Source organism: Streptomyces sulphureus DSM 40104 (genome assembly GCF_000381025.1).
Classification (GTDB): Bacteria; Actinomycetota; Actinomycetes; order Streptomycetales; family Streptomycetaceae; genus Streptomyces; species Streptomyces sulphureus.
This window is the reverse complement of the sequence record NZ_KB905816.1, coordinates 569926-627182: the sequence shown is the minus strand read 5'-3', so window position 1 is coordinate 627182 and position 57257 is coordinate 569926. Positions and strand designations below refer to the sequence as shown.

At 72.7% G+C, this 57257-nt stretch carries 50 protein-coding genes (1 of these 50 running past the window's edge); 31 read left to right on the top strand and 19 right to left on the bottom strand.

Annotated features, from left to right (window positions below; all coding sequences use genetic code 11):
* The 4 genes in view from F603_RS0114735 to F603_RS32210 are tightly spaced (each overlapping or abutting the next) and all read right to left on the bottom strand, a layout consistent with a single transcriptional unit that may run on beyond the window.
* Positions 1-591, bottom strand: the 5' portion of a protein-coding gene (locus F603_RS0114735; RefSeq protein WP_019546778.1) for a GTP-binding protein. It extends 42 nt beyond the left edge of the window; the window shows 591 of its 633 coding nt (coding positions 1-591); the start codon lies at positions 589-591; its stop codon lies off the left edge, out of view.
* Entirely contained in the window at positions 560-928 is a 369-nt protein-coding gene (locus F603_RS0114730; protein WP_019546777.1) for a DUF742 domain-containing protein, read from the bottom strand. Before F603_RS0114730 ends, F603_RS0114735 begins: the two co-directional genes overlap by 32 nt.
* Complete coding sequence (locus F603_RS0114725) at positions 925-1347, bottom strand: roadblock/LC7 domain-containing protein (protein WP_019546776.1); 423 nt, start codon at positions 1345-1347, stop codon at positions 925-927. Before F603_RS0114725 ends, F603_RS0114730 begins: the two co-directional genes overlap by 4 nt.
* The gene (locus tag F603_RS32210) at positions 1344-2990 is read right to left on the bottom strand and encodes an ATP-binding protein (RefSeq protein ID WP_019546775.1); all 1647 of its coding nucleotides are present in this window, start codon (positions 2988-2990) and stop codon (positions 1344-1346) included. The genes F603_RS0114725 and F603_RS32210 overlap by 4 nt, the downstream gene beginning before the upstream one ends.
* A gap of 332 nt (positions 2991-3322) precedes the next feature.
* Between F603_RS32210 and F603_RS0114715 the strand changes: the two genes are divergently transcribed.
* Positions 3323-4189: an oxygenase MpaB family protein gene (locus F603_RS0114715; protein WP_019546774.1), complete on the top strand. Its 867-nt coding sequence runs from the start codon at positions 3323-3325 to the stop codon at positions 4187-4189.
* Positions 4190-4209: 20 nt separating this feature from the next.
* On the opposite strand, the gene F603_RS0114710 is transcribed toward F603_RS0114715, so the two are convergent.
* The gene (locus F603_RS0114710) at positions 4210-5685 is read right to left on the bottom strand and encodes a M1 family metallopeptidase (RefSeq protein WP_019546773.1); all 1476 of its coding nucleotides are present in this window, start codon (positions 5683-5685) and stop codon (positions 4210-4212) included.
* Positions 5686-5854: 169 nt separating this feature from the next.
* Positions 5855-6751: an FAD-dependent oxidoreductase gene (locus F603_RS0114705; protein WP_026328424.1), complete on the bottom strand. Its 897-nt coding sequence runs from the start codon at positions 6749-6751 to the stop codon at positions 5855-5857.
* Between the two features lie 4 nt (positions 6752-6755).
* Here F603_RS0114705 and F603_RS0114700 point away from each other — a divergent pair, with 4 nt between their 5' ends.
* A complete protein-coding gene (locus tag F603_RS0114700) occupies positions 6756-7532 on the top strand; it encodes a hypothetical protein (protein ID WP_245600776.1) in 777 nt (258 codons plus the stop codon).
* 62 nt (positions 7533-7594) lie between these two features.
* Complete coding sequence (locus tag F603_RS0114695) at positions 7595-8266, top strand: nitroreductase family protein (RefSeq protein WP_019546770.1); 672 nt, start codon at positions 7595-7597, stop codon at positions 8264-8266.
* A gap of 41 nt (positions 8267-8307) precedes the next feature.
* Here the strand turns inward: F603_RS0114695 and F603_RS0114690 are convergent, their stop codons facing one another.
* The 3 genes from F603_RS0114690 to F603_RS0114680 all read right to left on the bottom strand — a co-directional run bounded on the left by F603_RS0114690 (position 8308) and on the right by F603_RS0114680 (position 12601).
* A complete protein-coding gene (locus tag F603_RS0114690) occupies positions 8308-10701 on the bottom strand; it encodes a Tex family protein (protein ID WP_019546769.1) in 2394 nt (797 codons plus the stop codon).
* Positions 10702-10834: 133 nt separating this feature from the next.
* Positions 10835-11698, bottom strand: coding sequence for an SCO6745 family protein (locus F603_RS0114685; protein ID WP_019546768.1), 864 nt, complete (start codon positions 11696-11698; stop codon positions 10835-10837).
* Positions 11699-11794: 96 nt separating this feature from the next.
* The gene (locus F603_RS0114680) at positions 11795-12601 is read right to left on the bottom strand and encodes an enoyl-CoA hydratase/isomerase family protein (RefSeq protein WP_019546767.1); all 807 of its coding nucleotides are present in this window, start codon (positions 12599-12601) and stop codon (positions 11795-11797) included.
* A gap of 309 nt (positions 12602-12910) precedes the next feature.
* Between F603_RS0114680 and F603_RS0114675 the strand changes: the two genes are divergently transcribed.
* Complete coding sequence (locus F603_RS0114675) at positions 12911-13477, top strand: ATP-binding protein (protein ID WP_019546766.1); 567 nt, start codon at positions 12911-12913, stop codon at positions 13475-13477.
* Positions 13478-13508: 31 nt separating this feature from the next.
* Here the strand turns inward: F603_RS0114675 and idi are convergent, their stop codons facing one another.
* Both idi and galE read right to left on the bottom strand, forming a co-directional pair.
* Positions 13509-14069: an isopentenyl-diphosphate Delta-isomerase gene (idi, locus tag F603_RS0114670; RefSeq protein ID WP_019546765.1), complete on the bottom strand. Its 561-nt coding sequence runs from the start codon at positions 14067-14069 to the stop codon at positions 13509-13511.
* Between the two features lie 134 nt (positions 14070-14203).
* Positions 14204-15181, bottom strand: a complete 978-nt coding sequence (galE, locus tag F603_RS0114665; protein WP_019546764.1) for a UDP-glucose 4-epimerase GalE — start codon at positions 15179-15181, stop codon at positions 14204-14206.
* Positions 15182-15491: 310 nt separating this feature from the next.
* Here galE and F603_RS0114660 point away from each other — a divergent pair, with 310 nt between their 5' ends.
* From F603_RS0114660 to F603_RS0114630, 7 genes are all read left to right on the top strand, one after another.
* A complete protein-coding gene (locus F603_RS0114660) occupies positions 15492-17312 on the top strand; it encodes a DUF5941 domain-containing protein (protein WP_169379069.1) in 1821 nt (606 codons plus the stop codon).
* Entirely contained in the window at positions 17309-18061 is a 753-nt protein-coding gene (locus F603_RS0114655; protein WP_019546762.1) for a phosphocholine cytidylyltransferase family protein, read from the top strand. The genes F603_RS0114660 and F603_RS0114655 overlap by 4 nt, the downstream gene beginning before the upstream one ends.
* Positions 18049-19110, top strand: a complete 1062-nt coding sequence (locus tag F603_RS0114650) for an iron-containing alcohol dehydrogenase family protein (RefSeq protein ID WP_019546761.1) — start codon at positions 18049-18051, stop codon at positions 19108-19110. Before F603_RS0114655 ends, F603_RS0114650 begins: the two co-directional genes overlap by 13 nt.
* Positions 19111-19183: 73 nt before the next feature.
* Complete coding sequence (locus tag F603_RS0114645; protein ID WP_019546760.1) at positions 19184-19873, top strand: CDP-alcohol phosphatidyltransferase family protein; 690 nt, start codon at positions 19184-19186, stop codon at positions 19871-19873.
* A 17-nt stretch (positions 19874-19890) separates the two neighbouring features.
* On the top strand, positions 19891-20778 hold the full coding sequence (locus F603_RS0114640; protein WP_019546759.1) for a glycosyltransferase family 2 protein: 888 nt from the start codon (positions 19891-19893) through the stop codon (positions 20776-20778).
* Between the two features lie 81 nt (positions 20779-20859).
* Complete coding sequence (locus F603_RS0114635; protein WP_019546758.1) at positions 20860-21804, top strand: ABC transporter permease; 945 nt, start codon at positions 20860-20862, stop codon at positions 21802-21804.
* On the top strand, positions 21791-22615 hold the full coding sequence (locus F603_RS0114630) for an ABC transporter ATP-binding protein (protein ID WP_016907919.1): 825 nt from the start codon (positions 21791-21793) through the stop codon (positions 22613-22615). Before F603_RS0114635 ends, F603_RS0114630 begins: the two co-directional genes overlap by 14 nt.
* Before the next feature lie 67 nt (positions 22616-22682).
* On the opposite strand, the gene F603_RS0114625 is transcribed toward F603_RS0114630, so the two are convergent.
* Positions 22683-24914 (bottom strand): MMPL family transporter, encoded by a 2232-nt coding sequence (locus F603_RS0114625; RefSeq protein ID WP_037955921.1) that lies wholly within the window; start codon positions 24912-24914, stop codon positions 22683-22685.
* Between the two features lie 95 nt (positions 24915-25009).
* On the opposite strand from F603_RS0114625, the gene F603_RS32205 reads away from it, so the two are divergent.
* The 9 genes from F603_RS32205 (at position 25010) to F603_RS0114580 (ending at position 35801) form a co-directional block, all read left to right on the top strand.
* Positions 25010-25717, top strand: coding sequence for a TetR-like C-terminal domain-containing protein (locus F603_RS32205; protein WP_019546756.1), 708 nt, complete (start codon positions 25010-25012; stop codon positions 25715-25717).
* A 248-nt stretch (positions 25718-25965) separates the two neighbouring features.
* Positions 25966-26868 carry a squalene synthase HpnC gene (gene hpnC, locus F603_RS0114615; RefSeq protein WP_019546755.1) on the top strand — a complete coding sequence of 301 codons (903 nt, stop codon included), beginning with the start codon at positions 25966-25968 and terminating at the stop codon, positions 26866-26868.
* Positions 26869-27810, top strand: a complete 942-nt coding sequence (hpnD, locus tag F603_RS0114610) for a presqualene diphosphate synthase HpnD (RefSeq protein ID WP_019546754.1) — start codon at positions 26869-26871, stop codon at positions 27808-27810.
* Positions 27811-27880: 70 nt separating this feature from the next.
* A complete protein-coding gene (gene hpnE / locus F603_RS0114605; protein ID WP_019546753.1) occupies positions 27881-29317 on the top strand; it encodes a hydroxysqualene dehydroxylase HpnE in 1437 nt (478 codons plus the stop codon).
* 103 nt (positions 29318-29420) lie between these two features.
* Positions 29421-30491: a polyprenyl synthetase family protein gene (locus F603_RS0114600; protein ID WP_019546752.1), complete on the top strand. Its 1071-nt coding sequence runs from the start codon at positions 29421-29423 to the stop codon at positions 30489-30491.
* A gap of 63 nt (positions 30492-30554) precedes the next feature.
* Complete coding sequence (gene shc, locus F603_RS0114595; RefSeq protein ID WP_019546751.1) at positions 30555-32636, top strand: squalene--hopene cyclase; 2082 nt, start codon at positions 30555-30557, stop codon at positions 32634-32636.
* Complete coding sequence (locus tag F603_RS0114590; protein ID WP_019546750.1) at positions 32636-33286, top strand: phosphorylase family protein; 651 nt, start codon at positions 32636-32638, stop codon at positions 33284-33286. Before shc ends, F603_RS0114590 begins: the two co-directional genes overlap by 1 nt.
* Positions 33287-33293: 7 nt before the next feature.
* A complete protein-coding gene (gene hpnH, locus F603_RS0114585; RefSeq protein WP_019546749.1) occupies positions 33294-34310 on the top strand; it encodes an adenosyl-hopene transferase HpnH in 1017 nt (338 codons plus the stop codon).
* A 93-nt stretch (positions 34311-34403) separates the two neighbouring features.
* Positions 34404-35801, top strand: coding sequence for an aspartate aminotransferase family protein (locus F603_RS0114580; protein ID WP_019546748.1), 1398 nt, complete (start codon positions 34404-34406; stop codon positions 35799-35801).
* Between the two features lie 32 nt (positions 35802-35833).
* Here the strand turns inward: F603_RS0114580 and F603_RS0114575 are convergent, their stop codons facing one another.
* Positions 35834-36631, bottom strand: coding sequence for a tyrosine-protein phosphatase (locus F603_RS0114575; protein ID WP_019546747.1), 798 nt, complete (start codon positions 36629-36631; stop codon positions 35834-35836).
* 210 nt (positions 36632-36841) lie between these two features.
* Between F603_RS0114575 and F603_RS0114570 the strand changes: the two genes are divergently transcribed.
* From F603_RS0114570 to F603_RS0114545, 6 genes are all read left to right on the top strand, one after another.
* Complete coding sequence (locus tag F603_RS0114570; protein WP_019546746.1) at positions 36842-37549, top strand: alpha-ketoglutarate-dependent dioxygenase AlkB family protein; 708 nt, start codon at positions 36842-36844, stop codon at positions 37547-37549.
* A gap of 837 nt (positions 37550-38386) precedes the next feature.
* Positions 38387-40081: a sensor histidine kinase gene (locus tag F603_RS0114565; protein ID WP_019546745.1), complete on the top strand. Its 1695-nt coding sequence runs from the start codon at positions 38387-38389 to the stop codon at positions 40079-40081.
* A 34-nt stretch (positions 40082-40115) separates the two neighbouring features.
* A complete protein-coding gene (locus F603_RS0114560; RefSeq protein ID WP_019546744.1) occupies positions 40116-40532 on the top strand; it encodes a roadblock/LC7 domain-containing protein in 417 nt (138 codons plus the stop codon).
* A gap of 5 nt (positions 40533-40537) precedes the next feature.
* A complete protein-coding gene (locus tag F603_RS0114555) occupies positions 40538-40960 on the top strand; it encodes a DUF742 domain-containing protein (protein WP_019546743.1) in 423 nt (140 codons plus the stop codon).
* On the top strand, positions 40938-41576 hold the full coding sequence (locus F603_RS0114550) for a GTP-binding protein (RefSeq protein ID WP_019546742.1): 639 nt from the start codon (positions 40938-40940) through the stop codon (positions 41574-41576). Before F603_RS0114555 ends, F603_RS0114550 begins: the two co-directional genes overlap by 23 nt.
* A complete protein-coding gene (locus F603_RS0114545; RefSeq protein WP_019546741.1) occupies positions 41530-42105 on the top strand; it encodes a GAF domain-containing protein in 576 nt (191 codons plus the stop codon). The genes F603_RS0114550 and F603_RS0114545 overlap by 47 nt, the downstream gene beginning before the upstream one ends.
* Before the next feature lie 64 nt (positions 42106-42169).
* Here the strand turns inward: F603_RS0114545 and F603_RS0114540 are convergent, their stop codons facing one another.
* Positions 42170-43384 (bottom strand): acyl-CoA dehydrogenase family protein, encoded by a 1215-nt coding sequence (locus F603_RS0114540; RefSeq protein WP_019546740.1) that lies wholly within the window; start codon positions 43382-43384, stop codon positions 42170-42172.
* A 1288-nt stretch (positions 43385-44672) separates the two neighbouring features.
* On the opposite strand from F603_RS0114540, the gene F603_RS0114535 reads away from it, so the two are divergent.
* Positions 44673-45593 carry an alpha/beta hydrolase gene (locus F603_RS0114535; RefSeq protein WP_019546739.1) on the top strand — a complete coding sequence of 307 codons (921 nt, stop codon included), beginning with the start codon at positions 44673-44675 and terminating at the stop codon, positions 45591-45593.
* A gap of 13 nt (positions 45594-45606) precedes the next feature.
* On the opposite strand, the gene F603_RS0114530 is transcribed toward F603_RS0114535, so the two are convergent.
* Both F603_RS0114530 and F603_RS0114525 read right to left on the bottom strand, forming a co-directional pair.
* Complete coding sequence (locus F603_RS0114530) at positions 45607-47769, bottom strand: putative bifunctional diguanylate cyclase/phosphodiesterase (RefSeq protein WP_026328421.1); 2163 nt, start codon at positions 47767-47769, stop codon at positions 45607-45609.
* The gene (locus F603_RS0114525; protein ID WP_019546738.1) at positions 47766-48587 is read right to left on the bottom strand and encodes an SAM-dependent methyltransferase; all 822 of its coding nucleotides are present in this window, start codon (positions 48585-48587) and stop codon (positions 47766-47768) included. The genes F603_RS0114530 and F603_RS0114525 overlap by 4 nt, the downstream gene beginning before the upstream one ends.
* Positions 48588-49078: 491 nt before the next feature.
* On the opposite strand from F603_RS0114525, the gene F603_RS0114515 reads away from it, so the two are divergent.
* Entirely contained in the window at positions 49079-49405 is a 327-nt protein-coding gene (locus F603_RS0114515) for a DUF6343 family protein (protein WP_037956091.1), read from the top strand.
* A gap of 37 nt (positions 49406-49442) precedes the next feature.
* On the opposite strand, the gene F603_RS0114510 is transcribed toward F603_RS0114515, so the two are convergent.
* Together F603_RS0114510 and F603_RS0114505 are read right to left on the bottom strand one after the other, a co-directional pair.
* The gene (locus tag F603_RS0114510; protein WP_019546735.1) at positions 49443-50882 is read right to left on the bottom strand and encodes a transglycosylase family protein; all 1440 of its coding nucleotides are present in this window, start codon (positions 50880-50882) and stop codon (positions 49443-49445) included.
* Between the two features lie 185 nt (positions 50883-51067).
* Positions 51068-51832, bottom strand: coding sequence for a DUF6227 family protein (locus F603_RS0114505; protein ID WP_019546734.1), 765 nt, complete (start codon positions 51830-51832; stop codon positions 51068-51070).
* Positions 51833-52155: 323 nt separating this feature from the next.
* Between F603_RS0114505 and F603_RS0114500 the strand changes: the two genes are divergently transcribed.
* Both F603_RS0114500 and F603_RS0114495 read left to right on the top strand, forming a co-directional pair.
* Entirely contained in the window at positions 52156-53718 is a 1563-nt protein-coding gene (locus F603_RS0114500; RefSeq protein ID WP_019546733.1) for an FAD-dependent oxidoreductase, read from the top strand.
* A 128-nt stretch (positions 53719-53846) separates the two neighbouring features.
* Complete coding sequence (locus F603_RS0114495; protein WP_019546732.1) at positions 53847-55346, top strand: LCP family protein; 1500 nt, start codon at positions 53847-53849, stop codon at positions 55344-55346.
* Between the two features lie 15 nt (positions 55347-55361).
* Here the strand turns inward: F603_RS0114495 and F603_RS0114490 are convergent, their stop codons facing one another.
* Positions 55362-56240, bottom strand: a complete 879-nt coding sequence (locus F603_RS0114490; RefSeq protein ID WP_019546731.1) for a helix-turn-helix domain-containing protein — start codon at positions 56238-56240, stop codon at positions 55362-55364.
* 335 nt (positions 56241-56575) lie between these two features.
* On the opposite strand from F603_RS0114490, the gene F603_RS0114485 reads away from it, so the two are divergent.
* A complete protein-coding gene (locus F603_RS0114485) occupies positions 56576-57100 on the top strand; it encodes an ATP-binding protein (protein ID WP_019546730.1) in 525 nt (174 codons plus the stop codon).
* Positions 57101-57257 lie beyond the last annotated feature (157 nt).

The window sequence follows — 57257 nt, the reverse complement described above, 5'->3', positions numbered from 1 at the left end:
GGTGTAAAGGTGGTCGACGAGGGCGACGAGGACGTCCCGGCTGGACCCGCGGGACCGCGCGTCGCACTCGACGACGGGCACGCCTTCCGACAGGTCGAGCGCTTCCCGCACCTGCGTCTCCGAGTGCCGCGGGCCGCCGAAGTCGTTGCGCGCCACGATGAACGGGGTGCCCCGCTGCTCCAGCCGGTCGATCGCGTACCAGGAGTCGGCGAGGCGCCGGGTGTCGACGAGGACGACGGCGCCGAGGGTGCCGCGGAAGAGGCTGTCCCAGAGGAACCAGAACCGCTCCTGGCCGGGGGCGCCGAAGAGGTAGAGGACGGTGGTGGCGTCGAGGCTGATGCGTCCGAAGTCGAAGGCGATGGTGGTCGTCGTCTTCTCCTCGACCTGGCTCGGGTCGTCGATCCCCTCGCCGGCGCGGGTCATCGTCTCCTCGGTGTTGAGCGGACGGATGTCGCTCACCGACTTCACCATGGTCGTCTTGCCGACGCCGAAGCCGCCGACGACCACGATCTTCAGCCCGTTCGCCGCCTTGCTGCCGAGCGGCGGGCGGGCGTCCGTCTCACCGTTCCGGTGTGAGGTTGCGGAGTCCAACGAGCACCTGCTTCAGGATCTCGGGGTCGGGGAGTTCGTCCGCGCTCTCGCCCGTGCGCGGATGGCGGGCGGTGATGCGCCCCTGTGCGTGCAGGTCGGCGAGGAGGATGCGCACGATGCTCACCGGCAGCCCGAGGAGCGAGGCGACCTCCACAACTGCCGTGGGAGAGCGGCAGATCCGGAGGATCTCGGCGTACTCGGACTGCATCCCCGCGACCGGTTCGCTCTCGCTCACGACGAGGGTCACCAGGTCGAACGTGTCGCTCCCGGACCGGCTGCGGCCGCCCGTGACGGTGTACAGCCGATCCGGGTCGTCGTCCCTGCCGGGCCGTCTCACGACCCGCCTCCGCCTTCCTCGTCCGGTGCCTCGCGCGCCGGCGAGGTGAGGTGCTCGCTGAGCTGCTCGACGAGTTCGTTCATGTTGTGGCCCACGAGCCCGACGTCCGCGTCCTCCTCGGCGACGACGGCGAGATGGGCGCCGTCACCGGCCTCCACGACGAAGAGCACGCCGCCGTGGAACTCCGCCATCGCCTGCCGGACGCCTGGTTTCCCCTCGCCGAACTCCACCGAGGCGCCGTGCGAGAGACTCTGGATGCCCGACGCTATCGCCGCGAGCTGATCGGCCTTGTCGACGCCGAGTTCGGGGGAGCGGCACAGCTTCAGGCCGTCCCGCGAGAGCACCACGGCGTGCCTTGCGCCCGGGGTGCGCTCCAGCAGGCTCTTCATCAGCCAGGCGAGTGTGCTGTCGGTGGTCATCTGGTGTCTTCCTCCGGACGGGGAGAGGCGTGGATCGGTGCGGTGGCGGAGGGGTCTGCCTCCGGAGCGTCTGACCTCGCGGTCCCGCTCGCACGTCCCCTGACGAGCGGTTGTTCCTCGGGGAGCGGACCCGACGTCGGCGCGGGCACCTCGTCGGCCCGCCCGCCGTCGGGCCCCTCCGCCTCGGCGCGTTGGACGGCCCGACGGAACGCGCCGAGCCTCGATCCCGACTCCTCGGCCGTACGCGGGAGCGAGTCGGGCTCCTCCCGCGTCTCCGGGCGCTGCGGGGCCCGGGCGTCGGCGAGCGTCCTGCCGCGGCGGCGCTTCGGCAGCCCGCTGGAGCCGACCTCGTCCGGGGCGTGCTCGTGCGTGTGCGCGGAGGGTGCGGCCGCAAGGTCGGCGTCGCGTCCGGAGGCGGTCGCCGAGGCGAGCGTCATGCCGCGGCCGAGCGTTCCGCCGTCGGACGATGCCGCGGCCTCCGCGGGCGGTTCGGTGAGCAGTCCGCGCGGGATGCGGACGAGGACGCCGGTCCCGCCGTGCGCGGAGGGCCGGAAGGCGACCGACAGCCCGTGCTTGCGTGCGAGCCGCCCGACGACGGGCAGCCCGAGTCGCGTCCCCGAGATGCCGGCGAGGTCCTCGGCACTGCCCTGGACGGCCTGTTCGGCACGGCGCAGTGCCACCTCACCCATGACGAGCCCGCCGTCCTCGATCGTCACGACGGCCCCGGCGGCCACCTCCTCGACGTACACGTGGACTTCGGAGGTCGGCGGGGAGAAGTTCGCCGCGTTGTCCATGAGTTCGGCGAGTACGTGCATGACGCCCTCGGCCGCGTGCCCGGCGATGGCGACGCCGCTGCTGGAGTGGAGGCGCACGCGCTGATAGCCACCGATCCGCCCCATGGCGCCGCGCAGGATGCTCTCCATGACGATCGGCTTCGCCCAACGCCTGCCGGAGCGTGCGCCGGTGAGCACTGCGATGCAGTCGGCGAGCCGGCCCGCCTGCGCGGTGCGGTGGTCGAGGTGGAGGAGGTCGCCGAGGACCTCCTCTTCGGTGTGGCGGTGCTCCATCTCGCGGAGGTCGGCGGCCATCCCCGTGGCGAGCGCCTGCATCCGGCCCGCCGCGTTGGCCGCCGCGGCGATGGCCGAGGCGCGGCGTGCCTCGCCCCTGTGCACCTCGGTGGCGAGGGCTTCGAGTACCTTGCGGTGCGCCTCGTTCTCCGTCGGGGGCGCGGCGGCGAGGGCGGTCTCGGCGGAGCTGCCGCTGCGCAGCTTCTCGACGACGAGGGGCACGACGCGGTCGGCGAGGGTCCGGTCGGCGGCCTGCCGCGCGGCGATCTCCGACTGCAGCGCGAGGTTGTCCGCACGCGTGGCGGAGAGCATCCGGCGCAGGCTCTCGCCGGTGAAGCGCGCGTGCGCGAGGAGCGTCGCGGCACCGCAGAAGACGACGCCGACGAGGACACCCGTCCAGACCACGGCGGCGTGCGCGGAACTCGGCGTCAGCGCCAGAGCGAGGAGGCAGCCGCCGGCGGCGACGACGACGGCGACCAGCAGTACGAGCGCCGTGCGCGGCGCGGTGCCCGCACCCTGACGGTCGGCGGGCACGGGGGCGGCCGCCGTAGGGGTCGGCGGTATCTCTGTGGTCATCTGTGGGGGGTCCTTGGGGACGGAGGCGGTCAGGGGTCAGCCGAGCCGCGCGAGTTCCCGGTCATGATCCGATCAACGTGGCCCCAATATAGGCGAGTTGACGATCAGTCGGCCATGCCAGGGGGCGCGCGCCCGACCGTAAGTTACTCGACGGTTCTGCTCCCTCCGACACCGCGGACAGCACCCGCGCGGATCTCCCCGCGACGGGCGGAAGGGGCCGGACGAGGCAGCGTACGCACCCGGCTCGGTGCAGAGAAGCGATATGTGCAACCGGCGTGCGGACAACGGTCTTCGAACAGGCGCGCCGACCGCACGGCAGGCACCATGGAGGGATGGAAGAGGCAGCACCCCGCCCGCCGCAGCCCGGCGGCCCGCTCTGGGAGATCGCCGGAGAGGCGAGGGCGCTGCTGATGCTGCCTTCGGCCCTCGCGCTCCAGGTCGCACACCCGGCCGTGGGCGCAGGCGTCGACGAGTGGTCGGTCTTCCGCACCGACCCGTGGGGCCGCGGCGAACGCTCCCTGCGCTCGCTGCTCACCTGGGTCTACGGCGGTGAGGAGGCCGCCGCAGAGGGCCGCCGCCTGCGCCGGATGCACGCCCGCATCAACGGCACAGACGCGCACGGCCGCCCCTACCGAGCCCTCGACCCGGCCAACTACGCCTGGGTCCACACCACCGGGTTCCCCGTCTACCGCCACGGGATGAGGTACCTCGGCCGCCGCCCCTACACGGCGCAGGAGGAGCGGCGGCTCTACGAGGAGTGGCTCGACGTGGGGCGCGTGCTGGGCCTGCGCGAACAGGACATGCCGCAGACCGTCGAGGAGTTCTGGCCCGTCTACCTCAGAACCCTCGACGAGGTGATCGAACCGACGCCCGTCGCCCGCGAACTCACCGCCCTGGACCGAACGGTTCCTCCTCCGGACCGCGGCCCCCGGCTCGTCCGCGCGGTGGCGCGCGCCTGCTGGCCGCTGCTGGTCCGGGTGTTCGCGCGCCTGCGCCGCTTCCTCACGGTCGGGCTGCTCCCGCCTGAGGCCCGCCGCGCGCTCGGGCTCGAGTGGAGCGCGCGGGACGAGCGCCGGTTGCGTCGACTGGGGAGGGCCGTCGCGTACGTCGTACCGCTCCTCCCCGAGCGGCTGCGGTACCTGCCGTACGCGCGCCGGGCCCGCGCGGCCGCCCGCACGCGGCTGCGTCCCGTGGACTGAGCCGGCGGGCCCGGCGTTCCTCAGTGGCCGTGCCGCTCGGTCGCGTGCAGCCGCCGCCAGGACTCGGGTTGCTGCGCCGCACGCCCCTGCTCGGCGAAGGGCGCGCCCTTCGGCTTCGACGGGGTGTGGAGCCAGGTGCGGAAGAGGCCGCGCAGGTCCTTTCCGGAGACACGCTCCGCGTAGCGGCGGAAGTCCTGGACCGTGGCGTCGCCGCCGCCCCGCTCCTGCGGCCATCCCTTGAGGACGGCGAAGAACGCTTTGTCGCCGATCTCCTGACGGAGCGCCTGCACCGCCATGGCGCCGCGGTCGTAGACGGCGTCGTGGAACTGGTTCTTCGGGCCCGGGTCTCCCGGCTCGACCTTCCAGAAGTCGTCGTCGGCCTCGTGCGAGTCGTAGGCGTAGGCGGCGAGTTCGCGCGCCGTCCCCTCGCCCTGGTCCTCGGACCAGAGCCACTCGGTGTACGCGGCGAACCCCTCGTTGAGCCAGATGTCCTGCCACCGGCTGACCGAGACGCTGTCGCCGTACCACTGGTGTGCCAACTCGTGCACGATCACCGAGACGTTGGCGCCCGAGGCGAACTGCGCCGGGCTGTAGAACGGCCGGGTCTGCGTCTCCAGCGCGAAGCCGGTCTCGGTGTTCGGGACGTAGCCGCCGAGCGCGTCGAAGGGGTAGCGGCCGAGGTACTTCTCCAGCCAGGCCGTCACCTCCGCGGTCCGCTCCACGCTCGCGCGCGCCGCCTTGTCCAGCTCGCCGAGGTCCTTGCTGTACGCGTTGAGGACGGGCAGGCCGCGCCGTGCCTCGTCCTCGACGATGTCGAACCTGCCCATGGCGAGCGTCGTCAGGTACGTCGCCTGCGGTGCGGTGGCGCGCCAGGACGACCTCGTCCAGCCGCCGGACGAACGCTCGCCGAGGAACCGGCCGTTGCTGATCGCCTGGGTGCCATCAGGGACGAAGACGTTGATGTCGTACGTCGCCTTGTCCGTGGGGTGGTCGTTGCTGGGATACCACCACCAGGCGGCCTCGGGCTCGTTCGCGGCGATGCCGCCGTCCTTCGTGCGATGCCAGGCAGTGACGCCGTCCACCTTCACCTTCGACGGGACGCCCGCATACCGCACGACGACGGTGAGTTGCTCGCCCTCGGCGACGGGTCGGGCCGGGGTCACCTCCAGCTCGTGGTCGCCCGTCGCGGCGAAGTGTGCGGCTCTGCCGTTGACGCGGACCTCCTCGACGTCGAGCGCGAAGTCGAGGTTGAACCGGGAGAGGTCCTGGGTGGCGGTGGCGAGCAGGGTCGCGGTGCCCTTCAGGTGATCGGTCTTCGGCTGGTACCGCAGGCGCAGGTCGTAGTGGGAGACGTCGTAGCCCCCGTTGCCGTAGTCCGGGTAGTACGCGTCGCCGGCGCCCGGGGCGCCCGGTGACGGTGCGGCGGCCGAGGCGGGCACCGCGAGCAGCAGTGCGGCCGTGAGCGCGGTCGGAACGGCGGTGAGTCCGTGACGCACGTGTCCTCCAACATCGCAGCGGGTCGGTCCGGCTTCGGATGCCTGACCGGTGTCCCGGTCGGGAGGCTATGCACTGCCCGGCCGTCGGACGGCCCGCGCCGTGGCCCTTCATCCGATTGCCATATGCATGTGATCCCCCGTCACCCCCGGCCCGATGCCGCGGGGACGGTCAGACGCCCTCCACGAGCTGCGCGACCCGGCGCGCACATCCCCAGGCGACGGTGACCCCCGCGCCCCCGTGCCCGTAGTTGTGCACGCACCGTGTCCTTCCGTCCGCCATCGTCTCGACGGCGAGGCGCACCCGGGGACGGAACGGCCGCAGCCCGACGCGGTGCCCCCGCACCCGCGCCTCGGCGACCTCGGGGCGGACGGCGGCGCAGCGGCGGATGATCCACTCGGCCGTCGTGCTCTCCGGCTCCCTCGACCATGCACCGTCCTGCGCGGTGCCGCCGAGCAGCAGACCCGAGGGGTGCGGCAGCAGGTACGTCGTCTCCTCGGCCTCGCCTCCGGCATCCGCGTACCACTCCTCGACGCCGGGGTTCTCCACGACGACCAACTGCCCGCGCACGGGGCGCACTTGCGGGTCGGGAACGATTCGGCGCGCGCCCATCCCCGTGCAGTTGACGACGGTCGGCGCCGCACCGGCCGCCTCGCCGAGCGTCGCGAGCTCCCGCCGCTCGACGCTGCCGCCGGCCGCCAGCAGCCGTCGCCGGAGATAGGGCAGGTACACGCTCATGTCGACGAGCGGAGTGCGCGGGGGAGTGCCGGTCAACTCCGCCCAGCGCGGTGGGACGCCGCCCACCATCGTCCCCCGCACCAGCCGCACCCCGGTGGCCGACGGCTCCTCGGCGAGCGCGGCGAAGAGCGGGAAGGACTCGACGGCCCACTCCAGCGCCTCCTCCTCGGGCGCGATCCGATAGGGCCAGACCAGCCCGCCGGCGACGGCGGACGTGGTCTCCCCCTCGAACTCCGCGCCCCATACCGCCACTTCACGACCCTGCTCCGCGAGGACGACGGCCGACGTCAACCCGACGACCCCGCCCCCCACCACCACGACGTCACTCATGCAGGTGACGGTAGCCGCTCGGAGCGCCACGGGCGCGGAACCCTTCCGCTGGGCGGGGATACTCCGGCACATGTACGGCGAGTACACGTACGGCGCATACGCGACGTTCCCCCTCCGGCCCCCGCGCCCCGGCCGGCAAGCCCCGCCCGCAAGGGAGTCGGGCAGACGCGCGCTGCCGCCCGGCGGAGCCGCCGTCCTGCCGGCCTGCGGCGAACCCGCGTCGAAGCGCGCACCAGCAGGGCACAATCCCTGCGTCCGCGTCCTGTTGGTGGCCGAGCGCCCCGCCGTGATGTACGGGCTCGCACGGGCGCTGCGCCGTGCCGGGGTGAGCGCGGAGCTCGCCCGTGGCCTCGGCACCGTCGCACGCCGCGAGCTGCGGAGCTACCGTGCCGTGGCGCTGCCCGAGTGCGCACGCGGCCGACTGCGCTGCGTCGAGCGGGCGTTGGAGGACGCCGGCGCGTCTGCACGGGTGGCCGTCGTCGACACCGGGCTGCCTCCCGTGGCGCTCGCGCAGGTGCAATCGGCGTTGCAGCGCGGCGGGTTGGGGCTGCGTGCCCTCCCGGGCGAGGTGCGCCTCCTGCTGACACGGGCCGCGCCCGTCGGCGTCGAGGTGCACCGCAGGGACCGGCTGCGGAGGCTGCGGACCCACCGCCTGTGCACGGCTCCCGTACACCTCCCGCCCGGCGAGAGCCGCCTCGTGCTGCCGCCGGGCGCCCGGCGCCGGGGCTACGCCGTGGCGCGCGCGGGCGCCGCCGTCCGCGTGGCCGAGCTGCCCGACTGACGCCCGGGGCGAGGCAGTTGGGCCCTCTTCTCCCGCCGACGCGCCTGTGGTGTGCTGCCTGCATGACCGCAACCCCGACGCCGGACCCCCTCCCCACTGTCCCGCTGCGCCCGCGGCCGGTTCCGTCCGGCGAGGCCGTGGCACGCGCCAGGGCGTTCCACGAGACGATGGCCCGCCGCCGCACCGTCCGGGAGTTCGACACCCGTCCGCTGCCGGAGGGCGTGGTGGAGTGGGCGGTGCGCACGGCGGCGACCGCGCCCAGCGGCGCCCACGTCCAGCCGTGGCGCTTCGTCGTCCTCACCGACCCCGAACGCAGGCGGCGGCTGCGGGAGGCCGCCGAGGCGGAGGAGCGGGAGTTCTACGGGCGGCGCGCCTCCGAGGAGTGGCTGACGGCGCTCGCCCCGCTCGGCACGGACGCGGAGAAGCCGTTCCTGGAGCAGGCGCCCGCTGTGGTCGTCGTCTTCGAGGTGCACAAGGGCCCCGGTACACCGCGCCCTTACTACGTCAAGGAGTCGGTCGGCATCGCCGTGGGGCTGCTCCTCGCCTCGCTCCACCAGGCCGGCCTCGCGACGCTCACGCACACGCCGAGCCCGATGCGCTTCCTCAACGAGATCTGCGACCGTCCGCCCGAGGAGCGGGGTGCCTACGTGATCCCGGTCGGCTACCCGGCACCGGACGTACGCGTGCCCGACCTCACCCGCAAGCCGCTCGACGAAGTCATGGTCCGGCTCTGACGGGCGGGCAGCCGACGCACGCGACCGCCCGCCCGGCCGGCTCAGGCGAGCCCGGCCCGCTTGAGCGCCTCGGCCATCTCGTTGTTCTGCGGCGTCGTACCCGAACCGCCGCCGCGGCCACCGCGGTTGGCGCCCTTCGCGGCGCCTTTGCCGCCCTTGTCGCGCTTGCGTCCCTGGCCGCTGCCCTGTCCGGCCGCGGCACCCTGGCCCGAGCCGCGCTGCCGCGGGGCCCGCCGCTCGCCGCGTGCCGGCTCCTCGTCGAGGCGCATGGTGAGGGAGATCCGCTTCCGCGGCTCGTCCACCTCGACGACGCGCACGTGCACGATGTCGCCCGGCTTCGCCACGTCCCGCGGGTCGTCGACGAAGTCCTTCGACATCGCCGAGACGTGGACGAGGCCGTCCTGGTGCACCCCGACATCGACGAACGCACCGAAGGCGGCGACGTTGGTCACCACGCCCTCCAGCACCATCCCCGCCTGAAGGTCGGAGATCTTCTCCACGCCTTCTTTGAACCGGGCGGTGCGGAAGTCCGGCCGCGGGTCGCGGCCCGGCTTCTCCAGCTCGCGCAGGATGTCGGCGACGGTGGGGAGCCCGAATCCGCTCTCCTGGGAGACGAACTCCCGCGGGTCCAGGGCGCGCAGCGCCGAGGTGTTGCCGATCAACTGCGGCACGTCCGTTCCCGCGGTGCGCACGATGGTGCGGACCAGCGGGTACGCCTCCGGGTGCACGGACGAGGAGTCGAGCGGGTCCTCGCCGTTCCGGATGCGGAGGAACCCGGCGCACTGCTCGAACGCCTTCGGCCCGAGCCGCGCGACGTCCTTGAGCTCCGTACGGCTCTTGAACGGCCCGTTGGCGTCCCGGTGCGCCACGATGTTCTCGGCGAGCGTCGCGCCGATCCCCGAGACACGCGAAAGCAGCGGCGCCGAGGCGGTGTTGGCGTCGACGCCGACGCCGTTGACGCAGTCCTCCACGACGGCGTCGAGCGAGCGGGAGAGCTTGCTCTCGGCGAGGTCGTGCTGGTACTGCCCCACGCCGATCGACTTGGGGTCGATCTTCACCAGCTCGGCGAGCGGGTCCTGGAGCCGCCGGGCGATGGAGACGGCGCCGCGGTGCGCGACGTCGAGTTCGGGCAGCTCCTGGGAGGCGTAGGCCGACGCCGAGTAGACCGAGGCACCCGCCTCCGAGACCGTCACCTTCGTCAGCTTCAACTCGGGCCGCAGCGCGACCAGTTCGCCGGCGAGGCGGTCCGTCTCACGGGAGGCGGTGCCGTTGCCGATCGCGACGAGTTCGACGCCGTGCTGCTCGGCGAGGGCGGAGAGCTTCGCCAGCGCCTCGTCCCACTTCTTCTGCGGCGCGTGCGGGTAGATCGTCTCCGTCGCCGCCACCTTGCCCGTGGCGTCGACGACGGCGACCTTCACGCCCGTACGCAGCCCGGGGTCGAGCCCGAGGGTGGCGCGCGCTCCGGCAGGGGCGGCGAGGAGCAGGTCGCGCAGGTTGGCGGCGAAGACCCGCACGGCCTCGTCCTCGGCGGCGGTACGCAGCCGCAGCCGCAAGTCGATGCCGAGGTGGACGAGGATGCGGGTGCGCCAGGACCAGCGGACGGTCTCGGCGAGCCAGGCGTCGGCGGGCCGTCCCCGGTCCTCGACGCCGAACCGGTGCGCCACGGCGCGCTCGTAGGCGTTGGGCCCCGGTCCGTCCTCGTCGTCGGGGGCCTCGGGCCGCAGCGTGAGCTCGAGGACGTCCTCCTTCTCGCCCCGCAGCATCGCCAGCACCCGGTGCGAGGGGAGTTCGGTGAAGGACTCGGCGTAGTCGAAGTAGTCGGAGAACTTCGCGCCCTGCTCCTCCTTGCCCTCGCGCACCGCAGCGACGAGCCGGCCGCGCTCCCACATCCGCTCGCGGAGCTCACCGAGCAGATCGGCGTCCTCGGCGAACCGCTCGGCGAGGATCGCGCGGGCGCCCTCCAGCGCCGCGGACGCGTCGGCGACCCCCGCGTCGGCGTCGACGTACGCGGACGCCGCCTCCTGCGGCTCGACCGAGGGGTCGGAGAGCAGTCCTTCGGCGAGCGGTTCGAGACCGGCCTCGCGGGCGATCTGCGCCTTGGTGCGGCGCTTCGGCTTGTAGGGGAGGTAGATGTCCTCCAGCCGCGCCTTGGACTCGGCGGCGCGGATCTGCGCCTCCAGCTCCTCGGTGAGCTTCCCCTGGGACCGCACGGAGGTCAGGATCGTCTCCCGGCGCTCCTCCAACTCCCGCAGGTAGCGGAGGCGTTCCTCGAGCGCGCGCAACTGCGCGTCGTCGAGGGACTCCGTCGCCTCCTTGCGGTAGCGGGCGATGAACGGCACTGTCGACCCGCCGTCCAGCAGCTCGACCGCGGCCGCAACCTGCCGCTCGCGTACGCCGAGCTCCTCGGCGATCCTGCCTTCGATGGTCGTCGTCACGATGGTCTGTTCCGCCTTCTCGGTGCTGTGGTCCCCCGGTACGCCGCATTGTGGCAGGCGGCGCCGCGCGGTGGCGGTCCGACCCGGCAGGGCACGCCGAACGGAGGGCCCCTGTGTCCGGTGCCGTGTGCCGTCAGCCCTTGCCGAAGAGGCCCTGCGGGAAGGCGCCCGCCTCGGTGGCGGCCGCACTCAGACCGCGCCCCAACTCGGTGAGCCTGGCGACGCGTTCGGCGCCGAGGTGCTCGTAGGGGCGGGCGTCGAGACGGTCCGTCTCCTCCTCCAGCTCGGTGCGGAGCGCGGCGCCGTCGGCCGTCAGCTCGCCCTGCTCGTCGAGGAGTTCCCGCTCCGTCAGGCGGCTGCGCGCCGACTCCCAGTCCTTCTCGCTGTAGCCGCGGGTGCCGAGCACCCACTTGGGCGCCATGCCCCTGCCCGTCGCCGTGTGCGTCACCAGAGCCTCCAGCGGGTCGAGCCCGAGGTGCTGGAGCATCGTGACGTGGACGTCTCCGCGGTGCTCGCGCAGCAGTGTCGCGGCGTGCCAGAGCGCGAGGTGTGCCGGTTCGGGGACGGGGAGTTCTGCGTTGCCTGCGTAGAGCGGACGGCCGGGCCGGCTGCACCCTTCGGCGGCGCACAGCGCCAGCTCCGCGGCCTCGGCGACCTCGGGGGAGGCGAGCGTCTCGGCGCCCAGCAGGTCCCGGAGCGTCGCGTCGACGGCGCGTAGCCGCGCGGCGAGGACGGTGTCGGGCGAGGCGTGCTCCCAGACCTCGGGCACGAAGCGGGCTATGAGGGTGTGGTTGAAGTTGTAGAAGGTGGCGGTGACCGCTCCGGCACCCACGGCGCCCAACGGGGCTGCTCGCGCGGCGAGATAGCAGGCGGTGGCGTCGTCGATGCCGTAGGGCGCGAGGTGGCTGCCGAGGTGCGGGCCGAAGTACAGCGTGCTGTGCAGCGGGTTGAGCGCGTTGTGGCACCGGCGTCCGGCGCGCTCGGGGAGTGGTGTCATGGGTTCACGCTACCCATAGGTAATCGGTAGCTGAAGGGCCGACCGGAAGTGGACGCGGACGGCCCGCGACCGTCGGCACGTGCGAGGGAGGCGGCGTCAGCGGGCCCAGCGGAACCGCGGCTCGCGCCGTTCGAGGAACGCCGCGACGCCCTCTGCCGCCTCGCCGCACGTGCGCTGCTGCTCCTGCCAGTACGCCTCCCGGTACGGGGCGGTGTCGGACGCGGCCTCCTTCGCGGCCTCCTGGGTCAGTTGCGAGCGCTGCGCGAGCACCGCGGCGAACTCGGCGACGCGCGCGTCGAGCGCCCCGGGCGCGTGGACCTCGTCGACGAGTCCGTAGGCGAGGGCCTGCCGGGCGCCGATCAACTCGCCGGAGAAGAGCAGGTACTTGGCGCGAGCGGGACCGAGCAGCCGTACGAGGCGCCCGGTCGAGCCCGCCGGGTAGACGAGGCCGAGCTTGGCAGGGGTGACGCCGAAGAGTGCGTCCTCGTCGGCGAAGCGCAGGTCGCACGCGGCCGCGAGCTGGCAGCCGCCGCCGACGCAGTGCCCCCGTACGGCGGCGACGGTCGGCGCGGGGAACCCGGCGAGCGCCTCTTCGGCCGCGGTCGCCGACTCCTGCTGCTCCTCGGGCGCCCGGCGCAGTGCGCCGATATCCGCGCCGGCGCAGAAGGTGCCCCCTGCGCCGGTGAGGACCAGCGTGCGTACCGCGGTGTCACGCGCCAACTCGGCGAGCAGCGGCGGCAATGCGCGCCACATCGCCGGTGTCATGGCGTTGCGCTTGGCCGGGTGGTGGAGGGTGACGGTGGCGACGCCGTCGCGGACCGCCGCGCGGACCGCCGCGTCCGCGTGGCCGTCGGCGGGCGGTCCGTCGGCCCCGTGCGGTCCCGCTGTGCTCGCCGTCTCCATGCGGGAAGGGTAGCGGGCGCGGCCTGTTGCCGAGTGCGCAGGGCTGCGCATCCCGGTACGGCGGCACGACCGGTTCGGGTCCGTCGGGAGAACGGCTGTACGTGCGAGGGAACGGTGAAAATTGCGGTCCCAGCACGTCAACGACAGTCACAGAACTGATCGCCGCGAAAGTCTGTTGTCAAATGCCATCGATAAGCGCCGACTTGCGGTCAGGAGGTCGGAGACGCCCCAGCAAGTGCCAACACTCATATGCAAGTGCATCTGCAAGAACACTCAACGATGGAACACGGACGAGAGCGGGGTGCTCAGATGGAGAGCCGCGGTGGGCATCCGCCCGGCAAGGCAGCCGTCGCGCAGGCCCTCACGGCGGTGGGCGAAGGTCGACTCACCCCCGGGGGGCCGGCGCTGGCGGAGGCACCGGCGAGAGGCGCCGTCCCGCCGCACGCGCCCGAGGGTGTCTGGCGCTTCACTGCTGCCTTGCAGGACTCCGCCGTGCCCGAGCTGCGCCACAAGGTCGAGGACCTGCTGGTGCGCCAGGCCGGTCCGGGGCGGCGCTTCGACGACGAGCTGTTGCAGAGCGTGCTGCTGATCGTCTCCGAGCTCGTCACCAACGCGGTCCGGCACGCCGCCCTGCTCTCGCCGCGGGTCGGTGTCGAGATCGCACTGCGCGGCGGATGGGTGCGCATCGGCGTCGAGGATCGCCACCCCTACCGCCCCAAGGCGCTCGCCGCCGACCCGGACATGGAACACACCAGCGGGCGCGGCCTGTTCCTCGTCAGGGCCGTGACGACGGAGGCCGGAGGCGTCTGCGACGTCGAGCCCACGACCGACGGCGGCAAGGTCGTCTGGGCGGCGCTGCCCGTCCCGCGGCGGTGAGCCGGCGCCCGCGGGGCGCGCGACGCGGAGCTCACCAGCCGGCCGCGTCCCCCGTCACTTCCTGGATGACGGGCCGGGCCGCGTCGAGCACCGTCATGAACCACATGGAGAACGGCCCGTCCGCGTGGAGCTTCTCCAGCTCCTGCGGCGTGACGAAGGCGGTCTCGCAGATCTCCTCGGGGTCCGGCGCAGGGGAAGCGGTGACCAACCCCGTGAAGAGGTGGTTGAACTCCTGCTCGACGAGACCGGAGGACGGGTCGGGGTGGTTGTAGCGGACCGTGCCCGCCTCGCAGAGCAGCGAGGGCGCGACCCCCAGCTCCTCGGTGACGCGACGCGTCGCCGCGAGGAACGGCTGCTCCTGCGGGTAGGGATGGCCGCAGCAGGTGTTCGACCACACCCCGGGCGAGTGGTACTTCGAGAGGGCACGGCGCTGGAGCAGCAGCCGCCCCTCCGTGTCGAAGAGGAAGACGGAGAAGGCCCGGTGGAGGCGTCCCGGGGGCTGGTGGGCCGAGAGCTTCTCCGCGGTGCCGACCGTCGCGCCGTCCTCGTCGACCAGTTCGAGCATGATCGGTGCCGCTGAGTCGTTCGCCATCTTCATCCTTCTGCCGAGGCCTGCTGTACAGAGCGCCCCAGTCTGCCGTACGGCCGGGCGCGAACGCGCCTCGTGAACGGGGATGTCCGCGCGGTGTCCACGCGCGACGCGCTGTCTTCGCTTTCCTGCCGACGTCAGCGCATTTCCGGATGGCGCAACTGCCATCCCCGCCACGCCGACTCCACCATCGCGTGCACCCCGTGCCGCGGTTCCCAGCCCAGCGTCGTCCGCGCCCGCTCGGCGAGCGCCACCACCCGCGCCGGGTCCCCCGGGCGCCGCTCGACGACCTGGGCGGCGGGCTCGGCGATACCGGTCACCTCGGCGACGAGGTCGGCGAGTTGGCGTACCGAGACGCCGCTGCCCGTGCCGATGTTGAGCGTGAGATCCCCGCCGTCGCCCGGCGCGAGCGTGCGCGCCGCGGCGAGGTGCGCGTCTGCGAGGTCGGCGACGTGGATGTAGTCGCGGACGCAGGTGCCGTCCTCGGTCGGGTAGTCGCCGCCGAAGATCTGCGGGGCCTCGCCGAGCGTGAGCGCCTCGAAGAACATCGGGATCACGTTGGCCCTGCCGACGTCGCCGAGGCCGGGCTCAGCGGCCCCCGCGACGTTGAAGTACCGCAGGCAGGCTGTGGAGATCCCGTGTGCGCGGCCCACGTCGCGTACCAGCCACTCGCCGGTGAGCTTCGTCTCGCCGTAGGGGTTGATCGGGAGGCACGGGGCCTCCTCGGTGACCAGGTCCACCTCGGGCATGCCGTACACGGCCGCGGAAGAGGAGAGGACGAACCGGCCGACGCCGGCGGCTACGACCGCCTCCAACAGCACCGTGAGCCCGTGGACGTTCTCGCGGTAGTAGAGGAGAGGCTGCTCCACCGACTCCCCGACCTGCTTCCGCGCTGCGAGATGGATCACTCCGCTCACGCCGTGCTCCGCGAAGACCCGGTCGAGCAGCGCGCGGTCCGAGACGCTGCCGCGCACCACGGGGACGTCGTCGGGCAGGCGCTCGGCGAAGCCGCTGGAGAAGTCGTCGAGGACGGCGGTGCGTTCGCCCGCGGCGCGCAGGGCCCTGGCCACGTGGGCGCCGATGTAGCCGGCCCCACCGGTGATCAACCACGTCATGTCCGGAACCCTAACCGGGCCGCGGAGCGCGCGCCGGACGGCTGCGGAGACCGGCGGAGGGCGCCGGTTGTGGGCCGCAGCACTGATCCCCCATGCTGTCTCCGCACAACTGTGCAGGGTGTCCGCCGGGTGGCCGGTGCACCGTGGTGCGGATGAACGTGCGGTGAAGGCACCTCCCGTCGATCGGATACTCTCTGCCGACGTGCGGCCCGCCCCCCGAACGGGCGATGGCCTGCCCTGTCCGCTGCCTCAGCCGCCCTCCGGGGGCCCCGAAGGCGCGTGGACGCCCGTTGCCAAGGAGTGAGTTCGTCTGTCGACCGCCATCCTCACCGGCCCACCGGTCGCCGGCTCGTCGCTCGAAAGCGACCTGCGCGCGCTCGGGTTCGACGTGCGTGCCGCGGGCAGCGCCGTCGACGTGCCGATGCTCCTCGACGAGGTGCCGGCCGGGCGCCGTGTCGCCCTCGTCGACCCGGCGTTCGTCGGCCACGTCCACAGCCTGCGCCTCGCCCTCACCGACCCGCGCTTCCCCGCGGCCTCGGTCCCCGGCGCGCTCACCGCCCGACCGGAGGCGCGCGCCGCACTCGACCGCGCCCTCGCCTCCGCACCCGTGCACGCTCCGGGTAGCGGGCAGCCGGCGGAGCCGCTGCCGGACGAGGCGGCTGCGGCCCTGCAGGAGGCGGGAATCGGGGTGCACCGTCCCGAACTCGGCGTCCTCGTCGCCGAGGTGGCGCACGACGACGACCAACGCGCGGCCGCACAGCGGTCGGTGGACGCCGTCGACGGCGAGGACGTCCGCCTGCGCTCCGCCGTGAAGGCCCGCGACGGGTTCTTCACCACCTTCTGCATCAGCCCGTACTCCCGCTACCTCGCCCGCTGGTGCGCTCGCCGCGACCTGACGCCGAACCAGGTCACCACCGCCTCCCTCGTCACGGCGCTGATCGCGGCCGGCTGCGCCGCCACCGGCAGCCGCCCCGGCTTCGTCGCCGCGGGACTGCTGCTCCTCGGCTCCTTCGTCCTCGATGCCACCGACGGCCAACTCGCCCGCTACGCACTGAAGTACTCCACCCTCGGAGCCTGGCTCGACGCCACCTTCGACCGGGCCAAGGAGTACGCCTTCTACGCCGGCCTCGCACTCGGCGCCGCACGCAGCGACCCCGCCGACGACGTATGGGCGCTGGCGCTCGGAGCGATGGTGCTCCAGACGGTCCGGCACGTCGTCGACTTCTCGTTCAACGAGGCCAACCACGACGCGCAGGCGAACACCAGCCCCACGGCGGCGCTCTCGGAGAGACTCGACAACGCCGGCTGGACGATCTGGCTGCGCCGCATGGTGGTCCTCCCCATCGGCGAACGCTGGGCGCTGATCGCGGTGTTGACCGCGCTCACCACCCCCCGGATCACATTCGTCGTGCTGCTCGTCGGCTGCGCCCTGGCGGCGTGCTACACCACGGCGGGCCGCGTGCTGCGCTCGCTCACCCGCAGGGCGCACCGCACCGACCGCGCGGCGCGCGCACTCGCCGACCTCGCCGACAGCGGCCCCCTCGCCGAAGCCGCCTCCCGCCTCCTCGGCGGGCGCAGGCTCCCGGGTCCCGCGGCACCGGCGCTCGCCTTCGCCGGCGGTGTCCTCGTCGCGGCCGTCGCCGCCTTCGCGCCGCTCGGCACCGTGTGGCCGCTGCTCGCCGCGCTCGGCTACGCGCTCCTCGCGGGGCTGGCTGTGGCGGCGCCGCTCAAGGGCCCGCTCGACTGGCTCGTCCCGCCGGTCCTCCGCGCCGCCGAGTACGGCACCGTGCTGCTGCTCGCCGCCCGCGCTGAGTCGCCCGGGGCGCTCCCCGCGGCCTACGGCCTCGTCGCCGCTGTCGCCTACCATCACTACGACACGGTGTACCGCATCCGCGGTGGCACCGGAGCGCCGCCGCACCTGCTGGTGCGGGCGATCGGGGGTCAGGAAGGACGCACCCTGGCGGTCACGCTCGCCGCCGCTCTGTGGCTGCACGGCGCGGGGCAGGGCTTCACCGTCGCGCTGACCGTGCTCGCCGCGGTCATCGCCGCCGTGGTGCTCATCGAGAGCATCCGTTTCTGGGTGTCCTCACACGCACCCGCCGTACACGACGAATCAGGAGAACCCGCATGATCGGCCTCGTGCTGGCCGCCGGCGCCGGCAGGCGTCTGCGTCCCTACACCGACACCCTGCCCAAGGCCCTCGTGCCCGTCGTCGGGCCCGAGGGCGACGCCGAGGCGAAGACCGTCCTCGACCTGACGCTGGCGAACTTCGCCGAGGTCGGCCTCACCGAGGCCGCCGTCGTCGTCGGGTACCGCAAGGAGGCGGTCTACGAGCGCAAGGAAGCGCTGGAGGCGAAGTACGGCGTCAAGCTCCGCCTGATCGACAACGACAAGGCCGAGGAGTGGAACAACGCCTACTCCCTGTGGTGCGCACGCGAGGTCTTCAAGGAGGGCGTGCTCCTCGCCAACGGGGACACCGTCCACCCGCCGTCGGTCGAGCGCACCCTGCTCGCGGCACGCGGTGAGGGCAAGAAGATCCTCCTCGCTCTCGACGCGGAGAAGAAGCTCGACGAGGAGGAGATGAAGGTCGTCGCGGGCGACTCCGGCGTCCGCCGCATCACCAAGCTGATGGACCCGGACGAAGCCGTCGGCGAGTACATCGGCCTCACCCTCATCGAGCCCGAGGCGGCCGAGGAGCTCGCCGACGCGCTCAAGGCGACCTTCGAGAAGGACCCGCAGCTCTACTACGAGGACGGCTACCAGGAGCTCGTCGACCGCGGATTCCGCATCGACACCGCTCCCATCGGCGACGTCGCGTGGGTCGAGATCGACAACCACGACGACCTCGCCAAGGGAAGGGAGATCGCGTGCCGGTACTGACCCGCCTCATCCCGTCCCCCGTCGTCGTCGACATCCGCTCCGGCGCGCTGGACAACCTGGCGGGCCTGCTGGCCGATCAGCGCATCTCCTCCAACGGCCAGCTCGCCTTCGCCATCAGCGGCGGCTCCGGCGCCGCACTGCGCGAGCGGTTCGGTCCTGCGCTGCCGCAGGCGAGCTGGTACGAGGTCGGCGGCGGCACGATCGACGACGCGATCAAGCTCGCGGACGCCATGAAGTCCGGGCGCTACGACGCGGTCGTCGGCCTCGGCGGCGGCAAGATCATCGACTGCGCCAAGTTCGCCGCGGCGCGGCTCGGCATGCCGCTCGTCGCCGTCGCGACCAACCTCTCCCACGACGGCCTCTGCTCGCCCGTCGCCACCCTCGACAACGACGCGGGTCGCGGCTCCTACGGAGTGCCCAACCCGATCGCGGTCGTCATCGACCTCGACGTCATCCGCGAGGCGCCCGACCGGTACGTCCGCTCCGGGATCGGCGACGTCATCTCCAACATCTCGGCCGTCGCCGACTGGGAGCTGGGCCACCGCGTGCGCGGTGAGGACTTCGACGGGCTCGCCGCCGCCATGGCGCGCCAGTCCGGCGAGGCGGTGCTGCGCCACCCGGGTCGGGTGCCGGAGGACGCGTTCCTCAAGGTGCTCGCCGAGGGGCTCGTGATGACCGGCATCTCGATGTCGGTCTCCGGCGACAGCCGCCCCGCATCCGGCGCCTGCCACGAGATCAACCACGCCTTCGACCTGCTCCACCCCAAGCGCGCCGCGAGCCACGGCGAGCAGTGCGGGATCGGGGCGGCCTTCGCCACGTACCTGCGGGGCGACAGGGAAACCTCGCGGCTCATGGCCGAGGTGCTGCGGCGCCACGACCTCCCGGTGCTGCCGACCGACATCGGCTTCGACGCCGACGAGTTCGTCAAGGTCGTCGAGTACGCACCGCAGACCCGGCCGGGGCGCTACACCATCCTCGAACACCTCGACCTCCAAGCCGACCAGATCAGGGACGCCTACGCCGACTATGCGCAAACCATCGCCTGCTGAACTCCGCCCGGTCGTGCACCCCGAGGGGGTAAAGGACCGGAGGAGCGGTGAGCACTGGGCCGGACGCCTGTACATGCGGGAGATCTCGCTGCGGGTCGATCCGTACCTGGTCAACTCCCGGATCACGCCGAACCAGCTCACGTACCTCATGGTCGTCGCGGGTGTCCTCGCCGGCGCCGCGTTGCTGGTGCCCGGGCTCACCGGGGCGATCCTCGGCGCGCTGCTGATCCAGTTGTACCTGCTGCTGGACTGCGTCGACGGGGAGGTGGCCCGCTGGCGGAAGCAGACCTCCATCACGGGCGTCTACCTCGACCGCGTCGGCCACTACCTCAGCGAGGCCGCCCTGCTGGTCGGCTTCGGCATCCGCGGTGCCGACGTCTTCCACCAGCAGGGCGCCTCCACCGAGTGGCTCTGGGCGTTCCTCGGGACGCTTGCGGCGCTCGGCGCGATCCTCATCAAGGCCGAGACCGACCTCGTCGACGTGGCCAGGACGCGCAGCGGCCTGCCCGCGGTGCAGGACGAGGCGGCCGTGCCGCGCTCCTCGGGGCTCGCACTGGCGCGCAAGGCGGCGGCGGCGCTCAAGTTCCACCGGCTCGTCGGCGGCGTCGAGGCGTCGCTGGTGATCCTCGCCGTCGCCGTCGTCGACGCCGTCGCGGGCGGGATCTTCTTCACCCGCCTCGGCATCGCGGTGCTCGCGGCGATCGCGGTGGTGCAGACGCTGCTCCACCTCGTCTCGATCCTCGCCTCCAGCAGGCTCAAGTGAACGCGGGAGGTACCGGGATGCGCCTGGGAGCCGTCGTCCTCACGATGGGCAACCGGCCCGAGGAGCTGCGCGCGCTGCTGGGTTCCGTCGCCGCGCAGGACGGTGACCCGATCGAGGTGGTGGTCGTCGGCAACGGCGTGCAGTTGCCCGAACTGCCGGAGCTTCCGGGCGGTTTGCGCACCGTCGAGCTCCCCGAGAACCTCGGCATCCCCGGGGGACGGAACGTCGGGATCGAGGCGTTCCGCCCCCGGGGCGGCGAGTTCACCGTCGACGCGGTCCTCTTCCTCGACGACGACGGATTCCTGCCCGAGACGGACACGGCGGAGCGGGTCCGCGAGGCCTTCGCCGCCGAAGCGGACCTCGGCATCATCAGCTTCCGCATCGCCGACCCGGAGACGGGTCACACTCAGCGTCGCCACGTCCCCAGGCTGCGTGCCTCGGACCCGCTGCGCTCCTCCCGCGTCACCACCTTCCTCGGGGGCGCCAACGCGGTACGCAGCGAGGTGTTCGCCCAAGTCGGCGATTTGCCCGGCGAGTTCTTCTACGCCCACGAGGAGACGGACCTCGCCTGGCGCGCCCTCGACGCCGGTTGGGGCATCGCCTACCGCCCCGACGCGGTGCTCCACCACCCCACGACACCCCCGAGCAGGCATGCGGTCTACCACCGCATGGTCGCGAGGAACCGGGTGTGGCTCGCACGGCGCAACCTTCCCGCCGTGCTGGTGCCCGTGTACGCCGGCGTCTGGCTGCTGCTCACCCTGCTGCGACGGCCGTCGGGCGCGGCGTGGAAGGCTTGGTGGGGCGGCTTCCGGGAAGGTTGGCGTACGCCGTGCGGCCCCCGCAGGCCGATGCGGTGGCGCACCGTATGGCGGCTGACCCGGCTGGGGCGCCCTCCGGTGATCTGACAAGCTCTGATCTGAGACCATCCATGTGCGAGCGGTCTTGAGCCCATGACACTGCGCAGTGTGAGGACGAGAGTTTCCAAAGTGAGCGAGACATCCCACCAGGGTGCGGCGGACGTGACACCCCCGCCGTCGCCCGACGACCGGCTCTCCAGCGCCGAACTCGCCGCCAAGTACGGCCTGTCGGTGAGCGGGGCACGGCCCTCACTGGTCGAGTACGTACGTCAGCTCTGGTCGAGGCGCCACTTCATCCTGGCCTTCTCCCGCGCCAAGCTGACGGCCCAGTACAGCCAGGCGAAGCTGGGCCAGCTCTGGCAGGTGGCCACCCCGCTGCTCAACGCGGCGGTCTACTTCTTCATCTTCGGCATCCTGCTGGGCGGCCGCAAGGGCACCCCCGGCGGCCAGGAGAACTACATCCCCTTCCTGGTCACCGGCGTCTTCGTCTTCACCTTCACCCAGACCTCCGTGCTCAACGGGGTGCGGGCGATCTCCGGCAACCTCGGACTCGTCCGGGCGCTCCACTTCCCTCGGGCCGCGCTGCCGATCTCGATCTCGCTCCAGCAGCTCCAGCAACTGCTCTACTCGATGATCGTCCTCGTCGTCATCCTGCTCGGCTTCGGGCAGTTCCCGACGTGGTCGTGGCTGATCGCGGTGCCGGCGCTCTGCTGCCAGCTCCTCTTCAACACGGGGATGGCGCTGATCATGGCGAGGATGGGCAGCAAGACGCCCGACCTCGCACAGCTCATGCCGTTCGTGATGCGTACCTGGATGTACGCGTCCGGCGTCATGTTCCCGCTCGACTACATGCTCCGGGTGCGCGCCGGGGCTCCCGAGTGGCTGATCAGCATCGCGCAAGGCAACCCTGCCGCGGTCTACATGGACCTGATGCGGTATGCGTTCATCGACGACTTCACCGGTGCCTACCTGCCACCGCACGTCTGGGTGCTGGCGCTCGGTTGGGGCCTGCTGGTGGGCATCGGCGGATTTGTTTTCTTCTGGAAGGCGGAGGAGCGTTATGGCCGTGGCTGAGGAGACCGAGCGCGGCGAGCCGGCGGCCGAGACCGCCGGACGTCCGGCGGAACCCTGGGTCCCCACCGTCATCGCGGAGGACCTCGACATCGTCTACCGGGTCTACGGCGGCTCCAAGGGCAAGGGCAGCGCGACGGCCGCGCTCAACCGGATCGTCCGGCGCAAGCCGGGCGGCGGCGTCCGCGAGATCCACGCGGTGAAGGGCGTCAGCTTCACCGCCTACCGCGGGCAGGCGATCGGCCTCATCGGTTCCAACGGCTCGGGCAAGTCGACGCTGCTGAAGGCGATCGCGGGCCTGCTGCCCGCGGAGAGCGGCAAGGTCTACTCGGACGGGCAGCCCTCGCTGCTCGGCGTCAACGCCGCGATGATGAGCGACCTCACGGGCGAGCGGAACGTGATACTCGGCGGTCTCGCGATGGGCATGTCGCGCGAGGAGATCCAGGCGCGCTACCAGGGCATCGTCGACTTCTCCGGAATCCAGGACAAGGGCGACTTCATCACGCTCCCGATGCGCACCTACTCCTCCGGCATGGCGGCGCGCCTGCGGTTCTCCATCGCCGCGGCGAAGCAGCACGACGTCCTCATGATCGACGAGGCGCTGGCGACCGGCGACAAGAAGTTCCAGAAGCGCTCCGAGGCCCGCATCCGCGAACTGCGGAAGGAGGCGGGCACCGTCTTCCTCGTCAGCCACAACAACAAGTCCATCAGGGACACCTGCGAGCGGGTGCTGTGGCTGGAGAAGGGCAAGCTCGTCCAGGACGGGCCGACGGAGGAAGTCCTCAAGGAGTACGAGAAGTTCACGGGCAAGTAGCTCGCGGACACCACACGGCGAGGCCCCCGCTGCGGGAAGCGGGGGCCTCGTCGTGCGCGGGGCCTCGTCAGACGCCGGCGTGCGTGGGCCGCTCCTCCTCGGTCCGTGCCGGCGCCGGCTGCGGCTCGGCCGCCTCCTCGGAGAGGCCGATGCGCCGGTGGAGCCGTTTCAACGGCGCCGGTGCGTACCAGGCGGCGGGCCCCAACAGCCGGATCGCGGCGGGGACGAGGACGCCGCGCACGGCGACGGCGTCGATCAGGATCGCCAACCCGCTGCCGAGCCCGAACATCTGCAGGAAGCTGACGCTCCCGCTGGTAAAGGCGAAGAAGCTCACCGCGAGCAGCCCCGCGGCCATGGTGACGATCCGCCCGGTCCGCGAGAGCCCGCCGACGACGGCCGTGCGCCCGTCGGCCCCGCCCTCGTGGAGCTCCTTGATGCGGCTGGTGACGAAGACCTCGTAGTCCATGGAGAGGCCGAAGACGATGCAGAACATCAGCACCGTCATCGAGGTGTCCATCGGCATGGGCGTGAACCCGAGCAGCGAGGAGAGGTGCCCTTCCTGGAAGACCCAGACCATCGCGCCGATCGACGCCGTCAGGCTCAGCCCGTTGAGCACCAGGGCACGGAGCGGCTGCACCACGCTGCCGGTGAAGAGGAAGAGCAGGACGAACGTGGTGGCGACGACGAGTCCGATGGCGGCGGGCAGCCGGTCGCCGATCGACTGCCGGGCGTCGACGAGTTGGGCGTCCCGCCCGCCGACGAGCGCTTCCTGCCCCGGCGCCGGGACCTCCCGCACCTGGGAGACGAGCCGGCGCGCGGCGTCGGACCCCGTCTCCGTCGAGGTCGTCGCCGTGAACTGCCGTGCGTCACCCGCCGCGAGCGCGGCCTCTGCGCGGCCGGGGCCGCGTACCTGTGCGCCGTCGCGGTAGGTGCCGGTCGGTCCGTGCACCTGTGCTACGCCGTCGAGCCGGGAAAGGCGGGAGGCGTACCGGGCGAGCGCGGCGTCGCCCTCGGCCTTCTCGACGACGATCTGCATGCCGGTCGCGTCGGTGCCGGGGAAGTGGTCCTCCATGGCCGTCGACACCTGCCGGCTCTCGGCCCCGGGTGGCAGCACCCGCTCGTCCGGACTCCCGAACGCGGCCCCGAGCAACGGCGAGGCGACGAGGAGCAGCACCCCGAGCACGGGCAGCGCCGTCACCACGGGACGACGGAAGACGAGTGCGGCGAGTCGCCCCCAGAACGGCGCGTCGGGACGGCTGACGGTACCGGCCCACGGCAGCCGTGCACGCCCCGGGCGGACCCGCTCCCCGACCACGGCGAGCAGTGCGGGCACGACGACCAGCGCCGAGAGCGCCGCGATGGCGACGACTCCGATGCCGGCGTAGGCGAAGGAGCGCAGGAAGAACTGCGGGAAGAGCAGCAGCGCGGAGAGCGCGGCGACGACGGTGGCGGCGGAGAAGAGGATCGTCCGGCCCGCGGTGCGCACCGTCGTCCGCAGGGCGTCCGCGATGTCGCCGCCCTCGCCGAGCCGTTCGCGGAAGCGGCTGACGAGCAGCAGCCCGTAGTCGATGCCGAGCCCGAGGCCGAGTGCCGTGGTGAGGTTGATGGCGAAGACGGAGACGTCGGTGACGCTGCCGAGCAGGTACAGCTCGGCGAAGGTGCCGACGACGGCGATGAGTCCGATGGCGAGCGGCAGCAGCGCGGCGAGGAAGCTTCCGAACGCCAGCACGAGGAGTACGAGGGTGACGGGCACGGCGATCGCCTCTGCGAGCGCGAGGTCGCTCGACACCTGCGCGGAGACGTCCCGGTTGAGCGCGGCCCCGCCGCCCGACTGCACCTGGAGCGGGCCGACTTCGCCGCTCCAGCGGCCGGTGACCGCCTCCGTGCGGTCCTCGAGGGTGGTCGAGCCGCCCTGGACATGGGCGAGGATCAGCGCACTCGCGCCGTCCCGCGAGACGAGCCCGTCGCCTCCCGGACCCCAGTAGGAGGCGACGTGGGATATGTGCTGCTCGGCGTCGAGGCCCGCGGTGAGCTTCTCGCCGGCCCGGCGGACGGCGGCCGAGTCGAGGCCGCCTTCCCGCGGCTCGACGAGGAGGACGAGGTTGGGCTCGCCCCCGAACCGCTCGTCGATGAGCACCTTCGCCCGGTCGGAGGGCGAGGACGGGTCCTCGAACCCTCCGCTCTGGAGCTTGCCGAAGGCCCCCGCGCCGAGGGCGCCCATCGCCACGACGGCGACGGCGGTGAGTACCAACACTCCGCGTGCGTGCCGGTGGATGAATGACGCGAGTCGTCCGAACACGTGGTGTCCCCCGTGGGCAAGAAAGATGTGTACAGCGTCAACATGTAAGATTTCAGCGGAAGTTAATAGTGTCAACTTCAGGAGGTAGGACCGCGGTGACGGACCGGCCCGCCGCTCCCGGCAGGAGCGGCTACCACCACGGCGACCTGCGCAACGCGCTCACCCGGGCCGCGACGGCGCTCGCACGCGAGGGCGGCCCCCAGGCCGTCGTCCTACGGGCCGCGGCGCGCGCAACCGGCGTCTCCCCGACGGCCGCCTACCGCCACTTCCGCGGACAGGGCGACCTCCTGCGAGCCGTCAAGTTCGAGGCCCTGGCCCGGCTCGCCGACCGCATGGAGGCCGCGGGCGCCGACCACCCGGGCGCGGACGGCGAGTCGGTGGTCGCCAGGCTGCGTTCCGCGGGCCGCGCCTATGTACGCTTCGCGCTCGACGAACCCGGCCTCTTCCGGGCTGCGTTCAGCCACCACCCGGACCCGACGGCTTCTATGGGCGGCGCCCGGTCCGAAGTCCCGTCCGCCGCAGAGGAGTTCTGCCCGGAGGCCGGCGCATGGGACGACCGCGCCTTCCGCCTCCTCTCCGACGTCATGGACGCGCTCCTCGACGCCGGCCTCCTCGCGCCGGAGCGCCGCCCCGGCGCAGAGGTGAGCGCTTGGGCCGCGGTGCACGGCGTCGCGATGCTCCTCCTCGACGGCCCTCTCTCGCACCTCTCCTCGGCCCAGGCGGAGACCGCGATCGTCCGTACCGTCGACGACATGCTGCGAGGCATCCTCGAAGCGCCTTCGGGAGAAACGCATGGGACCTGAAGGCGAGCCTGTGCCCTCGTGGTGTTCCTTCTCGTGTGCCCGCCCTCACAGAAGGTTGCCGTACGGCGTAAGCTGTGGCGGGTGCTGATTCACGGCAACTCGGGCGAACGCAACCCCTTCCGTCCTGCCCCGGCGCACGTCCCGCATGCGGCGTCCGCACTGCTCGCTCCGGCGGCGTGTCCGGAATGGGAAGCTCTGGGTCGGCGGTGTAGAAACGGAGATGTGACGGCAATGGCTGCTGGCAGTACGTGGTGACTGCGGAGGAGGACGCGCACGCGCGCGCCGTGCTCGCCAAGGCCACGCGCGAGAACTTCCCGGTGGCGCCGCGGTTCCTTCCGCGGGCATGGCGCGAGGACCTGATGGCCGTCTACGGCTTCGCCCGCCTCGTCGACGACATCGGCGACGGCGACCTCGCCCCCGGCGGCGCGGACACCGCGCTCCTCGGCGTCGCCCCCGACCTCGCGGACGACAGGCTCGCCGTGCTCGACGCGTTCGAGGCCGACCTCCGGCGCGCCTTCGACCCGGCAGGCCCCCCGCCGAACCACCCGCTGCTCCGGGCCCTCGTCCCGGCCGTCGACCGCAGCGGGCTCGGCATCGAACCGTTCCTCGGCCTCGTCGAGGCGAACCGCCAGGACCAGAAGGTCCGCCGCTACGCAGGCTGGTCCGACCTCCTCTCCTACTGCGAGCTCTCGGCGAACCCGGTCGGACGTCTGGTGCTCGCCGTCACCGGCACCAACACGCCCGAACGTGTGGAGCGGTCCGATGCGATCTGCACGGCGCTCCAGGTCGTCGAGCACCTCCAGGACGTCGCGGAGGACCTCGCCCGCGATCGGATCTACCTTCCCGCCGAGGACATGGAGCGCTTCCGGGTCACCGAGGCCGACCTCGCGGCACCCAGCGCCAACGCCTCGGTCCGGGCGCTGATCGCCTTCGAGGCGGACCGGGCGCAGCGGCTCCTCGACGAGGGGGCGCCGCTCGTCCGCAGCGTCCACGGCCGGCTGCGTCTCCTGCTCGCCGGGTTCACGGGCGGTGGCCGCGCCGCCATCGGTGCGCTGCGCGACGCCCGGTACGACGTACTGTCCGGACCACCGCGCGCGGGCCGGCTCCGCCTCGTGCGCCAGGTCGGGGCGAGCCTGCGAAGAGAGGGGTGAGTGGACGTGGACAGAGCCGCACACGACGTGCAACTGCCGCCCCAGGTGGCCGCGGCCTACCGCTACTCCGAAGCCGTCACGGGGCAGCAGGCCCGGAACTTCGCCTGGGGCATCCGGCTGCTGCCCGAGGCCAAGCGCCAGGCGATGTCCGCGCTCTACGCGTTCTCCCGCCGCGTCGACGACATCGGTGACGGCGCCCTCGCAGCCGACGTCAAGCAGCGCCGCCTCGACGAGACGCGCGAGGTCCTCGACCGCGTCCGCCGCGGGCAGGTGCCGCTCGACGACACCGATCCGGTCGCGGTGGCGCTGAGCGACGCGGCGCAGCGTTTTCCGCTGCCGCTCGAAGGGCTCGACGAACTCATCGACGGCGTGCTGATGGACGTCCGCGGCGAGACCTACCGCACCTGGGAGGAGCTGCAGGCCTACTGCCGGTGCGTCGCCGGCGCGATCGGGCGGCTCTCGCTCGGGGTCTTCGGCACCGTGCCGGGCGCACGGGAAGCCGACCGCGCACCCGAGTACGCCGACACGCTCGGCCTCGCCCTCCAACTCACCAACATCCTCAGGGACGTTCGCGAGGACGCGGAGGACGGCCGCACCTACCTCCCCGCCGAGGACCTCGAAAAGTTCGGCTGCGCGGACGGCTTCCACTCGCGGACACCGTCCGCGGCCGCCGACTTCACCGGGCTCGTGCACTTCGAAGTCCACCGCGCCCGCGGCCTCTTCGAGGAGGGGTACCGTCTCCTCCCGATGCTCGACCGGCGCTCGGGCGCCTGCGTCGCGGCGATGGCGGGCATCTACCGCCGTCTCCTCGACCGCATCGAGGCCGACCCGCACGCGGTGCTGCGCGGCCGGGTCTCGTTGCCTGCCCGCGAGAAGGCGTACGTCGCCGCACGCGGGCTCTCGGGTTGGGACGCACGGCAGAGCGCGCGGGGGCGAAGGTGAGGGCCGGCGCGCACGGGCGCGAGGGAGCAACCCGCTGCCGTGCCCCCGCGTCAGGTCGGGAGGAGGACGCATGATCGAGGCAACGGGCAGGCGGGCGGGCGCGCGCAGCGCCGTCGTCGTCGGCGGTGGCCTCGCCGGTACGACCGCCGCGCTCCGGCTCGCCGACGCGGGCCTGCGCACCACACTCGTGGAGACCCGGCCCCGCCTCGGCGGCCTCGCCTTCTCCTTCCGACGCGACTCGGCCGCAGGGCCGCTCACCGTCGACAACGGCCAGCATGTGCACCTGCGTTGCTGCACCGCGTACCTGTGGTTGCTGGAGCGGCTGGGCGCTTCCGCGCTCGCGCCGCTCCAGCGTCGCCTCGACATCCCCGTCCTCGACGTCGGCCGGGAGCGCGCCCGCGCGGGGCGGATCGGCCGCGCCGCGCTCCCCGTACCGCTCCACCTGGTGCCGGGGCTCGCCGCCTATCCGCACCTGAGCCTCGCCGAGAAGGCGTCGGTGGGGCGCGCCGCCCTCGCGCTGCGCCGACTCGACCCGGCCGACCCCGCCCTCGACGGCGTCGACTTCGCCACCTGGCTGCACCGGCACGGCCAGAGCGAGCGCGCGATCGACGCGCTCTGGGACCTCGTGGGGGTCGCCACGCTCAACGCGCACGCCCAGCACGCGTCGATGGGGCTCGCGGCGAAGGTCTTCAAGACGGGGCTGCTCACCTCGCCGGGCGCGGCGGACGTCGGCTGGGCGCGGGTGCCCCTCGGCGAGATCCACGACGGGCTGGCACGCTCCGCGCTCGAGGAGTCCGGCGTCCGCACGTTGCTGCGGGCGAAGGCCAGGACGCTCGGTACCGGTCCGGACGGCGGGCGCCGCGTCGTCGTGGAGCACGGGGGAGGGGCGGAGGAGTTCGACGCCGACGTCGTCGTCCTCGCGGTGCCGCAGCGGGAGGCGCACGCGCTGCTGCCGGAGCAGGCGCTCGCGGAGCCGGACGCGCTTCTCGACATCGGCACGGCGCCGATCCTCAACGTCCACGTCGTCTACGACCGCAAGGTGCTCAGGCGTCCATTCTTCACGGCGTTGGGCAGCCCCGTCCAGTGGGTCTTCGACCGGACGGCCTCCTCGGGGCTCACGGGAGACGGCCAGTACCTGGCGGTCTCGCAGTCGGCGGCGGGTGCGGAGATCGACGCGCCTGTCGCCGAGCTGCGGGCGAAGTACCTGCCCGAGCTGGAGCGGCTGCTGCCCGCCGCCCGCGGCGCAGGCGTGCGGGACTTCTTCGTCACCAGGGAGCGCACCGCGACGTTCGACCCGGCGCCCGGCGTCGGGCGGCTCCGTCCCGGGCCGCGGACGCGGGCCGCCGGCGTCTACCTCGCCGGCGCGTGGACCGACACCGGGTGGCCGGCGACGATGGAGTCCGCCGTGCGCAGCGGTGCCGCCGCCGCCCGCGAGGCGCTCCGCGGCATCGGGCGGGCCGGCGAGGCCAACCCGGTGCCGGGCACGGAGGGAAGGGCGGTGGCGTGAACGCCGAACACAGCGGTCCCCCGCGCCCGGCGCCCCGACCGACCGCCTTCCTCGTCGAGGCGAGGCACCCGAGACCGACCGCACAGAAGACAGAGGAGACCCTGTGATCCAGGTGAACCAGGGCACCGAGGCCGCCGACACCGCCGACGTCCCCGCGCTGCTGGAGCGCGGGCGCACGCTTGCGACCCCTGCCCTGCGTGCGGCCGTCGACCGGCTCGCACCGCCGATGGACACCGTCGCCGCCTACCACTTCGGCTGGATCGATGCGGAGGGGAACCCCTCGTCGGTGGGGGGCAAGGCGGTGCGCCCCGCGCTCGCGCTGCTCTCGGCGGAGACGACGGGGGCGTCGCCGGAGACCGGTGTCCCCGGGGCCGTCGCCGTCGAGCTCGTGCACAACTTCTCGCTCCTGCACGACGATCTGATGGACGGGGACGAGCAGCGCAGGCACCGCGACACCGTCTGGAAGGTGCACGGGCCCTCGCAGGCGATCCTCGTCGGCGACGCGCTCTTCGCGCTCGCCAACGAGGTGCTGCTGGAGCTCGGCACCCCGGAGGCCGGCCGCGCCACCAGGCGGCTCACCACGGCGAGCCGCCGGCTCATCGACGGGCAGGCGCAGGACATCTCCTACGAGCACCGCGACGTCGTCACCGTCGAGGAGTGCCTGGAGATGGAGGGGAACAAGACCGGAGCCCTGCTCGCCTGCGCCGCCTCGGTCGGCGCCGTGCTCGGCGGCGCCGACGACCGCACGGCGGACGTGCTGGAGGAGTACGGCTACCACCTCGGGCTCGCGTTCCAGGCCGTCGACGACCTGTTGGGCATCTGGGGCGACCCGGAGTCGACGGGCAAGCAGGCCTGGAGCGACCTGCGGCAGCGCAAGAAGTCGCTCCCCGTCGCCGCGGCGCTCTCGGCGAGCGGCAGCGCCCCCTCGCGGCTCGCCGAGCTGATGGCGGCCGACGCCAAGAAGTCGCAGGCGGAGTTCGAGGACTTCGACGAGGCCGAGTTCGCGACGCGCGCCGCGCTGATCGAGGAGGCCGGCGGCCGGGACTGGACGTCGGCCGAGGCGCAGCGGCAGCACGCGAGGGCGGTCCGGGCTCTCGACGCCGTCGAGATGCCAAGCCGGGTCCGTGACCGGCTCGCGGCCCTCGCGGACTTCGTCGTCGTCAGGGAGCGGTGAGCACAAGGCAACATCTGCCCGGACTCTTCGGAGGCTCAGGCCACTTCGGAAGGGGAACGCGAGATGACATCGACCACCGACGGTTCCGCGGACCCGGGCACAGCCCGGGCCGCGGCGGCATCCGGCACCACCCGGGTGGGCACACTCCCGGCCGTGACGGAGACCGCGCAGAGCCCCCCGAACCCACCGCCTCCGGACTCCGACCTCGACGCACTGGTCTCGCGCACCACCGACCGCGCGGTCGGGGCCCTCCTGGGGCTCCAGCACCAACAGGGCTGGTGGAAGGGGGACTTGGAGACCAACGTCACGATGGACGCGGAGGACCTCCTGCTCCGCGAGTTCCTCGGCATCCGGGACGAGGCGACGACGGCGGCAGCCGCCCGCTTCGTCCGCGGCGAGCAGCGCCCCGACGGCACCTGGGCCACCTTCTACGGCGGCCCGGGGGACCTCTCCGCCACCATCGAGGCGTACGTCGCGCTCCGCCTCGCCGGGGACGAGCCGCGGGCACCGCACATGGCGCGGGCCTCCGCGTGGGTCCGCGAGCACGGGGGCGTCGCCCGCAGCAGGGTCTTCACGCGGATCTGGCTCGCCCTCTTCGGCTGGTGGAGCTGGGACGAACTCCCCGAGATGCCGCCCGAGTTGATGTACCTGCCGAAGTGGGTGCCGCTCAACATCTACTCCTTCGGCAGTTGGGCGCGGCAGACGATCGTGCCGCTCACCGTCGTCTGCGCGTTCCGCCCCGCACACCGCGCACCCTTCCGCCTCGACGAGCTGCACCGCGACCCGGCGCGCCCGGTCCCCGAGCGGCGGACGGCCTCTGTGCGGAGCTGGGAGGGCGCCTTCCAGCGGCTCGACCGCACCCTGCACGCGTACCGGCGCGTGCACTCCAGGGCCCTGCGGCGGGCTGCGCTGCGCTCCGCTGAGCGTTGGATCATCGTCCGGCAGGAGAACGACGGCTGCTGGGGAGGCATCCAGCCGCCCGCCGTGTACTCCCTCATCGCCCTCCGCCTCCTCGGCTACGACCTCCAACACCCCGTCATGAAGGCCGGGTTGGCGGCGCTCGACAGCTTCGCCGTGTGGCGCGACGGGGAGTCGCCCGGTTCGGAGGGTGAGCAGGCGGGAGCGGCGCCCGACGGCCCCGTGCGGATGATCGAGGCATGCCAGTCGCCCGTCTGGGACACCTGCCTCGCCACCATTGCGCTCGCCGACGCCGGAGTCCCCAGGGACCATCCGGCGCTGCGGTCGGCGGCCGAGTGGATGCTGGGCGAGCAGGTGGTGCGTCCGGGAGACTGGTCGGTGCGCAGGCCCCAACTGGCGCCCGGCGGCTGGTCGTTCGAGTTCGACAACGACAACTACCCTGACACCGACGACACGGCGGAGGTCGCGCTGGCGCTGCGCCGGGTCCACCACCCGGAGCTGCGGGGCGTGGACAGGGCCGTCGCTCGGGCGGCCGCCTGGAACCTGGGCATGCAGTCGAGGAGCGGGGGCTGGGGAGCCTTCGACGCCGACAACACCAGTGCGTTCCCCAACCGCCTTCCGTTCTGCGACTTCGGCGAGGTGATCGACCCGCCGTCGGCAGACGTCTCCGCGCACGTCCTGGAGATGCTCGCGGCCGAGGGCCGGCAGAGCGACCCGCAGTTCCGCAAGGGCCTCGCCTGGCTCCTCTCCGAACAGGAGCCCACGGGCGCGTGGTTCGGCCGCTGGGGGGTCAACTACCTCTACGGCACCGGTTCCGTGCTCCCCGCGCTCGCCGCCGCCGGGCTCCCGTCGGCGCACCCGGCGATGCGCCGGGCCGTCCGCTGGCTGGAGAGCGTGCAGAACGACGACGGCGGCTGGGGCGAGGACCTCCGCTCCTACATCGACGCCGAGTGGGTGGCCAACGGAACCTCGACCGCCTCACAGACGGGCTGGGCCCTGATGGCCCTGCTCGCCGCGGGGGAGCGCGGTTCCGACGCGGTGCACGGCGGGCTGCGCTGGCTCGCCGCCACCCAGCGCGCGGACGGCACCTGGGACGAGCCGTACTTCACGGGCACGGGGTTCCCCTGGGACTTCTCGATCAACTACCACCTCTACCGCCTCGTCTTCCCGCTCACCGCGCTCGGCCGCTACCTCCACGGTGACGGCCTCCCGCACCGGACCGCATGATGACGGCGCCCGGGGCCTCCGACAGGCTGCTCGTGGTGTGCGCGCTCGGCATCGAGCACCGCGCGCTGCGCAGCGGCGCACGCCGGGCCGCAGCCCTTCCGGCCCCGGGCGCACCGGAGTTGCTGCGTACCGGCATGGGGCCCCGCGCCGCCCGGCGCTCCGTCGCACGGCGGCTCAGCGACGAGCCCGTGCCCGGCGGCACGGCCGTGCTCGCCACCGGGTTCTGCGCGGGGCTCGTGCCCGGGATGCGTCCGGGCGACCTCGTCGTCGCCGAGGAGACGTCCGACGGGAGCGAGAGCACAGCGTGCACGGGCGCCGAGCTGCTCGCCGCCGCGCTGCTGCCGTACGGCAGGGTGCACCGCGGCCTCCTCGCCGGCAGCGACCACGTGGTACGCGGCGCGGAGCGGGCCGTGCTCCGTGCGGGCGGGGCCGTCGCCGCCGACATGGAGTCCGCGGCCGTGCTGCACGCGGCGGCGGGGTCGGCGGGGCGCCGACCGGTCGCAGCGGTGCGGGTGGTCGTCGACGCACCGGGGCACGAACTCGTCCGTGCGGGCACGCTCCGCGGGGGGATATCCGCCCTCCGCCGCCTGCGCACCGTCCTCCCCGCATTCCTCGAATGGCACCGATCCTTGCTGCTCCCCTGGAGGTGAGCGAGATATGGCCATGCCTCTTCGCCAGACCGTCCGTATCGCCACGTACCTCATGCAACAGAAGCTGCGGCGGCGGGAGAAGTTCCCGCTGATCGTGGAGTTGGAACCGCTCTTCGCTTGCAACCTCAAGTGCGAGGGGTGCGGGAAGATCCAGCATCCGGCGGGCGTGCTGAAGCAGCGGATGCCGGTCGCGCAGGCGGTCGGTGCCGTGCTGGAGTCGGGCGCGCCGATGGTCTCCGTCGCCGGGGGCGAGCCGTTGATGCACCCGCAGATCGGGGAGATCGTGCGTCAGTTGGTGGCGCGGAGGAAGTACATCTTCCTGTGCACCAACGCGATGCTGCTGCGGAAGAAGTTGGACGAGTTCGAGCCGTCGCCGTACTTCGCCTTCGCCGTCCACATCGACGGGCTGCGGGAGCGGCACGACGAGTCCGTCGCCAAGGAGGGCGTCTTCGACGAGGCCGTCGAGGCGATGAAGGAGGCGAAGCGGCGCGGCTTCCGCGTCACCACCAACTCCACCTTCTTCAACACCGACACCCCGCAGACCGTTGTCGACGTACTGGACTTCCTCAACGACGAGGTGAAGGTGGACGAGATGATGATCTCGCCCGCCTACGCCTACGAGAAGGCGCCGGACCAGGAGCACTTCCTCGGCGTCAACCAGACGAGGGAGCTGTTCAGGAAGGCGTTCGCCGGCGGCAACCGGAACCGGTGGCGGCTCAACCACAGCCCGCTCTTCCTCGACTTCCTCGAGGGCAAGGCCGACTTCGCCTGTACCGCGTGGGCGATCCCCAACTACTCCCTCTTCGGCTGGCAGCGCCCCTGCTACCTGATGAGCGACGGCTACGTTCCGACGTACAAGGAGTTGGTGGAGGAGACCGACTGGGACTCCTACGGCCGCGGCAAGGACGAGCGCTGCGCCAACTGCATGGCGCACTGCGGCTACGAGCCGACCGCGGTCTTCGCCACCCTGGGCTCGCTCAAGGAGTCGTTGCGCGCCGCGACGGAGACGCTCGGCGCGAAGTGACGGAAACCGCCGGGGAGTTGTGCCGCAACGGCGGTGCAGCTCCCCGGCGGTGTGAGAACGTTCGGTGTGCACTCAGAGACGGGAGACCACGGCGTGACCGGCTTCGACCTGGGCGAGCTGCTGTCCCAACGCGGCGGCGAGCGCTACGAGTTGCACACCAGGTACCTCAACCACCAGCTTCCGCGGATGCTCCGCACCATCGGCTTCGACCGGTTCTACGAGCGCGGTGAGGGCGCCTACTTCTACGACGAGGACGGCCGCGAGTACCTCGACATGCTCGCCGGCTTCGGCGTCATGGGCCTCGGCCGCCACCACCCCGTCGTACGCAAGGCGCTCCACGACGTCCTCGACGCCGACCTGCCCGACCTGACCCGCTTCGACTGCTCGCCGCTGCCCGGCCTCCTCGCGGAGCGGCTGCTCTCGCACGCGCCCGGCATGGAGAGGGTCTTCTTCGGGAGCAGCGGCACGGAGGCGGTGGAGACGGCGCTCAAGTTCGCGCGCCGTGCCACGGGGCGCTCCCGCGTCCTCTACTGCGACCACGCCTTCCACGGCCTCACCACCGGCTCGCTCTCGGTCAACGGTGAGGACGGCTTCCGCGAGGGGTTCGGCCCGCTCCTTCCGGACACGGCGGTGCCGCTCGGCGATCTCACGGCGCTGGAGCAGGAGTTGAAGCGCGGCGACGTCGCGGCACTGATCGTCGAGCCCATCCAGGGGAAGGGCGTCCACGAGGCTCCTCCGGGGTTCCTGCGTGCCGCGGGCGACCTCCTCCACAGGCACGGCGCGCTGCTCGTCGTCGACGAGGTCCAGACGGGCATCGGACGCACGGGGGACTTCTTCGCGTACCAGTACGAGGGCTCCGCTGCGCAGGGCGGTGCAGACCCCGACCTCGTCTGCGCCGCGAAGGCGCTCTCCGGCGGGTATGTGCCGGTGAGTGCGACGCTGGGGAAGGACTGGATCTTCAAGAAGGTCTACCGCTCCATCGACCGGGTGCTCGTCCACTCGGCGAGCTTCGGCGCCAACGCGCAGGCGATGGCCGCGGGGCTGGCGACGCTCTCGGTGCTGGAGGAGGAGGATCTCGTCGGCAACGCCCACCGCACGGGGCAGCAGCTTCTGGAGCGGCTGACGGCGCTCCAGGAGAAGTACGAGCTGCTCAAGGAGGTGCGCGGGCGGGGGCTGATGGTGGGCATCGAGTTCGGCAAGCCCAAGTCCCTAGGGCTGCGCAGCCGTTGGACGATGCTCCAGACGGCGCGGAAGGGCCTCTTCTCGCAGTTGGTGGTGGCCCCGCTGCTCCAGCGCCACCGTATCCTCACGCAGGTATCGGGGGACCACCTCGAGGTGATCAAGCTGATCCCGCCGCTCGTCGTCGGCGAGCGCGAGGTCGACAGGTTCGTCGAGGCGTTCACCGAGGTGATGGACGAGGCCCACAACGGCAGCGGCCTGTTGTGGGAGTTCGGGCGCACCCTCGTCAAGCAGGCGGTCGCCGACCGGTAGGCGGCGCCCGGCAGGCCGGGCGCCGCGGTGCCTCAGCCCTCTTCGAGGAGTCGCTCCCGCAGGCGGTCGCGCGTCTCGTCGGTGAGCCCGAGCCCCTTGGTGAGGTAGTGCTCGACGCCGCCCCAGGTCTCCTCGATCGTCTCCATCGCGGCGGCGAGGTAGGTGGCCCGCGCGTCGAAGAGCGGGGAGAGCAGCTCGACCACCTCGGACGAGAGGCCGTCCTTCACCCGGGAGCCGCGGTGGATCAGGTAGCGCCGGCCGGGGGCGTTCGAGAGGAGGTAGTCGGCCTCGACCGACTCGTGGTCGACGCCGACGGCCATCAGCACGATGGCGATCGACATCCCGGCGCGGTCCTTGCCCGCCGCGCAGTGCAGCAGCGCGGGGACGGTCTCCTCCGCTATCGCGCGCAGCAGGCGCCCGATCTCCTCGGTGCGGGTGGTGATGAGCGTGCGGTAGGTGTCGACCATGCGCGCCTCGCCCTTGCCGTCGGCGAGCGCGGCGCGCAGCTCGTCGAGCTCGCCGCCGCGGACCATTTTCCAGAACTCGGCGCCGTCCGCCGGGTCGTTGAGCGGCATGTTGACGTTGCGGACGCCGGGAAGCGCGACGTCGACGCCGTCGAGGGCGAGGTCGGCCGAGTTGCGGAAGTCGAAGACGGTGTGGAGGCCGAGGCTGCCGAGGTACGCGGCGTCCTCGGGGGTGGCGTTGGCGAGGTGGCCGCTGCGGTACAGCACGCCGTGCCGTACTCGCCGGCCGTCCCGCGTCGGCAGGCCGCCGACGTCGCGGAAGTTGCGGACACCGGTCAGTACGGATTCGGCGGACTGCTGGCTCACGGGGTGCCCTCGATTCTGCTGCTCGACTCTGTCGGCTCGGCAGCGCCGCGCGTACCGCGCGCAGGGGCGCCGACCGGGGAGCCGGACGCCTCGCGGCCGCGGCGGCTGCCGACAGGGCCGACCCTACGGCATCTTCGGGGTCGCCGATCAGGTCCGCGTCGAGTGACGCGGGGCACCCGGCGGGTGCGCGGACGGGGAGGCGGCGGCAGGATGAACGGGATGGACGGTACGCACGAAAGTCTGTTCCCGCTCCCCGGAGGGGGCGCGGAGCCGGTCGAGGTGGCCCCAGGTGCCGTGCACCTGCCGCGCTGGCTCGACGCCGCCGAGCGCGGGGAGTTGGTGGCCGCGTGCCGCGGGTGGGCGCGCCCGCCCGCCGGGCTGCGGACGGTGCGGATGCCGCGGGGCGGCGTGATGTCGGTGCAGCAGGTGAGCCTGGGGTGGCACTGGTATCCGTACCGCTATGTGCGCACCGTCGCCGACGGTGACGGTGCGCCGGTGAAGCCGTTCCCTCGGTGGCTGGGGGAGTGGGCGCGGCGCGCGGTCGCGGAGGCGTACGGCGGCGTCTACGGGGACGCCGCGGCGTTCGGGACCGGGGACGCGGCGTACGACGTCGCGCTCGTCAATTTCTACGGCCCCGAGGCGAGGATGGGGATGCACCGGGACAGCGACGAGCGCTCGGCCGAGCCTGTCGTCTCCTTCAGCCTCGGCGATAGCTGCACCTTCCGCTTCGGCAACGCGGAGGGCCGCGGCCGGCCTTGGCGCGACGTCGAGCTGCGCGACGGGGACGCCTTCGTCTTCGGCGGCCCCTCGCGGCTGGCCTACCACGGTGTTCCCAAGGTGCGCCCCGGTACGGGCGACCAGGCGAGGGGGCCGACCAGCGGTCGGCTGAACGTGACGGTGCGGTGCACGGGGTTCTGAGGGCGGGGCGTGCGAATCGATCTGTGCGCGGCGGAAGTTGGGGCGTGCGAACCGGCCTGTACACGGCGGGGATTCGGGGCGTGCGAACCGGCTGACGCGCCTGATTGCGCGCCTGTGCCTCATGCCGCCCGCGGCGCTCTGCTGTTCGGTGCGGGCCCCGGACAAGAACCGGCGTGCAGCCGGGTGCAGTTGGGCGCCTCGCGGGTTCTCGCAGGTGCGCGCGGGCGGAGGGCTCGTCGGGGCGGCGCGGTGAACAGGGGAAGCTGCTCGGGAACTTCACTCTTTGGGAGCTGGCGCGGGGTGGCGAATCCGCAGTTCGCCTCTGACCGCGGGGGACGGGGCGGCTAGGGTCGTCCGACAGCGCCGAGCCGACCACGCCAGGCACGGCAGGCGCGTCGAGGCCCGGGAGGGTGCCTGCGCACGGCCCGTGCGTGCAGCCGCAGCCCGGTGCGGTGTCGGGCGTACGCGCCGCCACCGATCCGTCGTCGGCCACCCGGCCCGCCCCGGCACGCCATGGATATGCAGCACACCGGCGAGCCGCGTGCTCGCAGTGCGGTCCGCCGCCCGTCCGCGAGAGCGCGGTCGAGCCGGCGCAGCCCCTGAGTGTGCGCCCCCAAACGACGAGGAACCCCTGTGCCTGAACCTCCGAACCACCTTGCGCATACGGGAATGGGAACTTCCGGTACCGCTTGGTCCGACGCGGTGCCGGACGCGCCTTCGGGGACCGGGGCCCGGCGACGCCACGGCCGTACGCCGGCGCCCGAGGGGGCGGGCGACGCCGCAGCGCGCCGTCGCCTCGCACGGCTCGCGCTCCTGCCTGGGGTGCTGGTGGCAGCGATGGCCACGGTTGTCGTCGTGGTGGTCCTCGGCTCGGGGACGCGCGGGAGCCTCACCTACGGCGCGGCGCTCTGGGGCGTCTTCGGTTCGGCGGTGCTGCTCGTCGGGGCGGTGCTCGCCTGCGCCGTCGTCTATGCGCGCGCCGAGGCGCGGAACGCGGTCGAGCGCTGTGCGGCGGTGCGGCGCGTCGTGGCCGCGGGGCGGGCGGAAGTACGTGCCGCTGTGCAGGAATTGGAGCAGGGCGGGACCCCCGAGCCGCGCGCGCGTGCGCCGCTCCCCGAACCCGGAGGCGACGCCGTCGACCTGCTGGCGCACGAGGTGGCGCTCGCCCGGCGGGAGGCGGAGGCGGCGGTCGCCTGCGCGGCCGAGCTCGCGGCGTCCGGTGCGGCGCAGGCGGCGCCACCGCTCCCGCGGGAGACGGGGGAGCACATGCACGACCGGGTCGAGGTCTTCGTCAATCTCGCACGGCGACTCCAGTCCCTGGTGCACCGGGAGATCGAGCTCCTCGACGAGCTGGAGGCCGAGGTCGAGGACCCGGACCTGCTCAAGGGCCTCTTCCACGTCGACCACCTCGCCACCCGCGTCCGGCGGCACGCCGAGAACCTCGCGGTTCTGGGCGGAGCCGTCTCCCGCCGGCAGTGGACGCGTCCCGTGACGATGACCGAGGTGCTCCGCTCCGCGATCGCCGAGGTGGAGCAGTACCCGCGGGTCAAGCTCGTGCCGCCGATCGAGGGCACGCTGCGCGGGCACTCCGTCGCCGACGTCATCCACCTCCTCGCCGAACTCATCGAGAACGCAACGGTGTTCTCGGCCCCGCAGAGCCAAGTTCTGCTCCGCGCCCAGTACGTGACGGCCGGCCTCGCCGTCGAGGTCGAGGACCGCGGGCTCGGCATGACGGCGGCCGAGCAGAGCCGCATGAACTCGGTGCTCGCCGACCCCGACCGGATCGACGTTCCCGAACTGCTCCAGGACGGCAGGATCGGCCTCTTCGTCGTGTCGGCGCTCGCCCAACGCCACGGCATCGTCGTGCAGTTGCAGAGCAACATCTACGGCGGCGTCCAGGCGGTGCTCGTCGTGCCGTACGAACTCCTCGGCGAGGAACCGGAGTCGGCGCGGCTCGCGCGGGGCCTCGGCAGCACGCAGCAGAACGCCGTCGTCCAACCGCCGGGCGCCGGAGGCGAGTCGGAGCGGCCGCCGGTGGAGGGCTCCTCCGTGTCGGCGGACGCCGGTACTGGGCCGCTCCCCGAGCAGCGTCCGACGCCCGAACCTCCGCGGCCGGCCGAGCCGGAGGACCCTCAGCCACCCGGCACCGCCGAGCCGTTGCCGTCGGCGCGGGAAACGGTGCACCGGTGGGCGCCCGTCGTCACCACGGACGCCGTCCACCTGCCCGAGGCGCCGGGCGAAGGCGCGGGGACCCCCGACGCGGCGCGCCCCCGGCTGCCGAGACGGCGGCGGCAGCAGCACCTCGTACGGGAGCTGCGCGACCTGCCCGACCGGAGCGCGCGCGCAACGCGCGCCGAGGAGGTCGCGGACGAGGGGCACGACCCCGGTCTGATGGCCGCCTTCCGGCGGGGCACGAGCCTCGCCGAGGACGCCGCGGAGCAGTCTCCCGGCGCCGAAGCCCCGTCCGGGCACGCCGAGTTCCACGACCCGTCCCCGGCCTCCGGCGGGGACCCTGCACGCCCCACCCGCTAGCACGGTGCGCCCCCCGAGGGAGAAGAACGCGAACATGGTGAGCGAAGTACCCGTAGGCCGGAACACCGACCTCTCCTGGCTGCTGACCGGGCTCGTGCAGCGCGTGCCGCACGCGCGCAGCGCCCTCCTCCTCTCCTCCGACGGTCTGGTGAAGGCCGTCGACGGACTGGAGCCCGACACGGCCGACCACATGGCCGCCCTCGCCTCCGGCCTCTACTCGCTGGCCCGCAGCGCGGGCGTACGGATCGGCGACGGAGGCGAAGTACGCCAGGTGATCGTGGAGTTGGACGCCTCGCTCCTCTTCGTCTCGACGGCCGGGCACAACGCCTGCCTCGCCGTCGTCGCGGACCGCGAGGCGGATGCGGCCGTCCTCGGGTACGAGATGGCGATGCTGGTCAAGAGCGTCCGGCCGAGCCTCGCCACCCCGGCGCGGCACTCGGTGGGAGGCTGAACGCCGTGCGCAGTGCTGGGGCCGCCGCCTCGGAGGAGCCGCGGCGCAGGCGCCAGGCGCCGGAGAGCCCCCTCGTCGACGGCGAAGCCGGGCGGCTGATCCGCCCCTACACCGTCAGCAACGGACGCACTCGGCCCACCGCCGACTTCGCGCTGCTGACCCTCGTGATGGCGACGGGCGCCCGCCCGCAGAGCTACCTCGGGCCCGACCACTCCCAGGTGTTGGGCCTGTGCGGCGGGCCCGTCTCCGTGGCGGAGGTGGCGGCACAGATAGGGCTGCCGGCGGTGGTGACCAAGGTGCTCCTCTCCGATCTGGCGGAGTGCGGAGCGATCGCCGCGCGAGCTCCGGGACCGTCCCCGGGGAGCGTGGCGAGGACGGACCGACAACTCCTGGAGGCGGTGCTGGATGGGCTCCGTAAACGACTCTGAGACGTGGGCGGCGGGTGCGGACCCGTTCCCCACCGCTCTCAAGATCCTCGTCGCCGGTGGCTTCGGGGTGGGCAAGACGACCTTCGTCGGCGCGGTGAGCGAGATCGAACCGCTTTCGACGGAGGAGCTGCTGACCCAGGTCAGCGCGGGAACGGACGACCTGAGCGGCGTCGAGTCGAAGGCGACCACCACCGTGGCGATGGACTTCGGACGGATCACGCTCAGCCGGGAGCACGTGCTCTACCTCTTCGGCACGCCGGGCCAGGAACGGTTCTGGTTCCTCTGGGACGAACTCTGCGACGGGGCTCTCGGCGCCGTCGTCCTCGCCGATACGCGGCGCCTGGAGCACTGCTTCTCGGCCGTCGACTTCTTCGAGCGGCGGGGGATCGCCTTCCTCGTCGCCGTCAACGAGTTCGACGGCTCCTACCGGTACGAGCCCGACGAGGTCCGGGCCGCCATAGACCTCAAGCCGGAGGTGCCCGTGGTGATGTGCGACGCGCGGATCGCCGGCTCCGGGACGCGCGTCCTGCTCGACCTCGTCCAGTATCTGATCGACGCTTGGAGCTGCCATGCCGATGGCCTACGACCCGACGACGCACCTGCTGCTCACCCCTGAGGACAACGAAGCCCCCGAACGGGTCGTGCGGCTGCGCGAGTTGGGGATCGGCGACGTGCCCGTACCCGAGTTCGACGAGTTCGCGCGGGAGCTGGCGCGGATCACCTCCGCGCCGTATGCGATGGTCAACTTCATCGACGAGCACCGGCAGTACTTCGCCGGGCTCTACACTCCGGCGGCGGCCAACGCCGTGGAACTCGGCCCGCTGCCGCAGGCGCCTGCGCAGCCGGGACGGGTCATGGCGCGCGACCACGGCTATTGCCCGCACGTCGTGGTGCGCCGCAAGGCCCTCGTCCTGGAGGACGTCTGCGACTACCCGAGGTTCGCGGGCAACCCCGTGGTCGACGAGATCGGCATCCGCTCCTACCTCGGCGCCCCGCTCATCGACCGCACGGGGACGACGCTCGGGACGGTGTGCGTCGTCGACCAGGAGCCGCGGCCGTGGGGCCGAGAGGGGCTCGAGACGATCAAGACGATGGCGGGGCGGCTCGTCGACAGGATCAACGCTCGTGGGACGGCGGCGGATTGAGGACGGGCGGACGCGCAGCGGCCGGGGTGCGGCTGCGCGTCCGCGGTGTCGGGCCGTCGGGCCGTCAGGCCGTCACGAGCGGATCGCCGCGTACGGCCTCACCGAGCCGGGCCGACCACGAGCCCTTGTCGCTGCCGAGTGCCACCTCCCCCAACCGCAGCAGTTGGACGTCGGAGGTGCCCGCGGGGGCCGAGACGTGGTGCGCGTCCCGGAGGTAGCGCTCGATGGGGCGGTCGGTGAAGAGGCCGCAGGCGGCGTGGATCTCCATCGCGGCGCGCGCCGAGTCGAGGAGGGACTCGACGTTGACGAGCTTGGCGTTGATCAGCTCCTCGTCGCACGGTACGCCGCGGTCGAGCAGCTCGACGGCGTGGTAGGCCGCGAGCCGCGCCGTCATGACGCGGGACTGCATCCGCCCCAACTTCAGCTTGATGCTGCCGAGTTCGGCGAGCGGTGCGTCGTACCGGCGGCGCCGTACGCAGAAGGCGGTGGTCTCCTCCAGCAGCGCCCGGTGGATGCCGAGGGCGACCGCCGAGAGGTTGGCCCGTCCGTAGAGCACGCTGGAGGAGTACGCGACGGAGAGTCCGTCGCCCTCCGCGCCGAGCCGGTTGGCGGCGGGGACGCGGCAGTCGTCGAAGCGGAGCTCCCCGAAGCTGAAGCCGTGCAGCCCCATCGAAGGCACCTCGGGGAGGAGGTGCACGCCCGGCCGGTCGGACTCGACGAGGAAGGTGGTGAGCCCGCGGGAGCCGGGGCCGGTCCGCGCCACCACCCCGTGCACGTCGCCGACGTGGCTGTTCCCGACGTACACCTTCCGGCCGTTGAGGACGTACTCGTCCCCCTCGCGCACGGCCGTGCTCGTCATGCCGAGGACGTGGCCGCCGCTGCCCGGCTCGGTGACGGCGATCGTCGGCAGGCATTCGCCGGAGGCGACCGAGGGAAGCCAGGTCTTCTTCTGCACCTCGTCCCCGAAGTGCAGGATCTTCGCCACGCCCAACTGGGACGCCTGGACCATCGCCCCCATCGCGCCGCTGACCCGCGAGAGTTCCTCGATGATCACGGATTTCGCCACGTGCCCTGCGCCCATTCCGCCGTAGGCCCTGGGGACGGTCGCGCCGATCCAGCCGCGCTTCGCGATGGTGCGGGAGAGCTCGTACGCGACCGTCCGTGCCGCCTCCATGCTCGGTATCAGGGGCCTCACCTGCGTCTCCGCGAACTCCTGCACCTCGGCTCGCAGTCGGCGCAGTCGTGGGTGCTCGTGGTCGGCTGCGTGGGGACCGTCCATCTTCCCTCCCCTTTTCCTTCCGGTTCGCGGACGGGGCGCCGGCCGCGTGGCCGTCGCCGCCGTGCGCGGTGACGCACAGCCGGCCGGGGCCGCGGAGCGTGCGGGGTCCGGCCCCCGCGCAACGGCCGCGGAGCGGCGTGCGTGCGTGCCGGCCCTTCGCCCGGTCGGCGGTCCGGCCGTGGGCACCGAGCGTTCTCGGGTCGCTCGGTACCCCGGACAGCATTACCCAGTGACACGACCGAATCACCGTGCGTACAGGAGAACTCTGCCGCCTGCCGAGGGTGTTGAGAGGGGCGCGTGGAGCTGCCGAGCGGGAGGAGGCGGGTGCGGTGCGTCCGTCGGCGGGGTGCCGTGGGCGCCGGGAGGCGCCGGTGCGGGCCTTCTTCTCCGGGGGGAGAGGTCGGACGGAGAGGGGCGGGGACGCCTCGGCGGCGGGCCCCGTACGTGGAAGCACGCCCTGCCGTACCGCTCCACGGCGCACGACCGTGACCTGTTGCGTGGAGCCTGCGCGCCGGTGCGCGTGTCCGCGGGTGCGCTCCCCGGAATGAGCTACACCGTCGAATCCCGGATGTGCGAGCGAAGTTGCGGCGCCTCGCCGAGGGGCGAGGGGGATCGGACCGAGCAGGACCGTCGGTTACTGCTCCCTGCGCGTACCGGAGCGGCGCGAGCCGCAGGGGAACTACCGCGACCGGTGTGCGGGCGCGCTCGTGGAGCGGTTGCCGTAAAAGCGTCGGCGACGGGCTCACCGAGTACGCCCGTCCGCGGGAGGGACGGCGTGCGACCTGCACAGCTCTCCTCCGAAATGGCCTGCCGCGCCTACCGGTTGGCGACGCACGAGGGATTTGGTCCTCCGCTTCCGACGCCACCGGGCGGGTCATCCGCGAGTGCATGGACGTCGCGGCTGCTCTGCATCGCCGGAACGGCGTCTTCCCCTCTGTAGTCGTTCTTCCCACCCATGAGACCGATCCCAGTAGGATTTCGGTCGTGCAGCGTCGCTACGACTACCGGGTCTGCCCGGATGCCGCACGGCGTTGCTGGCCGGCCAGTGCGTTCGGGTGCGTCCGCGTGGTGCGGAACGATCGCCTGTGCCCGCACGCGGTGGGTCTGCCGTACGCGACGTCGGCCGAGCTGGCCCGGCTGCGGACAACGCAGGTCGGGCCTTCTGGACTTCAGGCCAGGAAGCACGTCAACGGGTGCCCGGGCTGCAAGGGTCGCCGGCCCGGCGCGAGGACCTCGGGGCGGCCCGCTGGCGAGCGCGCGCCGGGTCGCGCGCGGTGACGGAGGCGCCGTGAGCGAGGAGCAGGTGTACACACGGGCGGTGGACGGGGTCCGCGTCGCGACCTACCGGTGGCTGCCGCAGGGACCGCCGCGGGCTCTCGTGCAGATCGCCCACGGGGCCGCCGAACACGCCGCACGCTACGGCCGGTTCGCACGATTCCTCACCGGCCACGGGTACGCGGTCGTCGCCTCCGACAACCGCGGACACGGCCGGACGGCGGCCGAGACGGGCGGCTACGGCGCGGTGGGCACCGAGGGCTGGCGGGCGACCGTCGGCGACCTGAGAACGGTGGGGGAGCAGGCGCTCGCCCAACTCCCCGCCGGCACACCCCACTTCCTCCTCGGACACAGCCTCGGCTCCCAGCTCGCACGCGACTACGCGCAGGAGTACGGTGCCGGACTCGCCGGCCTCCTCCTCTCCGGTACGTTCCGCTCGCTGCCGGGAAGCGAGGCCGAGCGGGACCTGGCACGGCTCCAGGGGGAGGTGGAGCGCGGGGGTCCCGACGCCGTCTCGCAGTTCGTGCCCGAACTCTTCTCGTCCTTCAACGGCCCCTACCCCCACCGCACGGGGTACGAGTGGCTCTCCCGCGACGAGTCCGAGGTGGACGCCTACGTCGCCGACGAGGCGTGCGGCTTCCCCTTCTCGGCCCGCCTCTCGCTCGACTGGGTCCTCGGCGTCCGCAAGATCAACGACCCGGAGCAGCTCGGGCGCATCCCGCGCGAGCTGCCCGTCCACGTCGCGGTCGGCGAGGAGGACCCCTGCCACCAGTCGATGACGCTCGTCTACGAGCTGCTGGAGGACTTCCGTTACCGCGGCATCAGGGAGTTGAGCTGGCACGCGTACCCCGGCGCACGCCACGAAATCCTCAACGAGACCCACCGCGACGAGGTGCAGCACGACCTCCTGGGCTGGCTCGACGCGCACGCCTGAGCGAGCCGCCGCCTCACGCCGAGGCGGTCCAGCCCCGTACGAAGTCGTCGGCGGCGACGGGGCGGGCGTAGAACCAGCCCTGCGCGGTGTCGCACCCCAACTCCCGCAGCCGCTGGGCCTGGTGCTCCGTCTCGACGCCCTCCACCGTCACCGCGAGCCCCAGCGCATGCGCGAGCGAGACGATCCCCTCGACGAAGGTGACGTCGACCGGGTCGGCCGGGTGGCGCTGGAGGCCCTGGGTGAAGGAGCGGTCGAGCTTGAGGGTGGTCGCGGGGAGGCGGCGGAGGTTGGCGAGGTTGGAGTAGCCCGTGCCGAAGTCGTCGAGGGCGATCTCCACGCCCAGCTCGGCGAGTTGGCGCAACGGCTTCAGCTCGTCCTCGTCGGCCCCGATCAGCGCCGACTCGGTGACCTCCAGGCAGAGCGAGGACGGCGGCACCCCGGCGCTCTCCAGCACGGCGATCGTGTCGGGCACCAGGTCCGGGTGGTGGAGCTGCCGCGGCGAGAGGTTGACGTTGACCCGCAACGGCTGGTCGCCCGCGCCCGCACGGTCCCGCCAGCCGCACGCCTGCGCGACGGCCTGCTCCAGCACCCATCGCCCCAACGGGACGATGAGGCCGGTGTGTTCGGCGAGCGGGATGAAGCGGTCGGGGCCGAGCCTGCCGTGCACCGGGTGCTCCCAGCGCACCAGCGCCTCCGCGCCGTCGACCCGGCCGTCGGACATCCGGATGAGCGGCTGGTACTCGAGGAAGAACTCGTCCCGCTCCAGCGCTGCCGGCAGGTGGTTGGTGAGGCTGTGCCGGTCGATGGCGCGCGCGTCGGAGTCGGGGTCGGCGAACTCGTACCGGTTCCCGCCCGCATCCTTGGCGCGGTACATCGTGATGTCGGCGCTGCGGAGCACCTCGGCCGGGTCGAGGTCGCCCGCCCGTCCCTCCACGATGCCGATGCTCGCGCGGACGGAGAGCTCCCTGCCGTCCACCGAGATCGGTGTGGCGAGCGCGGCGAGCGCCTGCCGCGCCAGTTCGGTGACCTCCTCGCGGCCGCTCGGGTCGGAGATCAGCACCACGAACTCGTCGCCGCCGATCCGCGCCACGAGGTGGTCGGGGCCCGGCGTGCAGGACTGGAGGCGCTCGGCCACCGAGACGAGCAACTGATCGCCGACGGCGTGGCCCAGGCTGTCGTTGACGGCCTTGAAGCCGTCGATGTCGAGGTAGCAGAGGCCGAAGCGGCGCTCCTCTTCGGAGGAGCCGAGGACCCGCTCCAAACGTTCGGCGAAGAGGGTGCGGTTGGGGAGCCCCGTGAGCTCGTCGTGCGTCGCCTCGTACCGCAACCGCAGGTGGAGCAGGCGGCGTTCGGTGATGTCCTCCATCAGCGAGAGCTGGTAGCGCGGCTCGCCCTCGGCGTCGCGGAGCAGTGAGACCGTGAGGTTGGTCCACAGCACGGTGCCGTCGGGGCGGTGGTACGGCTTCTCGACGCGGTAGTGGTCGCGCTCGCCGCGGACGAGTTCGCGGTGGAGGCGCCAGACCTCGGGGGCGTCGTCCGGGTGGACGAGCTCGTTGACGTTCCGACGGCGCATCTCGTCCTCGGAGCGGCCGAACATGCGGGCGAGGGCGCCGTTGGCGTCCCGTATCCGGCCGTCCATGTCCGCGATGCTGATCCCTATCGTGGCGTCCTTGAAGACGGTGCGGAACCGCGTCTCGCTCGCGTGCAGCGCCTCCTCGACGGCCGTCTGCGCGGCCAACGCCGCACGGGAGAGGGACTCCTGCTCCGACCTGGTGCGCTCGCGCAGCGAACGGGAGAAGCCGGCGGCCACCGTGTGCTGGAGGCGCGCGCAGCGCGAGCGGGCCTCGTCGATGTCGAGGTCGCCGGGGCCGCCGCCGTAGAGCACGAGGTAGGAGTCGAGGACGCCGAGGATCTGCGGAAGCGCCTCGGGGCTCGTGCAGTGGCCCGCCACGAGCGTCTCGCCCACCTCGTAGCCGGGGAGGGCGCTGAACGGCTGTGCGTGCAGCGCGTCGTTGAGCCGGGTCGCCAGCGGGTGGAGGAACTCCTCGAACTCGTGCCTCGTCATGGAGGTCTGCGTGGCCTGGTAGACGACGCGGGCCCAGACGGTGGCGAAACGGCGGAGGCCGTCGTCGTCCTCGAACACGGCGGGGGCGTGGTCGTTCTGTGAGTGCGTCACCCGAGATGCCCCACCTTTCGGCCGACGCCCGCATAGCCGGTGAAGACTGCCGAGTCCTCCCATTCGGGCGGGCTGTCCGGCCGCCAGTGCGGCAGTGACACCAGCCCGGGCTCGACGAGCTCCCAGCCGTCGAAGAAGCGGAGGATCTGCGCCTTGCTGCGGATGACCAGCGGAGAGCTCGCCTCCTCGTACACCTTCTGCAGGCGGTCTCCGCGATCGCGTGCGGGCGCGCCTTCCAAGCAGCCGTGGCTGATGACCAGCAGGCTCCCCGGGGCGAGTTGGTCGAAGAAGGCCGCCAGTGCCTTGTCGGGTTCGTCGCGGTCCTCGACGAAGTGCAGGAGCGCCACGACCATCAGGGCCACCGGGCGCTCCAGGTCGAGCAGGCGCTCCGCCTCGTCGCTGCGGAGCACGTCGGACGGGGAGCGGAAGTCGGCCGAGACGATGCCGGCGTGGTCGTTGCCGGCGAGGACGGCCTCGCTGTGGGCCACCGCGACCGGGTCGTTGTCGACGTAGACGACCCGGCTTGCGGGCTCGGCGGCCTGGGCCACCTCGTGGACGTTGCCGAAGGTCGGGATGCCGGAGCCGATGTCGAGGAACTGGGTGACGCCTTCGGAGAGGGCGAAGCGGATGGCCCGCCGCATGAAGGCGCGGTTGGTCTGCATGATCTTCGGCAGGCCCGGCCACGCCTCGATCGCCCGGCGTGCGGCCTCCCGGTCGACCTCGAAGTTGTGCGAGCCGCCCAGGTAGTAGTCGTACATCCGGGAGACGCTGGGCACGTCGAGGTCGATGCCCTGAGGGGCCCAGACGGGACGATCCATCGCAAGGTCTCCAGCTCGCTCAGCTCTGCAGGTTCCCGGCCACGGGGCATGAGGCTAATGACCCCGCCGTGCAGCGCGGAAGGAATCGGCGGATCAGCGGCTTGATCTCGACGGCCGGGGCGGAGACGAGGGGGTCGTATGCCTCCGGCATGTGCTCTCCCGTCCTGCCCGCCACCGCGTACTCGTCCACCGCGGAATCGCGCCAACGCCCTTGCGCCGTACGAGAGTACGGTATGCGTCCTGCCCGCGGGAGCGCGCCCAGCGGCAGCGTACCGCCGGCAGATCCGCCGCCGGTCCCTCGCGATCGCCGTACCGGCACTGACCACGTGCGGTGACGTCCGGAGCACGGTGTGCAAGAGCCGTCGGCGCTTCTTCGGCAATCAGCACGAACGCGGTACAGACGGCACGAACGAGGCACACTGACAGGAGGGGAGCAGCCGGGAGCTGCCCGGTGCCGCTTCCCACGTACGCGTCGAAAGGCGGTGGCCGACATGACGCACACCCCCTCGGGGGCGCACCGAGCCCCCCATTCCTGGATACGGCAGCGCAGCGGCACCGAGCCGGTGACGGCGCGCAGCCCGCTCAAGCTGCGGATGCTGCTCTCGTCCGTCTTCGCTCCGATCTTCGCCGCCGGGGCCGCACTGCTGTGGCTCTGGACGGTCAACAGCGGTCCTCACTCGGTGCCGACCGAAGGCTCCCTGCGGGTCCTCGCGGTCGCCTGCACCGTGCTCGCCGTACTGGCGCTCGTGGACCTGCTCGTGGTGACGGTACGTCGGCGCACGGGGCGCGAGCCCGGACGGGAGAGGCCGGAGCGCTGAACGGGCCCCGGCCGAGGGTGCATTGCGCGGTGTGCGTTCAGATGCGCACGCCGCGCCCTCTGAGGTATGCCAGCGGGTCGATGTCGGAGCCGTAGCCGGGGCCCGTGCGCACCTCGAAGTGCAGGTGCGGGCCCGTGACGTTGCCCGTGGCGCCGGAACGGCCGACGCGCTGGCCGGTGTCGACGCTCTGGCCCGCGCGGACGGATATCGCTGAAAGGTGCGCGTACTGACTGTACTTGCCGTCGGAATGACGGACGACGACCTCGTAGCCGTAGGCGTCGCCCCAGCCGGCCGAGACGACCTTGCCTGCCGAGACCGCCTTCACGGTCGTCCCCGTGCCGACGGGGAAGTCGACGCCTGTGTGCTGCCCCGAGGACCAACTGCTCCCGGAGGCGCGGTAGCCCGTCGTCGGCGAGACCCCGCTCACCGGGGCGATCACTGAGGAGCTCTTCGCGCGAGCGGCCTTGGCCTTCTCCGCCTTGGCCTTCTCCGCCTTCTCCTTCTCCGCCTTTGCCTTTTCGGCTTTCGCCTTCTCCGCCCTCGCCTTGGCCGCCTCGGCCTTGCGGGCCTTCTCGCGCTCGGCCTCTGCCTTTTCGGCCTTCGCCTGCTCCGCCTTCTCGGCTGCGGCCTTCTTCGCGGCTTCCCGCTCCGCCGCGGCCTGCCGCGCTGCCCGTGCCTCGCTCTCGGCCGGCTTGCGAGCGGCGTCCGAACTGCCCTGCTGGGCCTTCTCCTTGGCTCCGGCGAGCCGCAACTCCTGTCCGGGCAGGATGAGATCCGGGTCGCCGCCGACAGTGCTGCGGTTGCGGGAGTAGAGGCCCTGCCAACCGTCCTTGACGCGATGCGACTCCGCGATGGAGGAGAGCGTGTCGCCGCCCACCACCTCGTACTTGGTCTGCTTCTTCGAGCGATCCGCCTTCGCCCGCTCGGCCTTGGCCGCCTTCGCCCTGGCCGCCTCCGCCTTTTCGGTCTCGGCCTTCTCGCTCTCCGCCTTGGCCGCCTTCGCCTGGCTCGCCTGGGCCACGGCCTCGTCCGCCCTCGCCTGCTGCACGCGCGGCTCGGCCGCCGCTCGCGACAGCCCGGAGTTCGGGCCGCAGTTGGGCCAGGCGCCGGCGCCCTGGCCGCGCAGCACCTTCTCGGCGACCGCGATCTGCTGGTCCTTGCTCGCCAGGTCGGCACGGGCGGCGTACGCGCCCCCGCCGTACGCCTCCCAGGTGCTCTGGGTGAACTGGAGGCCGCCGTAGTAGCCGTTGCCCGTGTTGACCGACCAGTTGCCGCTGCTCTCGCAGGCGGCCACCTTGTTCCAGACGTCCTGCGGCGCCGCGTGTGCCAACTGTGCGCCCGCGAGCGGGATCGCGAGCCCTGCACCGCCCACGGTGAGCCGCAGCGAGGTGCGGGAAGCGGCGCTCGGCCGCTGCCTGCGGTGGCGCCCGCGGGCGGCAGGCTCGGGCGGAGCGGGCCGGTTGGGCCGAGCGGACATGGACGGTGCCTCCGTTGATCGGCGGTGCCGCGGACGGGAGTTGCCGAGCGGAGCCACCATAGGGCGCCGCTTCGGGGGTCACAAGGGGTCAGCGGGGGTCACGGGGGGTGACACGGTTGCACGGGGGCGGCCGCGCTCCGCCTCCGTCCGCGGGCCGTCCGTACGCGCGCGACCGTACGCACGGGTCACAGCTCGATGCCCCGCTCGCGCGCCCTGCGGTGCGCCGCGCGGTCGGCCACGGCCTCCTCCAGGTAGACCTCGCAGACGAGGTGCCCCGAGTGGGAGAGGTTGTGCTCCAACTCGTAGAGGCGCACCTCGCTTCCGTCGGCGAGCAGGAAGGCGTGCTCGTAGAGGGAGCACCACACCTGGCAGGCCGAGGGGCCGTGGAGCGGCCGCGGCACGTGCGCGATGCGGTGCCCGCGCGCTGCGGAGAGCGCGTCGAGGAGCTCCTCGCCCGGGCTGTCCGGGTTCTCCGCGCGACGCAGCAGCCGCCGCGCATGCTCCGACGAGCCCTCGCGTGCGTACCCCTCACGCCGTACGGGACGGAGCTCCGTGCGAGGTTGCACCGACTCGCCCGCCGGCGGCGGCACCCCGCCGTCCGTGCCGTGCAACCGGGCCTCGGCGGTGCGGAGTTGGGGTTCGTCGCAGTAGACCTCGTACTGCACGCCCGTGGCTTCGGTGCCCTCGCCCGACTCGTGGCACAGCTCCCAGAGCGTCTCGGTGCCGCCGTCGCGAAGGAGGAAGGAGTGGCGGTAGCTGCAGCAGCGCAGCCTGGGCGGCGGGGAAGTGCGGTGGCGCCAGCTGTGCAACTCGGCGCGGTGGAGCAGCGATCCGCGCAGCACGGCGAGCGTGTCTTCCGGCACCTCGAAGGGGTTGAGCGCACGCTCCAGAAGCTCGTCCAGATGTTTCGCCGGCGTCGGATACTGCTCCTCGCGGATCTCTCCGCCCATTCTCGTCCCCTCCCGGTAGCGTCGCCCCACACTGCTTCCGCTCCCCGTTGGGCACACACCGTAGCGCCGCGTACGCGCTCCGCGGGCGGATTCGCGCGAATCGACGACGGCAGCGTGCCCGCCTCCTCCCGTCCGTCGTCTTCTTCACAATTCCTCCGCGGAGCACGGGTGAGCGCGCGGCAGCGGGGAACGAAACCTCGGGGGCCGGACGGCGAACTTCCGCCGTGGGCAGCCGAGTCGGCGCCGAGCGCCGCTGCGGCGGGAGCGGGGGAGAGGGGGACGAGGCCGAGGCGAGGGTCCGTCCGGACCCGAGGGAGACGACTGTGACCACGCTGCCCGTCGGATACGAGTCCTACTGGATGCTCTCCGCCGCGCGTTCCCCCTACCCCGCGCTGTTACCGGGGGAGTCGATCGAAGCGGACGTGGCGGTGGTCGGCGGCGGCGTCGCCGGCCTCTCCGTCGCGTGGGAGCTCGCCCGAGCCGGATGCTCCGTCGTCGTGCTGGAGGCCGACCGCATCGCCGCGGGTGTCACGGGGCACACCAGCGGAAAGCTCTCGGCCCTCCACGGCCTCGACTACTCCAGGATCGCCGCCTCGCGCGGCCTGGAGAGCGCACGGCTCTACGCGGCCTCGCAACGGGGAGCGGTGGAGCATCTCGCCGCGATCGTCGCGGAGTTGGGGATCGAGTGCGAGCTGGAGCGGGTGCCGGCGTACACGTACGTGGAGTCCGAGCACCACGTCGACGAGGTGCGCGCGGAGGCCGACGCGGCACGCGCCGCGGGCCTCCCGGCCTCGTTCACCACGGACGTCCGGCTCCCGTTCCCCGTGCGCGGTGCCGTGCGCGTCGAGGACCAGGCGCAGTTCCACCCGCGCAAGTACCTCCTCGCCCTCGCCGACGACCTGGTCGCGCGCGGGGGGCTGATACGGGAGCGCACGCGCGTCCTCGACCTGGACGATTCGGGTGGCCCCGTCCTCCTCACCACGGAGTGCGGCGCCGAGGTCCGCGCGGCCGACGTCGTCGTCGCCACCCACTACCCCGTCTTCGACGGGGGCTTCCTCTCCTCCCGGCTGACACCCCGCCGCGAACTCGTGCTCTCCGCGCTCCTCCCCGCCGAGGAGGACCCGCAGGGCACGTACACCACCCCGGAGCGCGGCACTCGCACCGTCCAGACCGCGCCGTACCCCTTCACGCCGGGCAAGCGGCTCCTCGTCGTCACGGGTGAGCGCTTCCTCCCCGGCATCCGCGGGATAGGGACGGTGAGCGCGCGGTACGAGCGCCTCGCCGCGTGGACGTACGAGCGCTTCCCCTCCGCGCGGTTGGCGCACCGCTGGGCGACGCAGGACATCGAGACCACCGAGGGCCTCCCCTACATAGGGCGCTTCCATCCCGCCTCCCCCCACTCCTACCTCGCAACGGGGTTCGGCGGCTGGGGGATGAGCGGGGGCGTGCTCGCCGGGCAGTTGCTCGCGGCCCACGTGCTCGGGGAGGAGCTGCCGGGTTGGGCCGGTCTGTACGACCCGGGGCCGCGGGCCGGGGACGCGCCGGCGATGCTGCGGCGGAAGTCGGCGGTGGCGCGGAGCTACGTCGGGGATCGGCTCCGTCCCTCCTACGTGGACTCCGTCGCGGAGGTCGCTCCCGGCACGGGTGCGATCGTGCGGATCGGCGGCCGCCGGTGCGCCGTGCACCGCACGCCGGAGGGGGAGCTCCGCGCGCTGTCGCCGCGCTGCACCCACCTCGGGTGCCTGGTGAGGTTCAACGATGCGGAGAGCGCTTGGGAGTGCCCGTGCCACGGTTCGCGGTTCGGTACCGGCGGCGAGGTGCTCCAGGGTCCGGCGACGAGGCCGCTGGAGCGCAGGGACCTCGGGGAGGAGCCGGAGGGGGAGTGAGACGGGCCCTCGGAGGCGCACGTCCGCGCGAGTGAGCGGTCCGCACGCCGGTACGCGCGGTGCTGACCACCCCGCGTCCTCCCGTGCCTAGCATGCGGAATCGATCGTTCCGCGGAGGTGTACCGAGGATGGACCGCCCGAGACCCCGTACCGCTGCACACGCCCAACTCTCCTCTGCCACCGGCCGTTCAGCCCCCGGGCGCACGCGCCGGCGCCGTACGCTCCTCGCGGCGGGCCTCGCCGTCGCCACGGCCGCCGGACTCCACGCGGCCCCCGGCGGGCTCGCGGCCGAGCGGGCGCCCGGGCCGTCGAGCGAACCCGTCACCTTCCTCCTCGCCGGCCTCGACAAGCGCGCGGGCCTCACCAAGGAGCAGAAGGACGACCTCCACGTGGGCGGCAAGGCGTGCGACTGCACCGACGTGATGATGCTCGTGCAGGTCTCCGCCGACCGCGGCCGGGTCAGCGTCGTCAGCATCCCCCGCGACTCCTACGTGCAGTTCGCGCCGCACGTCGAGCCCGAGCGCGTCCGCAAAGAGAGCGGCGAGGCGAAGGACGACGGCGGCAGGGATGCGCAGAACGCCCCCTCGGGCGGCCTCACCGAGCACTACGGAAAGATCAACGCGGCGCACCTGCACGGCGGTCCCGAGCTCACCGTCCGCACCGTGGAGCGCGCCACCGGGCTCCACATCGACCACTACCTGGAGACGGACTTCACCGGCTTCGCCGAGACCGTCGACCGGCTCGGCGGCTCCCGCGTCTGCACAGACAAGCCGCTCAAGGACGCCAACTCCGGCCTCGACCTCGCAGCCGGCAGCCACCGCCTCGACGGGAAGCAGGCCCTCCGGTACGTGCGCGCCCGCCACGTCCCGCCGTCCTCCGGCGACCTCGGCCGTGTCAGGCGCCAGCAGCGCCTCGTCGCCGAGATGCTCGGCGACCTCACTTCGGACCGCGTCGCGGGCGACCCCGTCGCGCTCGTCGACGCCGCACGCTCCCTCGCGGGGACGGTGCGCACCGACGGCAGCCTCTCCCTCGGCCGGCTCGTCTCCCTCGGTCGCGCGCTGCGCGAACTCCCCGACGACGCCGCGGAGTTCGCGACGGTACCGATCGCCGAGTTCGACTACCGCGCCCCGCAGTGGGGCTCCTCGCTCCTCTGGGACAGGTCCCGGGCAGCCGCGATGTTCGCGGCCCTGCGCGAGGACCGCCCGCTCCGCGAGGAGCCGCGCATCCAGCCGCCGCCCGGGGTCGCACCGGTCGCGCTGCCGCCGTCCGAGGTGCCGGTGCGCGTCGAGGGGAGCGGCGACCGCGCGGACCGGCTGGAGACGGGCCTGCGCGACGACGGCTTCGCCGTCGCCGAGCGGCGCACGGGCGAGCCGGGACGCGCTCGACGCCCCGTCATCGTTTACGCACCGCACTACGAGCGGGACGCCCACGTCCTCGCCACCGCGCTCCCCGACGCCGAACTCCGCCCCCGCAAGGACCACGGCCGCACGCTCACGGTGCTCCCCGGCTCGGGACCCGTGACCGTCGCCAAGGTCGTCCACGACCGCAGCAGTGTCGAGGGCGCACCCGTGGGTGCCGAGCAACTGCGGTGCGCGGAAGGGGAGGCAGCGGGCGGCCACGAGAGCTGAGCCCCGGCCGGCGCCTCACAGGTCGCGTCGGAGAGCGCGGAGGAGCGACGGCGTCTCGTCCGCCGGGGAGGCGAGGGCGCCGAGGCGGTCGAGCGCCTCGAGGTAGGCGGCCGTCTCGCGCCGCTGGTCGAGGTAGGCGGCGCCGGTGAGCGACTCGGTGTAGACGATGTCGGGGAGTTCGGGGATGTCGAACCGGAAGAGTTGGAAGGGTCCGTACATCGCGGGGTGCGCACCGGCGGAGAAGGGGACGATCTGCACGGTCACCTCCGGGAGCGACGTGCAGACCTCGACGAGGCGGTCGACCTGCCCGCGCATCACCTCGGACTCCCCGACGCGTCGCCGCAGCACCTGTTCCTCCAGGACGGACCACACGCGGGGGCCGCTGCCTGCCGGCTGCCCGCCTCCGGCTCCGAGCAGGCGCTGGCGGCGCATGCGCAGCTCCACCCGCCGGTCGAGTTCGCTCGGCCCCGCGTGCGGGTGTGAGGCGCGCAGCAGGGCACGCGCGTACGCGGGCGTCTGGAGCAGTCCGGGCACGCAGTGCGGTTCGTAGGAGCGGATGAGGCTCGCCTCCTGCTCCAGCCCGAGGTACCGGCTCGACCAGCTCGGCAGCACGTCGCGCAGCTCGTGCCACCAGCCGGGCTTGTTGGCCTCGTCCACCTCGGCGAGGAACCGGGCCGTCGCTTCCGCGCCGACGCCGTAGATGCGCAGCAGCTTCTCGACGTAGGGCGCCTTGAGGCCGACCTCCGCCTTCTCCATGCGGCGCACGGTGGTGGCGTTGACCCGGAGGGCCCGGGCGGCGTCGTCAAAGCTGCGCCCGGCGCGCTCTCGCAGCTCCTTGAGCCGTAGCCCGAGGACGATCTGGCCCACGGTCGGTGAGGAGCGCGGTTCCGGCAAGAGGCTCCTCCTCGCTGGTGAGGGCGCCCGCTTCCCGGCTAGGGCGGGGAGCGGACCGGACGGACTCCGCGTCGAGTCTGGCATGCGCGTAGTGCCGTGACCACGCTGTGGAGGCGTTTCTGCAAATTGCAGAACTCCGCTTGCCATATGTCACAGACCGACGCATAGTGAAATACGTGACCCAGCTCATGAGGCTGCGGTATCCGCACCGCACGCAACGCCCGGAGGGCCGCCGGCCCTGTCCGCTTGCGGGAGGCTGCGATCCGCCGGCGCCCGGGCGTGTGAAGCCCGCGCCGGTCCACTACCGTCCGACCCCCGTCAGGTAACCGCCAGGTATGCCGGAAGGCGAAGAGTCCGTGGCCTTCACGCAGTCCGAGCTCCCCGCTCCCGTGCCGCAGCAGGCCGGGGGCGCGGGGAAGGACGTCCCGACGGCGGATGCGCCCGTGCTCAGCGAGGGCTTCGAACTGCCCGCGCGCACCGAGGCGGTGGCGCGCGCCCGTGCGTGCGTGGAGGAGAGGGTCGAGAGCTGGGGCCTCCCCGAGGAGCTCGGGTACACGGCGCAGTTGGTGATCTCCGAGTTCTTCACCAATGCCGTCGTCCACACCGACAGCGGACGCGTTCTGTGCTGTCTGCAGATCCGCGGCGACCGGCTGCGGATAGAGGTGGCGGACGAGGGCACCGAGCGGGTCACGCCGCAGTTGCGCCGGCCGGGGGTCGACGAGCTCGGCGGGCGCGGGTTGCAGCTCGTGGGCGCCGTCGCCTGCGAGTGGGGTGTCGTCGCGGGAGGCGGGGCCGGACGCATCGTCTGGGCCGAGCTCGACTCGGCGCCGGAGCCGACAGCAGGGGGCGACCGCGGGTAACGGTACGCGTCCGCGCGCCGTTCCGCCGCCGATCGTGAATTTCCGCGCCCTCGCGTGTACTTGGCGTGTTCGCGGGGCGTGCGTCGTGCCATGCTGAGCGCCGTCGCGCTCCCTCGGACGGCCGGTCCCGGGCAGGCGATCACAGCCGATGCGAGCA

Excerpts from the sequence above, each read along its gene's own strand:
- F603_RS0114725 (WP_019546776.1), bottom strand. The coding sequence starts at position 1,347 with ATGACCACCGACAGCACACTCGCCTGGCTGATGAAGAGCCTGCTGGAG.
- F603_RS32210 (WP_019546775.1), bottom strand. The coding sequence starts at position 2,990 with ATGACCACAGAGATACCGCCGACCCCTACGGCGGCCGCCCCCGTGCCC.
- F603_RS0114715 (WP_019546774.1), top strand. The coding sequence starts at position 3,323 with ATGGAAGAGGCAGCACCCCGCCCGCCGCAGCCCGGCGGCCCGCTCTGG.
- F603_RS0114705 (WP_026328424.1), bottom strand. The coding sequence starts at position 6,751 with ATGAGTGACGTCGTGGTGGTGGGGGGCGGGGTCGTCGGGTTGACGTCG.
- F603_RS0114695 (WP_019546770.1), top strand. The coding sequence starts at position 7,595 with ATGACCGCAACCCCGACGCCGGACCCCCTCCCCACTGTCCCGCTGCGC.
- F603_RS0114685 (WP_019546768.1), bottom strand. The coding sequence starts at position 11,698 with ATGACACCACTCCCCGAGCGCGCCGGACGCCGGTGCCACAACGCGCTC.
- F603_RS0114680 (WP_019546767.1), bottom strand. The coding sequence starts at position 12,601 with ATGGAGACGGCGAGCACAGCGGGACCGCACGGGGCCGACGGACCGCCC.
- F603_RS0114675 (WP_019546766.1), top strand. The coding sequence starts at position 12,911 with ATGGAGAGCCGCGGTGGGCATCCGCCCGGCAAGGCAGCCGTCGCGCAG.
- idi (WP_019546765.1), bottom strand. The coding sequence starts at position 14,069 with ATGGCGAACGACTCAGCGGCACCGATCATGCTCGAACTGGTCGACGAG.
- galE (WP_019546764.1), bottom strand. The coding sequence starts at position 15,181 with ATGACGTGGTTGATCACCGGTGGGGCCGGCTACATCGGCGCCCACGTG.
- F603_RS0114655 (WP_019546762.1), top strand. The coding sequence starts at position 17,309 with ATGATCGGCCTCGTGCTGGCCGCCGGCGCCGGCAGGCGTCTGCGTCCC.
- F603_RS0114645 (WP_019546760.1), top strand. The coding sequence starts at position 19,184 with ATGCGGGAGATCTCGCTGCGGGTCGATCCGTACCTGGTCAACTCCCGG.
- F603_RS0114640 (WP_019546759.1), top strand. The coding sequence starts at position 19,891 with ATGCGCCTGGGAGCCGTCGTCCTCACGATGGGCAACCGGCCCGAGGAG.
- F603_RS0114630 (WP_016907919.1), top strand. The coding sequence starts at position 21,791 with ATGGCCGTGGCTGAGGAGACCGAGCGCGGCGAGCCGGCGGCCGAGACC.
- hpnE (WP_019546753.1), top strand. The coding sequence starts at position 27,881 with ATGATCGAGGCAACGGGCAGGCGGGCGGGCGCGCGCAGCGCCGTCGTC.
- shc (WP_019546751.1), top strand. The coding sequence starts at position 30,555 with ATGACATCGACCACCGACGGTTCCGCGGACCCGGGCACAGCCCGGGCC.
- F603_RS0114590 (WP_019546750.1), top strand. The coding sequence starts at position 32,636 with ATGACGGCGCCCGGGGCCTCCGACAGGCTGCTCGTGGTGTGCGCGCTC.
- hpnH (WP_019546749.1), top strand. The coding sequence starts at position 33,294 with ATGGCCATGCCTCTTCGCCAGACCGTCCGTATCGCCACGTACCTCATG.
- F603_RS0114570 (WP_019546746.1), top strand. The coding sequence starts at position 36,842 with ATGAACGGGATGGACGGTACGCACGAAAGTCTGTTCCCGCTCCCCGGA.
- F603_RS0114565 (WP_019546745.1), top strand. The coding sequence starts at position 38,387 with ATGGCCACGGTTGTCGTCGTGGTGGTCCTCGGCTCGGGGACGCGCGGG.
- F603_RS0114560 (WP_019546744.1), top strand. The coding sequence starts at position 40,116 with ATGGTGAGCGAAGTACCCGTAGGCCGGAACACCGACCTCTCCTGGCTG.
- F603_RS0114550 (WP_019546742.1), top strand. The coding sequence starts at position 40,938 with ATGGGCTCCGTAAACGACTCTGAGACGTGGGCGGCGGGTGCGGACCCG.
- F603_RS0114545 (WP_019546741.1), top strand. The coding sequence starts at position 41,530 with ATGCCGATGGCCTACGACCCGACGACGCACCTGCTGCTCACCCCTGAG.
- F603_RS0114540 (WP_019546740.1), bottom strand. The coding sequence starts at position 43,384 with ATGGACGGTCCCCACGCAGCCGACCACGAGCACCCACGACTGCGCCGA.
- F603_RS0114525 (WP_019546738.1), bottom strand. The coding sequence starts at position 48,587 with ATGGATCGTCCCGTCTGGGCCCCTCAGGGCATCGACCTCGACGTGCCC.
- F603_RS0114515 (WP_037956091.1), top strand. The coding sequence starts at position 49,079 with ATGACGCACACCCCCTCGGGGGCGCACCGAGCCCCCCATTCCTGGATA.
- F603_RS0114510 (WP_019546735.1), bottom strand. The coding sequence starts at position 50,882 with ATGTCCGCTCGGCCCAACCGGCCCGCTCCGCCCGAGCCTGCCGCCCGC.
- F603_RS0114505 (WP_019546734.1), bottom strand. The coding sequence starts at position 51,832 with ATGGGCGGAGAGATCCGCGAGGAGCAGTATCCGACGCCGGCGAAACAT.
- F603_RS0114495 (WP_019546732.1), top strand. The coding sequence starts at position 53,847 with ATGGACCGCCCGAGACCCCGTACCGCTGCACACGCCCAACTCTCCTCT.
- F603_RS0114485 (WP_019546730.1), top strand. The coding sequence starts at position 56,576 with ATGCCGGAAGGCGAAGAGTCCGTGGCCTTCACGCAGTCCGAGCTCCCC.